Below are 57671 nucleotides of genomic sequence, written 5' to 3'. Positions count from 1 at the left end.
ATTATATTTGCAAAGAGCAAGTTATGATTGAGCATATGACTAATGTAGTAAAAGTATGGTCAAATAATATTGAAGTTCCATTTTTAATAGAAAATATGCCATATTCATTATTTGACGAAGAAGAATTTGGAATGATGAAGTTTTGTACAAGCACTGATGTAATAAATCAAATATTGGACAAAACTAATGCTAAATTATTATTAGATATTGCGCATGCTAAAGTAACTGCAACAAATTGTCATGAGAGCGTCTATGATTATTTAAATCGATTACCATTAGAAAAGGTAAAGGAGATTCATATAGTAGGAACTGCTGAAAAAGAAAATGTTGAATTAAGAGATTGGCATTTAGAAATGAAAGAAGAAGATTATGAAATTCTTCAGTGGATTTTATCAAAAACCAAACCAGATATTGTAACATTAGAATATGGCGGACCTGGGGAAGTATTCTCATGGAGAAGTGATAAAGAGGCATTAAAGAGACAACTTATTAGGCTGATGGAAATTTGTAATAGTGTAACATAGTTTAACAATATTTCATTAAATCATATATTTTTGTATTTAATAAACTATTTAGGAGAAGCAGTAAGATGATAAGAAAATTAATTAAAGGGAGTGCTTTATACTATGATTATGTATAATACAGATAAAAAAGTTGATTATGATAAGTTAAAAACTTTATTTAATGAAGTAGGATGGAATGATAAAACTGATGATATTAATAGATTAAAAGCTATGGTAGAAAATTCTCAAATAGTAGTTACTGCATGGGATGAAGAAACCATGGTTGGATTTGCTAGATGTACAACTGATTATGTATTTAATTGACAAATAAATAATGTAGTGGTTGATTCGAAATACAGAAGAAAAGGTATTGGTAAAGTTTTAATAAATACCATATTAGATAGTAGCAAACAAGTTACTTACATGTTAAGGGGAAGTATTAGAAATGAGAAATTCTATAGAAGTTTAGATTTTGAAGATGGCCCTATATCTTTGATTTATAGACGGAAGGAATAACATGAAAGAGGTATCGACTCATTAGCCATATTGAAAAGATCAGAATAAAAGTTATATATACCTATTATTAAAAAATACTTATCTTAAAAGGGGGATAAAAATGAAGAAAAGAGAAATTTTTATGTTATCAGCATTAGCATTTTCCTGTGGTATAGTTTTCGGATTTTTACTTTCACCTATAAAGCAAGGTATCACTGTTAATGGTGGTGATAACACAAATAATAGCTTTAATAAAAAAGTATTTAGCAACTGATGAATCATAATAACACATAATAGTAATCTTTTTAGTAGGAGTTATCGTACGTAATTTTCTTATATCGAGCAGTATAGGTGGACAATTCCACCTATACTTTTTTTACTCTATTTCAACACTATATTAAAACATAGCCTTAAATTTTTATTGTTGCCTTTTAGAATAATAATATGTGAATGCAATTCTTCCACCGCCCATACAAATGATGGCAATTAAATTAAAGCTAATCACTATAGAAAAAATCTGTTGAGGAAGTTGCTGAATAAATATTACATATATCACGCTTATAAATATTCCTAATATAAAATTAACTGGACGTAGTTTCGGTTTTGTATCTGCAATACTTTTCATATCACTTACTAAATAAATATTTCCCAATACAAGATAACTGATTGCTTCTGCCAAATGCAAAGTTACAAATTGATATACAAACAACTCGATATAATTGTTTTTTATAGGATTTATTTGAATTAATATTGATATCACAAAAGCCAAAAACAAATTTACAAAGATTCCTCCATATGACACCATTAGATTCTGCTTAGGTGTTAACTGTTCTGCCTTTTCTTCATCTACTGGAGCTGGCGTAGAAAAGAATAAATATGGCTTTACGCTTACTTTAAGCCAATTTTCTTTGCACCCATATTTCCAATAAAAAAAGGAATGTCCTAATTCATGAAACCAAATTACTAGATAAAAAGCCACATAACTAATAATAATTTTAAATAGTAGATCCAAAATTATACCCCCTTCATACATTTTATTAAATATAGGATTATAATAATACCTCTCTCCGCCCAATACAAAGGATGGAGTTCCTCCTCTTCACCCACCATTGCACTATTAATTATACTTCATTAAAAGTTATTATAAAACAATTATGGAATAATTATCATCTAATTTATCAAATATATACATCAATATTTTGTATTGTATATTATAATTCTCCTAAATTGATTTCAAATGGTAATCTATGGCCAAGGAAATATTATTATATGTAACGAGATATTAAGATGAGGAAACTAGTATAAGTATAAAGCGGCGTGTTTAATATAGTCGATTTTCAGATTTTATGGGATACAGTTAAACACGTTTATGTTATAATTGTGGCAAATATTAGTGAATGGGGGGAATGTGAATGCTGCACATTGATCATGAAGTCCAAAAACCAATTTATCAGCAAATATATGAACAAATAAAACATGATATTCTTATGGGGAATTTGCCTATTGGCACACGAATAACATCCACGAGGGCATTGGCAAGAGAATTGCAAATTGGACGGAATACTGTAGAAAACGCCTATGCACAACTAGTTCTAGAAGGATACATTACAAGTGTGGCAAGCTCTGGCTATGTGGTGAACAATTTGCAATTTAATATTAACCCGAAAGCAGCGGAGATATTAACAACGGGCGAAGCGGTGGTTGTCGCTTCCGATCGTGAGATTGAAAATATTCGTTATAATTTTCAATATGGAAATCTCGATGCTGCGAGTTTTCCGTATAAGCTCTGGAGGAAGTATATGGCTGATGTGTTGGATGGACCGGATGCGCAAGAAGTCCACAGCGATGGCTATATAAAAGGAGACATAGATTTACGAATCCAACTCATGGAATATTTGTATCACACCCGTGGAGTCAACTGCAAACCGGAACAGATTATAATTTGTAGTGGCACACAATCCGCTCTTGAAATTATAATAAAAATATTTCCCTACGTGGAAAAAAAGGTGGCCATGGAGGAACCCTGCTATAATGGTGCCAGTGTCATCTTCCGAAGTAGTGGATTCAATATTTCGCCGATACCGGTTTGTGAGGATGGGATTGAATTAAAGGAACTTACCGCATCATCCGCAAGAATGGTTCATATTACACCATCCCACCAGTTTCCAATGGGTACCGTTATGCCAATCCATAAGCGAATCGAAATATTGAACTGGGCACGAGAACATGACAATATCATTATCGAGGATGATTATGATAGCGAATTTCGTTATAATGGGCGGCCAATTCCATCTTTACAATCCATTGATCAATATGAGCGTGTAATCTATGTTGGTACATTTTCCAAAGCACTTTCTCCTGGCCTTCGGATGGCATATATGATACTGCCGACATGGTTGCTACCAGCATATCAAGAGAGGTTTACTGGATGCCAATGTACTGTACCATTAATAGAACAGAAAATTCTTGCCCGATTTATGGCGGATGGGCATTGGGAAAAGCATGTACGGAAGATTTGCCTATCTCAAAAAAAGAAGCACGATATTTTGATTGATGGAATCAAACAAAATATGGGAAATAAGGTGCGAATCCATGGTCACCAAGCTGGATTACATATTCTACTGGAGTTTTTGGATGGACAGCAGGAAGAGGAACTTATCCAAAAAGCACTTGAATACAAAATTAAAGTATATCCTGTATCCCCTTTCTGGCTGAACAAACAAAATTATAGGAATAATGCCCTTATCTTGGGGTATGGCATGATGCCAGAGAAGGACATCCCGAGAGCTGTGGAGATCTTATATCAAGCCTGGTTCTGTTAATCCAACTGTATCCTATGAGATTATTTAAACCGGTTCTTACAAAGGAGCCGGTTTTGTATTATAGTAAAGGAAAAAGGAACAGTATGATAAGGAGGCTATATTATGCAACATCGAATGAAAACACATCCTTTAACGGAAGAACAGATAAACCACTTGCTTCAGCGAGCACAAACCGGCAGTTTGGCCACACTGAATCCTGATGGTACACCGTACAGTACTCCAATCCATTTTGTCTATTACGATAATGCAATCTTTGTCCATGGGTTACCAAAGGGCAAAAAGCTGGACAATATTGCCCAGGATTCCAGAGTTGGATTTTCTGTTTTTGAAATGGATAAACTGCTGCTAGACCCAGAGGGAAAATCATGGGATACAAATACAAAGTACGAAAGTGTGATTATCTCTGGTACTGCCAAACTTGTGGATGATATCGAGGAAAAAAGAAATGCGCTGAACAAAATCGTGGAAAAATATACACCTCATTTGGTAAACAATGAAATTCCAAGCAATATGGTTAAAGGTACAGCTGTGATACGAATTGATGTGACGGAAATCACCGGAAAATACTATTAATAGTAAATGCAGAATGTCCATCAATTAAAATCTTTATAAGTAAATAATAGATATTCATTTTTCAAGCCGCCCCAATGGGAATAAAAACTATTGTTGCGGCGGCTAAATCTAAATATATATTGCATATCAAATATTAACGATTCTCTTACATTGGAAACCCACATAAGAATCATGGGTTACTGTAATTCTTCACTCTCAAAGGATAAATCATAAGTACTAATTGCAGTATCTGATGTCATTACAAGTATACTAGCAGTATGATCTATACATACTTTTTAAATTCTTCATATCTATATCCCCTCTTAGACATAACTAAAACAATCAATATTACTAAGTATAACATCCCTTCATTATAATGGAAATAAGGAAAGATTCTAAACTTTGTGGTTCAATGTAATATAGCATACGCTTACACAAAGATAGCTGATTTTAAAGAAAGAGAACTGATATTTGTTTAATTAACTTGTTGTGCTAGATGAATTTAGTAATTTTCATAAAAGAATTATTTAATTCATATATGTAACATTATATAGCATTATAACTTTTTAAAAAGTTATAATGGAAACTATTTAAATATTTAACATTTTAAAATTTTAAAATGTTAGTTCATTCATTGGAAATTGGTGATATCTATCTTTCTATGTATGGATAAAAGTGAAATATAAATAATATTATTATCTATGATGTCTTTAACTAGCACAATAGGTTTAATTATATACACTATATTGAAAGTGATGTTATAATTTACATATATACAAACTTTAATTTAATGGATAATACAAAAATAATATATCTGAAGGAGTGTGGAGATGATGGCTTCTATTAAAAGTATACAACAATATTTAAATAAAAATAATATTGATATTGCGTTTGTATTTGTAATATTAGGAATACTTATGAGTTCATTTATTAATTATGCTTGGATAGTCTCTATGGTGGCTTGTTTATTCATAAAAGATGAAAAAAAACAAGTTAATTCATAAGGTGCTCGTACCTTTTACTATATCAGGAAATTTTACTCCTTTGATTACATACCATTATCAGCACTATACTAAAATATAGCCAAATTTAAAAGAATGGAACGAAGAGGAAGTATTAATTAAGGAAAAATTAAGAAGATTTAAAAATGATAAATAGCCAAAAAGAGTGGCATAAAGCTATAGGAAGAGAGTAGTAGTATGGAAATAAAAGAAGTTCATAATTTTAATATTTATAAAGAAGAAGAGTTTATAGAGATACAAAACAAATTAAAAGAAAAAATAGTATTTAAAAATACGTTTAATAAAAATGATATTAAATTAGTTGCAGGTGTAGATTTAGCTTATTGGGAAATTGGAGATAAGCAATATGGTACATGCTGTATAGTTGTTATTGATTATAATACTAAAGAGGTAATTGAAAAAATTAGTAGTGCAGGAGAGATAAAAGTACCATATATACCTGGGTTTTTAGCATTTAGAGAATTACCTTTAGTTATTGAGGCTTCAAAGAAATTAATAGTAGAACCTGATATATTTATCTTTGATGGCAATGGATATTTACATTTTAATCATATGGGAATAGCTACTCATGCGTCATTTTTCTTAAATAAGCCAACTCTAGGAGTGGCAAAAAGTTACTTGAAAATTAACGGAGTAGATTTTAGTATGCCAGAAGATGAAGAAGGTTCATACACTGATATTGTAATAGATAAAGAGGTATACGGTAGAGTGCTCAGAACAAGAAAAGCTGTAAAGCCTATATTTATATCATGTGGGAATTATATTGATTTAGAAAGTTCTACTGACATAGTACTAAATTTTATTAATAATGAAAGTAGACTACCAATTCCAACCAGACTAGCAGATTTAGAAACACATATTAGTAGAAGAGAGTTAAGCTAACTCACTATATGAAACTCCTCTATTTGTGTTATTTTACAGTTTCAGTTCACACGCCAAAAGAGCCTTCTATACCTTAAGGCTCTTTTGGGCTTTCTTCCTATTCTAAATATAAAATACTTATTTTCTTAGAATAGGTGCGTAAATCTTAATCCTAGATGTTTCGTCTTTGAAATCAGAATCGTATACCTCAAAACTAGGAAGTCTTGAGAAAACATTTTTGTTCTTGGTATAAACCGTTTGAGGTTGTTCAAGATTTTGTTCACATAGCCATGTCTTGAAAAAATACCTCCAAAATTCTCCGCTAGTTTCCATGCCGAGAGTGGTATCAAACACTGCATATTCACTGCTGTCGAATCTACGGGCAATGAAACCAGAAGGCAAGTTGTCAAGTGTAGAAACTTCCACGCCGATCATATACTTGGCAGTATCATCTTCTCCTGATTCATGAGTCATACCATATTCTACTGGGAAGTTTACTTGATCAGGAATTAGTTCCACTAATTTTTCTCTATTCCATTGTTCATACAAATCTCCTATGTTGTCAGTGCCTATATTGTAATTAATGTCAGTCTCAATTCCTACTACAAGGAAACTTTCTTTTGTGATAAATCGAACACTATTGAAGCTTTGTTTTAAATCCATTTTTATACCTCTTTCCATAAGTAAATTTTCGGGAGGAAAAGGATCAATATGTGGATTTATTCTCCTGAAACGAGCCGGCGGAATTCTATATTGCTGTACAAAACTCTTAGTAAGTGACTGCTGGGACGAAAACCCTGCTTCAAAGGCGATAGAAATGATTCTCTTGTCAGTTTCCTTAAGTGCCTTTGCTGCTTGGTATAAACGATATTTATTAACGTATTCTTTCACTGTATAACCTGTCAATATTCTGAACACCTTTGAAAAATAAGATGGTGAAAGATATACATACTCAGCTATGTCGTCGACTAATATATTTTCGTCATACTTTCTGTGTATAAGTTGGATTGCTTCAAATATAATACTCTGATAATCCATGTTGATCCCTCCTTCCAATATTATACTACTACATCATGATTTAAAAGTTTTGTCAGAATCAACTTAGTTTGAACTCTCCATATCAAAAAATTCTTTTAGCATCATCAAATTTAACTTCCTTGTTGTTTTCTTCTTATTCTCCATACTTTTATATTCTTTTAGGTGTAGTAGCCTCTATGCCTTTAATATCTTCTATATCAATGTATGTGTAGGGATCTTCCAAATCTTCATCATATTTTTCAATACTCCTTGAAGCCTCTTCTTATTTCTTAGATAGTACATAATTATCAATAGTTTTAATTGTTCCATCATTATTAAAAATTAATTTTTGATTTACATTTTTCCTATGCTCCTTCCCATATTCTTAACTTCTTATCTTCCACACTTCCGATATTCCACCCAGTTTAAACCCTTGGTATAACTAATACTAAGCCTCTAGAGGAAAGCTATATTTTATAATTATATATCTTTAATTTTTGAAAAAAATTTTTATATCAACAGTTAATATTTCAACAATTACTTTTGTTGTGCTATTTGGATTTATACTTTAAATAAGAAGTTTTAATATATTATATCACTAGCTTAAAACCTGATATATTTATCTTTGATGGTAATGGATATTTGCATTTTAATCATATGGTAATAGCTACTTACGCGTTATTTTTCCTTAAACTTTTAATTCTATTAAATTAAGATAAAGTAGAGAAGGAATTATAAATATATTAATTAACTGTAAAATATATATAATAATTGTTAAATTTTATTTCTTTTGCTTTTTACTTGATTTTATTAAATAAAATGTTAAAATAAGGTGGTGCTGTATTTTACTAGAATGTAAAATAACTAAATTTAACTAGAAAAGGGGTTTTAGTAATGAACAAAAAGATTTTATTATCAAGTGCTTTAGCTTTAACTATTTCTTTAGCACCAATTAGTAGCGCCAAAGCTATGGATTCTGGACTACTTCCACCATCTGGTCCAATTGATGATAATGGAAGTCCTACTTCACGATACGATGTCGTACCGAAACGTGTAGAAGTCAGTATTAATTCAGAAGACTCTGTAAAGGTGGGAGAACCTATCAAATTTGAATCTAGTATTAGTGATATACCTGTACATCGACCTTATGTAATTTCATATTCATGGGATTTCGGTGATGGAAATACTTCTTCTAATTCAGTAACATCACATGTTTTTAATGAACCTGGTATATATACTGTAAAATTAAAAATTGATGGATGGAAAGATCCAGGCTGCTTTGGACGTTATGAAGAGTATTTTGGAGAAACAACTAAAACTATTATAGTAGAATAAATTAATTAATATAGTCCATCTAAAAAAGAAAGAGAAGTAGAGAATTAAGTGTAAACGATTAAATAACTATTAAACTTTACTTGTTACTTGCTTTTATTCAATAAAATTTTAAAATGGGGTAGCATGGTATTTTACTAGAATGTAAAATAACCAAATTAAACAAAAAGGGGTTTTTATAATGAACAAGAAGATTTTATTATCAAGTGCTTTAGCTTTAACTATTTCTTTAGCACCAATTAGTAGTGCTAGAGCTATGGATTTTCAAATAGGTCCACCTGGCCCACGTCCATCAACTGGTGATAATGTATGGCCTCCTTTATCAATCGCTCCAGACTATACACAAATGAGCATTAATAAAGCCACTATTAATTCAGAAGACTCTGTAAAGGTGGGTGAACCTATCAAATTTGAATCTAGTCTTGACGATAGAGTTGTAAATACTTCTGCAATTTCATATTCATGGGATTTCGGTGATGGAAATACTTCTTCTGATTCAGTAGTATCACATGTTTTTAATGAGTCCGGTATGTACACTGTAAAATTAAAGCTTGAGGCATGGCAAAATCCAGGTTGCTATCACAATGGACCTATTAAAAAGTATTCTAGAGAAATAACTAAAACTATTATAGTAGAATAAACAGAGTTCTTTGCTTCAGAGGGAGTTTTTACTCCCACTGAAACTTACTAACAGAATTCTAAGTATCAGTATTTTTGATACTTAGAATTCGTTGTCCTTTAGGGAAAATCGTTATCCAGGGCCGTAGCCTCTCTTTACTCCCATTTTGAAGAAGATAGGAGTATTGGAGCGGGTAGTCATCGGATAAATTATATTAATGTAATCGTTTATATGCTTAAACTAATTTTTAAGCATAACCTTTTGGCAGATGAATATCAATTTTTTCAAACAAGTGTAGTATGAGCATCCGTGTCATGTTCTAAAAATATAAAGAAACACCATAGCTTTTATATCAAAGATATGGTGTTTCTTTTATATAGTTTCTTCAATATCAACTTCATCCTTATTTAGTTCTTCTTCAATCTTATCCTGCTTTTTTCTGTTTAAATAGTAGAAAAGAAATGAAAAGCTAGCAAAACTAATTGTAGTATATAAGAATAAAATTAAAAGAATTTGCATATCAGTAATACCAGCTATTATACGAAGAAAAATAGTACAACCACATCCTGAAATAATACTTCTCTTAATAATATCTTCCTTAATAGTAGTGTTTGTAGAATAAATATCGCTTCCTAATAACGAATTGCGTATTTCAACATAAAATGCCGCACCTACAACACCCACAAGCTCAACTATAATTTGATAAAGTGGAGCATTAAAAATGAATTTTTGCACTACAATTGCTATTAATAAATAGTAAATTAATAGTTGGAATGCCTCACTGTGTACTTTTCTCTTTTGCATTAAAATTCTTTCATCTTGATTCTCTAAACTTTTCATTATATCTCCTCCCAAAATAAATCATTTAAAGTTTTACCCAATACCCTACATATTGCAATACAAAGATTTAGCGATGGATTATAATTTCCAGCATCTATTAACCCTATTGGTTGTCTTGTTATACCTACAACTTTTTCCAATTCATCTTGCTTCATATCACATCCAATACGAGCTATTTTCATTTTTTATTTTTCATATATTCCCTCCTTTATATTATAATAATATTCCAAATATTACCATATATTAACTATTTATTTTATTTTTTTATATAAAATTCTTAATTATTAGATTATCTTAATCTCCTATATCCTGATAGTAAAGACAGAAGAAGAATAAGAATCACATCATCAAAGAATTTTTTTAAGCTTTCAATTCTATTAAATTAAGATAAATTAGAGAATAAATCGTAAATATATTAAATAATTGTAAAATATATTCATAATTATAAATTTTATTATTTTTACTTGATTTTATCCAATAAAATGTTAAAATGGGATGGTGTGGTATTTTACTAGGGGGTAAAATAACCAAATTAAACAAAAAGGGGTTTTAATAATGAACAAAAAGATTTTATTATCAAGTGTTTTAGCTTTAACTATTTCTTTAGCACCAATTAGTAGTGCTAAAGCTATGGACTTTCAAATAGGTCCACCTGGTCCAAGGGATGAGAATGGAAATGTTACTAGACCATCTTTACCACAGCGTATACAAATTAGTATTAATTCAGAAGACTCTGTAAAGGTGGGACAACCTATCAAATTTGAAACTGATGCTTTAAGTAAACTTAGACATAGAGAATTCATAACCTCATATTCATGGAATTTTGGTGATGGAAATACTTCTTCTGATTCAGCACCATCACATGTTTTTACTGAGCCTGGTGTATACACCGTAAAATTAAGATTTGATGCAACTGAACGTCCAGGATATCAGCAAGAGCAACTTAATAAGTATTTTGGAGAAACAACTAAAACTATTATAGTAGAGTAAATTATATTAATGTAATCGTTTATATACTTAAACTAATTTTAAAGCATAATCTTTTGGCAAATGAATATCAATTTTTTTCAAATAGGTGTAGTGGGAACATCCGTGGCATGTTCTAAAAAGCAGAGAGTTATAGTAATTAAAATGAACCGCTAAGTAAAAAACTACTCTATTCCCTTTCGGCTTAGAGTAGTTTTTATTATTGAAATGATTATTCTTCTACAACGGGAATTAAGATTGAAGTTACATATAAATTGCTGTCTGAACGTAGGGCATGCATTACTCCTGCACGAACTATAAAGGCTTTTCCAACAGTCAATTCTATTTCACTATTTTCAAGTACTCCGAAGCCTTCACCTTTAATACAGTAGAAAATTTCGTCGTGCTTTGGGTGCTGGTGTAAAGGCACCTTCTTATCTGCTGGGATGTGATATACATTATTTACAATAGATGATTTAATATTTTCTAAGTTCATTTTCTTCCTCCTAGTTTTTCAATTTATATATTAAAAATAATATTTTTACCTAGTTATTATGCTTATTCTGCATCTCTCAAATTTTAATCTTTGCTCCAAATGCTATGTTTCTTCACTTCTATTGATCTTTCTCATTATTAGCATTCAAATTACTATGTAAATTTATGTTTTCTGTTATTTCACCTATTATTTCCTTTAATAAAGCTTTTCTTTCTTCTGAAATTCCTCTCAATGCAACATTCATTATTTCCTGTTCAGCAGGAATTATATATTCATTGAGTTTTTTACCTTCATCTGTTAGATAAGTTAGAGATGATCTTCTATCATCTTTACTTCTGTTTCGCGTTACTAAATCTTTTCGTTCTAATTGATCTAATAATCTGGTTACATTAGTTTGATCTTTATCCATTCGTATTGCTAAGTCCTTTTGTGTTATGCCCTCTTCTTCTCCCAATCTTCTGATGATTCCAGCCTGCTCAGGTGTAATATTATATTCCTTAAAGAAGTTCACCGTGAACTGACTAAATTTTCTTGTAACATTATTAAGAATAAACCCAATATAATTATCAAGTTCCACTTCCATTCCTCCAATAAATTAATTGCTATAGCAATTATAGCTAATGCAAGTTTTTCTTGTCAAGCTTTATATGGGAAAATATGAAGGTACAGATGCTCCTTTTCTTTAAGTCCTAATAATAGTTTATTTAAGGCATAATCAATGCAAGCGCCGAGAAATAACTGGCCTAAGATAATGGAAATAATAAATTTAAAAAGAAATATTTTCTATGTTTTAAATATATATATATCAGTATTTACAAGTACTTTATATAGATTGCAATGGTTAATTATAATACTAAAAATGATACAAAAATTGTACAGATAAACACACAATAATTTTCAAGTTTTGAAACATATACTGTTTCAATAAGTGTAACAATTACCGTTACAAATAAATCCTTAATATTTATATTTAATTTATGAATAATTTACTTATTTTACATACATAATTTGTAAATTATTGTGTAATCATTTTAAGAGGTGATATTGATGAAAAGTAAGGAATTCAAAGGATTAGGGATTGATATACAACAATCTAAAAACGGTTCTATGGAAGCTAAAGAAAAAATTATTGAGAGATATAAAAACTTTGTTTATAAGGAGGATCTGAAAATAAAGATTTATAACTTCGATATAGAAGATATAATTCAGGTTGGAAATTTTACTATATTGAAATGTATTGATACCTTCAATGAAAGTAAAAATAAAAACTTCACTAGTTATGTTACCAGAGCAATAAAAAACAATTACCTAGACCTTTTATTAAGAGAGAAAAGAAGACATGGAAAAAATACCTTAGATGAAGTTCTAATCGAAATAGCTGACAATTTTAATACTGACGATAGCTTAATTAAATTAATTGAATCATCAAATCTCCATAAAGCTTTTAAAAGCCTAAGTAAAAATGACATAGAGTTAATATGGGAACTGTATTTCCGTGGAGATACAATAAAAGAAGTGGCAGAGAACTTAAATGTCAGCTATACAGCTATATACAGAAGAAAAATTAAAGCTTTAAATATACTAATGAACTCATTAAAGAGTGAGATACAAGGATAAAATAAAAAAGTAACAATTTCATTGTTTATGAAATAATTTTAAAAATAATCCTTGCCAATGACTTAACTCTATAAAAGCAGCTTTGAATTTTCATAAAAAATTTAATCAAATAAGTATTCTTATCATTAAAATTATATTAGATACATTTAATACCTTCTTGAAAAAGTCTATTTATGGTAAAATTATGTTTATGATAACTATTATTTACAGTTATATTTTAATAATGAAAAATAACATTTTAAATGGTATTATAAATTAATTGGAAGATGAGGTACTTTAATGATTTTAAAATATACTAATGGTTTAGAGGATTTTGTAGAATTGCATTATTTCTTAGATACAATTAAAAAGAATAGAATTTTTTATTTCAAATTTAGAAAAATATATTTATATGCATTTTATCTATATTCTCTATTAGCTATTATAAAGGTCACAAAATTGTATTACTTGCATACTAAAATAGTTGTTATTTTTTGTATGTTTACATTGCTGATTGATATTTTGCTCTATAAAATAGTTAAATTAGAACCTAAATTTTATTTAAGTCGATTAAAAAAAACCTATAAACTAGGCACTAAAAAAAATCCAAATTTAGTAAAGGAAAAGGAAGTATCTTTAAAACCAAATAAATTTGTAGTTACAGTAGATAATTCTGAGACAGAAATAAACTTTGAATCTATTTATAAAGTAGTTGAAAACAATGCTAAGATATATATTTTAAATAAGAAATACAAAGCTTTGTTGATAATACCCTATGAAGCATTTAAAGATAATGATGAAAAACTTGATTTTTTAAGTAGAATAAAAAAGTAACAATTTCATTGTTTATGAAATAATCACTTTGAGTTTTTACATATTACTTATGTATAGTTTATTTATAGCTATTTTAAGGAGAGGATATTGTGAAGGAAAAAATAAAGTTATTATTAATATATTCATTTACATTAATAATGACGATTATGGTTTCAATAGTGTTTTCACATAACTCAATAAATATTATAGGTTTAATATCTATAATATTATTTAATATAATATTATTTATACTTTTAATAAGATATATGAATATAAATAAAAGCTTAATATCAAAGTTTTTATTTATCATTGTTTTGTTATTTATACCTTTAATTATAGATATTGATTATTTTATTTCATCTTATATTCAATCAACTCCTACTTTAATTTTTCCAGAAATAATATTAATAATTTTAAATATAATTCTTATTCCCTATGTTTATATTTTTGATATTTTATTTAGGTTAGGGATAATTGAATTTTCTTTTATTATAATACCATTATTTTTTTATATACTTTATATTATAATAAAAAAAATCCTATAAAATAGGATTTTTTATTTAATTATAAGAATGTTAGCCAATATGCATCTTAGCTAATCCTGGATATTGAACTGAACCATTATAACTATAACCTTTTGTTTACATTCTTCTAATTTTTCCTTCTACTGTTTTTCTTTAGATGCTAATAATGTATAGTAGCTTGTCTTATTTACAGCAGCCTTTACAGTTTCATATTCATTTTTTTGATTATAACCAAGCTCTACTGAAGCAACTATTCCATGCGAATTTAATTTATTTCAACATATAAGTTACATATATAAGTTCTAATTAAATTTATACATTAAAAGGAGCCTGAATCTTAGATAAAACTAGATATTTTAAATGTATTCACCCTATATATCAAAATAAAATTTCATAGTGAAGAACTAACGCACTTTGTTAATTCTTCACTATGAAATTTTATTATTTAATAATATATTTTGTAGCTTTATTATCTATTTTATTTTTTAAAAATTCTCTAAAACTATTAGAATCCCCTATAACAAAAGAATCTTTAGTTATAAATGTATATTTGAGACTTTTTAATATAAAGATAAATTTTGTATCTGTTTCATATACCTCTTTGATTTGAGAATAATCAAATTCATAACTACTATCAACTATATCTTTTTTTATATTATCTTCGTAAAAAAATACACTTTGGTCTGTTCCAATATATTTTTTATCTTTCTTTATTCTAATTGTTGATATAATATGAGGCATTTTCCACGCATATATACCATCGAAAATTATAATTAAGCCTATTAAAACCTCTATATATCCAAATGGCTACATAATACGCTTTTAAAGTTATAATATTTACTACAAAAGAGTACAATGACAACTACTGCAAATATTAACGATAAACTTCTTGACCGTGAAATATCATTTTTGAATACGCATGTGTAAGTCTCTTTAAGGTCTTTTTCCTTAATATTATTTATAGATTTAAACTTAATTCCCATAACACCACCTCCATTTATTGAAGATAGTAACATTTAATATTATTATATTTAATATTTGTATATAAAATTAAGTTCTCCATTACATTTAAAATACATTTGTTTTTAGATAATAATTTAATAATAATCAATTTCAAATCCAACCTATTTACTAAATATGAGGTTTAATACGTTTAATATTGGTTAATAGGACTTTATGTAAAATTACTATCCGTAGGTCAGGTCCATACACTATATAGTAAAGTCCATTATCACAATGAGTAACTTTACCTAACATTGGGACTCCATTAACTTTTATACTAATATTATCTCCCATTTTAAGATTGTGTATTAATCTTCCCATCTATAAATTCCAAATTCGGATTGTGAGCAGTTTGTTATACTTCTGAACCCCATCCTTCATATATAAGCGAAAACACCTCCTATGGCTAAATTATGCCATAGAAGATGTTTTCAAACTATATTTATTTGAAATGCCAAATAAAAAAGAGAACTTTAAAATTTAAAGTCTCCTTTCTTTACTTATTTAATTATAAAAGATAAGATTCCTATAACTATACATGCAACTCCACTTAAAAATTGCCCTATTCCAGATGCTTGGCCCATTAATATTAGGTTAAAGATATTTTTACTTTTTTGGTCTTTTCCAAATAGTGCATCATCAGTTTTCATTCTATATATTCCCCATAATACTAAAACCACTCCAAAAATTATAAATAATACTCTAATCATTTTCACTTCTCCATTCCTTATCTTTATTTGTCACCATCTTCGAATATAAAAGTTTCTTCAATTGATAAATCAAAAACTGAAGCTATTTTATATGCAAGTAAAACAGATGGGTTATACTTTTGTTTCTCTAAAGAGATAATTGTTCTTGAAGACACACATACTCTATCAGCTAACTCTTGTTGTGTTAATCCACTCTCTAATCGCAACTCTTTAACTCGATTTTTCATTAAATCACTCCTAATTAGATGGCATGGTTATAATATTTTCTAGATAAAAATTCAGTAATTATAAAAGATATCAAGATAGCAAATAAGGCAGCATTTGTTTGAATCATAATCCAATTAGAAAGGAACATGATAATTAAAATCACAGATATTAAAATCCTTAAAGTGAATTTAGCAATCTTCCCATCTATTAAATCATCTCTTTCATCATAGTCTTTTGATAGTTCCTTGTCTATTTCCTCTTTATTATTTCTATATTTAATATAAGAAACCATAGAAATTATCAAAATTATTCCACCTATGAATATATTTAAATATCCAAAATTGAATCTTACTGATGGATTGAATATTATTTCAATACTACCCATTAGAATAAGCATTAGTGAGACTAGAATACGTTGTATAAACTTATTTTCCAAATAAATCACTCCTAGCTATTATGAAGTTAACTTCATGTGAAGTTTGTTTCATGTGAAGTTAACTTCATAATAAATGATTTATAAATAAATGTCAACATATTTATTATTTTATGTAAAAATAAATGTATTAGAGGTATTGTACAATATGACATTTAAATGTAAAAAAGGAACTTTCGCAAATAGATAAATCTATTCTATGAAAATCCTGGATAAAAAAGCTGAAACCTTAATGGATTTCAGCTTTTTACATTAGTTATATTTTAGTTCATTTTTTCTCACGAATAACATTACTTTTCACCAGCTATCCTTATATTTTAGTCTGGCATCTCACTATAACAACTATCTATTCCAATTTCTAAATTGTGATCTATCATTGCTTCTTTATCTTCTTTAATATTACTACTTAATAAGCTTTTTATTATATCTTCTAGATTTTCATTTTTATTTTTCATAGAAAGTATTATTCTTTCTAATGCAGCGGATTTACTACTTAACTTGTTTTGTTTTTGATAATCTTCTATAGCCTCTATTATATCTTCTTCTAGGCTAAAACTAACTGTTCTTTTCATAGTGTCACCTACTATTTAAATTTTTTAGTTCCCACTAAGTATAAGCCTTTTGCTGTTGCCATCTGTGGTTCTTCTACTATTTTAAAGTCTTCATCAAAATTCATATTTAAAGCCGTACCACCTGCTATATATACGTCCATTTCATCAAGGTTTATCCAATTATCCTCTACATCTTGTGCAACTCTTTCAGATAACACTTTATATGCATTTTTCTTTAGATCTTCATAATCTGTAGAACTATCTATTTCGTTTAAATCTTTTATTGTATTCTCATTTTCAAGTACATTTTGCACATATTCTAATGCACTTCTATTTCCTTGTTCTATTGTTTTAGATCTTTTATCATTAAATTTTAGACCTTTATCAAAATAGCTTAATTCAGTTGTTCTAAATCCTACACTAACCATACCTATAGGATTATTATTAGGGTTATTTCTAACTTCCCATAATAGAGCTGCATCCCCTTCTCTAAAAATAGATATATCAACTATTGTTATGTTTTTATATCCACCTTTTATATTATCTTTTATTTTTACTTCTTTATTTTTATATTTTGAAATAACTTCTTCTAATGTACTTTTCCTAAATAACTTATAAGGTACACCTAACATAATTTTAACTTGCTCTGATACTGCTACTTCATTTAATGATGCATACATTAATTTTTCTACTGTTGTAGTTGTTTTACTATCTCTACTATTTCTCGTAGGAGTATAACCTTCTTTCTCAGCTAGCATACCTGCAAAGTACTCTTCATTGTCTACTTCAATATATATCGGATTTTCATAGTTACTAAAATCTAATGGTCTTCCTAATCCTATAACACTTTTAAATAAACATTGTTTTTTCATATTATTAAACTCAGAATAAGATTTTACATAGCCCCTACCTAAGTCCATACCTATTATTTGTATATCATCTTTCATGTTCTCCACCTCACACCTATTGATTTTGTAATAGTTTCCTATTGACTTACTATAAGTGTACACTTTTACCAATATTTTTTCAATAGTTTTCCAATGTATTTCTAATATAAATTTTAAATCTCGAGTCCATTTTAATGTTAATCTAATATATTTCTAATGCTTTTATATTGATACAGTTTTTTTAGAAAATCAATACTTTTACATTGCTTTTCTATTGTTAGACTATTAGCTAATGAAAATATTATTTTAATAGTTCCTGATGATGTAATATTTTTAATTGCTTTACTTTTCATAGCTTATAAAAATGAAATGAAGAAAAAAGATAAAATCATATAAAATAAAATGGACCCTATAGAATATACACTTTAAAAAGACTATTCATATAGGCTCCATTTTAGTATTAGATAAGTTTTTTTTAATTCATCGATACTTTCTTGTGGAAGTGTTTCTATTAAGCCTTTTAAACCCATATTAGTAATAAGAGCCATTGTCAAAGTATCTCTGCTATATCCTTCATAAAAGAATGGAATCCCATTATTAAATTCCCATTTACCTTCATTTGGTATACGATATTTCCAATCCTCGTCATTTAGCAAGTTTAGAATTAAATACTTTCAAAAAAGCTATGTGAAAAAGTAAATCTTCACATAGCTTTTCTAAAAATATTCTTTATACTTTTCTATATTTTGTATTTCATCAATATACTTAAGCCTTTTGGGTAAAAAACTCTTCAAATAAAGAACAATTTTATTTTCACCAGTATCCGATAACTGAAAATAAACAATCCTACTATTATCTTCTACAGAACCATCTATTGAATTTATAATGACTTTCTGATCGTATATATTCTCCAAATCTAATTTAATCGAGTTTTCTATTGGTTTAGAAAAATTGTCATTTATAAAACATGTTTTTCTAAATTCATTAACAATGATTAGGATTACTAAAATTGAGATTAATAATAAAACTTTTATGATTCTTTTTTTCATGTTTTTCTCCTCAATGATAACATAATGTAGGTGTAAATCCAAATTATGTTATATTATTATAAACATCTTCAAATGTAGGTACTAGCTTGAATATCCTATAGATCTTCTCTACAACATAGGATAATATCCATAGTGGAAATGTAACTCTATTCTTAATCCTAATTCTTCTATATTGTTTATTAGTACATAAGATATCACTATCATACTCATCTCTAGGTTCATCAAACATATCACAATACCTTCTGATAGCATCATAGCATACCTATCTAACAGCATCAAGCATAGCATTACATCTCTTAATAACTTTACAAACCTGACAAATCCAATCAATATTCATGCTATAATTCCAATAATAGCTAAGGCAAACATCATTCCAAAATTAAATAAACATACAATATCTAGTTATACTGTAAGTCTCTTTGATTTAGTAAAAAATAATGCTATATAAATGCCTAAAATATGAATAATTCAGTTACATTTCCCTTCAGTAAGTATTGTTTTAAACTTTCCAATATTAACACCTATAATCTTATAAATATGCATTTATTATGCATTAAAATAATATAATATTATATAAGATATTCTTAGTGAATTTCCCGCTATATTTCTTCCCTTTCATGCTTTATTAGTTGTATTCTTGTTCATTCTAGCATAAACTATAACCAAATATTGTAATTTGCTAATTACGTTAATTGCATTTTACATGAAATTACCATATCTATTTTTTAAAGTAATCTTTAAGGAGGATGTATGTAATGGAATCAATAGTGACTCTAGTAAAGAAAGCAAAATCTTATGATAAAAATAGTATGGAATCATTATTAATTAAATTTGATCCTACTATCAATAGCTTATCAAGAAAACTAGGATATGACTGCTCTAAAACTGACTTGACTATATTTTTCGTAAAAATCATTTATTCAATTCAATTAGCAAATAGCTTTAATTTATCTGACGGAGCATTAGTAAATTACATCAAGAAATCCTTATGCAGAGAATATTATAGGTTAAATAAGATCTATATATTCAATGGAGTTAAGATGCTTGATAAATTTTCAGAATTGTCAGACAGTTATTTGCCTATTGAAAACAAAATATCTTTAGGTGAACTTGTAAGTCTAAAGATTATAACTAATAAGCAAAAATATGTTCTCTTAGGAAAATGTCATTACAATCTTACTAAAAATATATCAAGTAAGGAGTGTGAAATAAATGATGGAAAATGAAATTCTAAAAGCTGCATTATCACAAGGCATTTGGGCTGTACTAAGTATATTTTTATTGTTCTATATATTAAAAGCTCAAGAAAAAAGAGATGCAAAGCAAGATGAACGAGAAAAAAACTATCAGGCTGTAATATCACACCTTACCGATAACTTGAGGGTAGTAGATGAAGTGAAAAAAGATGTAGAAGGCCTAAAAAAGGATGTAGATGATCTAAAAAATTATATGAGAAAAAAATAAAAAATTTTTATTTTAGGTTTACAAATTAAAAATATAACACTCTTTTATAGGTGTGATTAATATAACCTGTTAAATAATTCAGAGAAAATTGAGACGGTAATTTATGATTAAAAATGTGAAAAATGTAATGGTAAATTTACTTACAAAGAAATTATGAAGGCAACTTTGTGTTTCTATGGATGTTATAAAAATTGTAATGCATAATATAAAGTTAGTGTAGTAACGAGATATTACTTTCTTTATTAATAGAGCTACCATTATTCTTTATTATATATTTAGATGTTTTAGTTGTATGTACAATATTAGTTTATATTATATATGATCTTTGTTATAGATTTGAGTTCATTTATTATTAGATACTACTTAATGATGAGTAAAAAATAGTCTTATTACCATCTAAACTGTGGTTATACCTTTTAGATGGCTCATATCCTCATATGGCCTTAAAAAAAGGTCATTATATTCAAGTTTATTAAAGGGGCTTTCGCGAAAGCCCCTTCACTTTTAATTATATTAAATAATCATTTTTAATAACCTAGATGTATCTACTTTTTCCTTTAAATAAGGCTCAATAAATAAAGCTATTAAAGAAACTCTCCATGTATGTTCTGCTAATATCTTAAAAGAATTATTTAACAATTTATATTAATTATTTTTGAAAAATTAAATATATATGTTTAAAAAACATAGTATTCCTCTAGGAGGCTCAATCCTAGTTATATCAACGGTTTGAACTGGGTAGAATATCGGAAGTATGGAAGTTAAGAAGTTAGGAATATAGGAAAGAGCACGGGAAAAAATGCGACATAACTAATTGGAAATGAAGATAAGAATAATGATCTTTGAGAATTGAATAATGCGGTGTTAAAAATTCTTATGCTTTCTATAATTAGTGAAAATATATAGGTATTATGGTATAATTTTCACATTAGTTTAATCATATTTGTAAAAAGTCGTAAAATAGTTATTCTTTAAACCAATATAGATGATGATTTAAGATGTATATTAAGCCAATATCTTTCAAGTGTTTTAAATTATAATAAGAAGATTATGTAAAAAGGTAATATAGAATATGAACATATAAGGAGTAATAAGATGGAAGATTATTTTGATAATGCAAATTGGCATTTTGATGATGCCTATGATGGATACTGTAAGCGCTTTAATTGTGAAGAGAATAAAGAAGATAGCAAGCATATTAAAGCTGGATTAGTGTATGCTGCAACTCATATGGGAATGTATATAGCATGGATTATTAAACATAATTTGGAAGGAAGTATTCATAGTAAATATTCCAAGGAAGACTTGGAGAAAGTAAGAAATGAACAGATGACAGGAGTGGAGTTTTTACTTAAAAATTGTGATGGCAAGTTATGGAGTGAAGATTTTAATCAGGAGGGACTTGAATTTACAAAAGGTTATTATGAATACTATTTAAGAGATTATCCAGACTTGGTTTTGTGTGAGTTCGATATAGAATACAACATATATGAAGTGGAAGATACATGGAATAACTACGAAAGTATAAGCATTATGCTAGATACTGCCTATAGTGACTTTAAAAAAGGAAAAGTAGGGCGTGTGAGATAGGCGTATAATTGTATCAAATTGTGGGTTAATTACTTATTGAACTAACATATAAATGGGGATTTGGAGGTAACAATGAATAAAATAGGGCAAGTATGGGAAAAGTGTGGATTTATATTAAGACTATCACGCACAGAAGATGCTGAAGAATATTTCTCGCAGAATTTCAATCCTTTAGATGTAGAGGTAGCACGTCTTACGGGATGCAAAGAAGTATTTACACACGATGAAGTAGTCAATTTCTTTAAGCAATGTATAGAGTCAGATGACCGTTATGATTTTCTAATTATTTCACCTGATGGACGTATTATTGGAGAAAGTGTAATCAACGAAATCGACTGGGATGCACGAAGTGCAAATTTTCGTATTGGTATTTTCAACTCAAATGAACGTGGTAAAGGAATTGGCTCTTGGGCTATAAAAAAGACAAGAGATTTTGCGTTTGAAAAATTAAAACTTCATCGACTGGAGTTAGATGTATTCTCATTCAATCTCCATGCAGAAAAGGCTTATCTTGCGGCTGGCTTCAAACGTGAAGGCGTACTACGTGATGCTATCTGGAATGGAAAAGAATTTGCTGACGATATTTTAATGGCAATTCTAGAGGATGAATGGAAACAAATAAAAAATAACGAATAAATTTTAATTTGTATTAAAGATTAGATAGAAGGTTACAGAAATCATTTTTAATATTATTAAGATAAAAATAAGTTATTTATTAAGATACCGTACTATTCAAATGAATATGCGGTATTTTTTATGTCGTGATTCAAATAGAAGATGGACTAATTAAGAGGTATGTAAGAAATGTCAGATATACATGAATGTAATGGTTGCAGTGAACAAGTATACATGGACAATGCTGAACAATGTATAGTTTGGAAGACTTCTATTTCTAGCCTTTATAAACCCAATAATAAATGGAACTAGCTTTGCATTTTATGATACACTAGCTTATATTTACAACTAAATTCCCATATAATATAATAAATTTAAAATAATAGTAAGGGGAGAAGAACATGAACGTAAATTTATTTCATTCATTGGAAGGTAAAAATATCTCTTTTAAGACACTAAGTAAAAGTGATGCTCAAGCTATACATAGTTATGCATCAGATGAAGCAGTTTCACGTTTTATTGGCTGGAGATTAATGAAAACTTTAAATGAAACTAGTGAGCATATTGAGACAATGTTGAAGCGTGAGTCAGATGGTACTCATTTATATGCCTCTGTTATTATAAAATCAACTCAGGAAATTATAGGGACAGCCATGATTTTCAATTTTGATGAAGAAGCAAAACAAGCCGAAATTGGTTATGTTTTTCATAAAGATCATTGGGGCAAGGGATATGGATCGGAGTGTGTTGCATTAATGAATGATTTCGCCTTCGAATCGCTTAATCTACACAAGACCCATGCATCTGTAGTGGACGCAAATATTGGTTCTGCTAGGATATTAGAAAAGAACGGGTATGAGTTAGAAGGGCGATTAAAAGATAACTATTTTATAGAAGATAAATATTATGATGCGTTGCTTTTTGGCAGAATTCAAAGTAAGGATAAGCTAAATTAAGCTGTTTGGTGTAAGTTATCGGAGGCATGAAAAGGAGAGGAAAAAATGAAATCAAAAATTGAAGTGGTTGAAGAAAACCAACAAAAATTAGAAACAAAAGCAATTCTAGATGAAATAGCAACCACTTTCTTTGGTTTATTTTCTGTAAAAGAAGGATGCAAAGTAGATTTAAGTGCCATATATCAGCTGTTTATACCTGAAGGACTAATTATTAAAAGTATTGATTCTACACTTGAAATTTACAACCTTCAGCAGTTTATAGAACCTCGTGAAAAAATGCTAAATGAGGGTGTATTGATTGATTTCAAAGAAGAAGAATTATTCAATAAAACTGAAATATTTGGCAATATTACCCACCGCTTCAGTCTCTATAAAAAATCAGGAATAATGTCAGGTGAAGCATTTGAAACTAAGGGAATGAAAACAATACAATTTATTAAAACACCAAATGGATGGAAAATTAGCTCGTTAGCTTGGGATGACGAAAGAGAAGGGTTATCTGTTCCAAATGAGTATAGTAGATAGAGTATGGTGAAGATAGTTTTAGAAATCAGATATCCTCCACCATAATTTCTATCTTTACACAGTATTGTTGTTCATCCTTAGTGGAAAGTTCATTTAGAGGATATTCCTCATAGGCGTGACCACAAATGCGTAATTTATTTTCTTCTATAAATGTAAATAGCTTTTGGTAGAGTTCATCTGATTCTCCATAAGCACATCTGCCATAGATTACAACATATTTCCCTTCTGGCTTATATGCATTTTGGTCGTTCTCTACTTTAAAATAACATTGTGAAACTAATAGGGGCTTTCCAGATTGAATATTTTCTTTATATATAATAGTGCCAAGGGGATATCCTAAATCAATTCCATTCTCAGCAGCAAAATCATAAAATGAAATGAAAGAATCATCTAGATCATCAGTAGAAAGTATGGGTCCTAAAAAAATGGGCTCTTTCTTTTTATATTCTATATTTATGCTGTTCTCCTCATATTTAAGAGCATCCTCTGCCATATCCATGTATAAGTTCATAACCTCAAGCATGCGCTGAAGTTTTTTCATTTCCTTTAATATATGTTTTTTCTGTGATTTAAACAAAGAAAACATCTGCTCAGGAGTACGTCTATCTACATACTTCTTGATTTCTTCTATACCAATACCAAGTTCTCTGAGAGAAACTATTAAATATGAGGTATTAAGCTGCCTTCGAGTATAATATCGATATCCGTTTTCACCACGACATTCTGGAGACAGTAACCCAATTTGATCATAATATCTTAGATTCTCACTTTTAATACCAGTGATACGGGAAAATTCGCTGATCGTCATATAAGATCTATACTTCATAACGGCCTCCAAATTTTTAATAAACTATTGACCTTAAAGTCACTTTAAGGTTTATAATACCACTGAACAGGAATTTCTGCAAACTAATTTACATAACGGAGGTACATTATGAAATATTTAAAACTGTTCCTAAAAGAGAGAAAAGGAAAAGTAGCAATAACGTTGATTATGCTTTTAGGACAGGTAGTCGGAACATTACTGATTCCATTTCTAATTGCAGGTATTGTAGATAATGGAATTTTAAAAGGAGATATGACGGAGATTCTTCGTATAGGAGTTCAAATGCTAGTAGTTGTACTAGTGACAACGGTAGCAGCTGTTTTGGGAAGCTACTATTCTGCTGATTTAGCTGCAGTTTTTGGCTATGACATGAGAGATAAAATTTTTCGTAAGAGTCAAGAATTATCTATCCATGAATTTGACACCATTGGTGTTTCTTCTATGATTACACGTACAACTGCGGATATTTCTAATCTGCAAATAACTCTTGGATTGGTCTTACAATTGATTGTTCCAGCTCCCCTTATTATTGGGGCATCTATTGTTATGACATCAGATACTAGTTTGGCTCTATCATTCGTACTGATTTTCAGTGTGGTGATATTCATGGCCTTTGCTGTAGTGGTCCTTAAGAAATCAAATCATATTTCTCAGAGGGTTCAAGCTAAATTAGATCGTATTAACCAAGTAATAAGAGAGTCTATCACTGGAATCCGTGTTATACGTGCTTTTGGAAATGAAAAATACGAGGAAGGTAGATCTGGTAAAGCCTTTGAGAATTATGCTACAGATATGATAAAACTAAACAAGCTATTTGCTGTGTTGAATCCTATCATATGGCTAATCATTGGTTTGTCCGTGGCAGTCATAGTTTGGTTAGGAGGACTACTTTCTATAAAAGGTACTATGGAAATCGGACAAATCACTGCAGTTACAGAATATTCTATTATTACATTAGCCTATCTAATCATGGCTACAACAACAAGTGTTACCCTTCCTAAAATGTACTCATGTCTAAATCGTATTGAAGAGGTATTAGATATTAATCCAGAAATTCAGGATTTAAACAAAAATTTAGGAGGCGTAAGAGGAAATGCACCGGTGGTGGAATTTGAAAATGTATCCTTCTTTTATCATGGAGCAGAGGAGCCAGTTATAAAAAATCTATCATTCTGTTGCAACGAAGGACAGACCACGGCCATCATTGGAAGTACCGGTTCTGGTAAGAGTACTATTGCTAATCTTATTCTTAGACTACATGACATAGATGAGGGTCAGATTAGGCTCAATGGTTTGGATATACGAAACTTATCACAACAAGAATTAAGGGACAGTATTGGTTCTGTTCCTCAGAAGGCTTTCTTATTCAGTGGTACAATTGAGGACAACCTTAGAATGGGTTATAAAGCTGCAACTAAGGAAGATATGATAAGAGCATTAAGTATTTCTCAAGCAGATTCTTTTGTAGAAAAATTACCTCTGGGATTAGGCTCTCCAGTTGCCCAAGGTGGCTCTAACTTTTCAGGTGGACAGAAACAGCGTTTGGCCATTGCAAGGGCCCTTATAAAAAAGGTTCCAGTATATATTTTTGACGATAGCTTTTCTGCTCTAGACTTAAAAACCGACGCTGTACTGCGTAAATCACTGAAAGAAAATATGACTGACGCAGTTAAGATTATAATTGCCCAGAGAGTAAGCACCATTATGGATGCAGACCAAATCCTTGTACTAGATGAAGGAGAATTAGTGGGAATTGGAAAACATGATACTCTAATGAAAAACTGTTCTGTATATCAGGCAATTGCTAAAAGTCAGATGAACCTAAAGGAGGCTTGATTTAATGAAAAAGGATAAGAAAAAAAACAATGACACATTGCCATTCAATGAGGATATGCCTCAAAATACAAAAAAGACTATTAAAAGATTAATGAGCCACTTGGCACCACAGAAGAAAAAGCTAATGATTGTGGGAATATCAGCATTAATCAGTAGTGCAGCCTATGCAGCTATGCCCCTTATCGTTGGAGTAGCCATTGATAATCTAGTAAATATAATCCGTAGCTTTGATGGCTCTGTAAGTGTTCTATCTGCGGTGACAAATGCACTGGCTATACCAGTTTTACTTTTAATATTAGCTACCATTGCTAGCAGTTTACTTTCTTATATGCAGCAGTACATCGTAGCTAGCATCGGTGAAAACTTAACCTTATCTCTACGCCAGGATATCAGCGAGAAAATCAATAAGCTACCATTACGTTACTTTGATTCACATAAAACAGGAGATGTTATGAGTAGAGTAACAAATGATCTTGAAAAAGTATCCATGGTGATGCAGGTGGGCTTCATGCAGTTTATATCTTCTTGCTTTACAATTATACTCACCATTATTGCTATGGTTATCTTAAATCCAAAGTTAGCTCTTTTGGTTCTTATATTTGTTAGTATCAGTGCTATTGCAACAAATTTTGTATCCCAATTAAGTCAGCGTTATTATGCAGAGAATTTTGCTGCCATGGGTGCCTTAAGTGGAAAAATTGAAGAAGTATATTCAGGTAATCGCATAATCAAGGTATTTAATCAACAATCTGATGTGATTGAAGAGATTTCTCATTTAAATCACAAGCAGTTTGAAGCAAATAGAAAGGCACAGTTCGTTGATTTTGCTATATATCCAACAATAAGGCTTTTGAATCAATTAGGTTTCGTGGCAACAGCTATTGTAGGAGGACTGATGACACTTAGTGGACAGATTTCCTTAGGTGGGATTCAGGCATTTTTACAATATGTAAATCAAGTTTCTGAGCCTGTTACTCAAGCTGCTTATGTTATTATGTCTCTACAATCTGCTATAGCTGGAGCTGAGAGAGTTTTTGAACTATTAGATGAAGAGGAAGAGATTACAGATAGCGCATCTAGTACATTCCCAATATCTAACGGCAGAGTGACTTTTGAGAATGTAAAGTTTGGATACACACCAGAGAGAACTTTAATAAAGAACTTGAATTTGGAAGTAAAGCCTAATGAAATGGTAGCCATTGTTGGTCCAACTGGTGGAGGAAAAACTACATTAATTAACCTGATCATGCGTTTTTATGAGTTGAATGGTGGCCTAATATCCATTGATGGGGTTAATATTACTGAGATTTCTCGTAGTGCATTGCGTCGACAAATTGGTATGGTACTTCAAGACACATGGCTATTTGAAGGCACAATAGCTGAGAATATTGCTTATGGTAAGATGGATGCTACACGAGAGGAGATTGTAGCTGCTGCTAAAGCGGCCTGCTGCGATCATTTTATTCGTACACTTCCACAAGGATATGATACTGTAATCTCTAGTGAGACATCTAATGTATCTCAAGGACAGATGCAACTTTTAACTATTGCTCGTGCCATGATGACTAATCCTACAATTATGATATTGGATGAAGCAACTTCCAGCGTAGATACAAGAACAGAAGTAGAAATTCAAAAAGCTTTATCAAAGCTTATGAAAGATAAAACAAGCTTTGTCATAGCTCACAGATTGTCAACTATTCAAAATGCAGATATGATTTTAGTTGTAAAGGATGGAGATATAGTGGAGAGAGGAAATCATGAGAGCCTTCTAGCACAAAATGGTTTCTATGCTTCTCTTTATTACAGTCAGTTTGAAGTGGCCAATTAGGGCATCTTCAAAAAATAAATAANNTATTTATTTTCAGATGCCTAAACAACATTTTATTAAAGAAATAATATCCAAGTAAAATATTTTTGTTATAAGGATGTCAGAAAGGTTTCTGTCATTTAAATGAGCAACTGAAAGACGCTACAACTTCCATTAAGGAAGTTGTAGCGTTTTTTAGTATATAGAAAAGATACCTTCACTTGGTATTTCTACTTTTATATTAGGTTTATCTTGACATCCACTATTGATAAGATCATTAATGTCATAACAATATAAATAAATTTAAAATTCTTCATACAATTAGATTAATGGATGTATTTACAAATTTAAGAAATGAATGTATAATACATTTAGAAATATTTCAAATTGAAAAAAATCTAAATGTATATAATGGAGGAGTCAGTGTGGGTATTAAGGAAAGTTTTAAAGCGTTATCTGATGATTATCGAAGGCAAATATTAGAGATGCTTAAAAATGGAAAGATGACTGCTGGTGATATTTCATCTAGGTTTGATATGACTCAAGCTACAGTATCGCACCATCTTTCTATACTAAAGGAAGCCGACTTGGTTCGAATTGAAAGAGTAGGTAAGTATATTTATTATGAATTAAATACAACAGTATTTGATGATGTTATTAATTGGATAATAGCATTTAAGGAGGTTAAAAATGAAAAATAAAATTAGTTTTAGCACTATAGTTTCAGTGATTATATCTATTTTACCCTTCGGAATATATTATAGTTTATACAATCAGATGTCATCACAAATTCCTATACACTACAATGCGAATGGAGTAATTGATAGATTTGTAGACAAATCAAGTTATGAAATACTTTTAATGTGTGGTATAGGTATACTTGGATTTATTATAATGAAAACATTGAGCTTAATTATAATAAAATTTAATGATAGTACTAAGCAAAATAACAGTAAGATTATAGGTCTAATTATGAACGTAACTACTTTATTAGTAACTATTTTATTTACAGGAATAAGTATTTATTCCTTAGTAACAGCTGCTAATATTTATAAATTTAATACTCTTGAAATCTTTAAGTTAAGTAATGTTTTCTCTGGAATAATAGCCATTGTTTTAGGTAACTATTTGCCTAAATTTAAACAGAGTAATCTATCTGGTTTTAGAACAAAAACAACATTAACTAATAAAGAAATTTGGTTTAAAGCTCAGAGATTTTGCGGTAGAGTATGGATTATAGGGGGAGTTTTAATTATTATTTGTTCATTTTTATTGGGCAACATGTCTTTTGCTGTATCAGCAGCTTTAGCACCAATATCATACACTTTGATGGTTATTATTCCTGCAATTTATGGTAAAAAAATAAGTGAAGTAAATTAAAGTTTATTAGTAGGGGGAATATATGTGGGTATATTAAGTATTGGGTTTTCAATTTTTTGTCTATAACCCTTATTGGCGCAGGATATCTATGTAAAAGTGCAGCTAATGGAGATATAGATGATTATGCTGGATATAGAACTAAGCTTTCAAAGAAAAATGCTGACACATGGAAAGAAGGTAATACTTACAGTGGAAAGGTATTAATTATCTGCGGGTTAGTATATCTTGTGATATCCACAGCATGCAGCATAATATTCTATAATCAAGCTGTAATTACATTTGTTGGAGTTTCAATTGGTGTAATACCAGTTATGCTAATTGGACTTTACATTTCTGAAAAACACTTAAAGAGTATTTTTGATAGTGAAGGAAATAGAAAATAGAGCAATGAAAGTATACTAATTTGTATGGAGAAGCGAATCATAAATAACGAGATTTTTATATAAAGGGGCTCATGACAGCTCGCCTCCACCATTAAAACCCACGAACTGCCTGTAGGTGGCTTAAATAGCTACTTACAGGCGGTTGTATTTTTTGATGGGTGAGGGTAGCTCTACCAAATTAGTTTAATATCATAAGCTTAGAAATAATTAAAATATTTAATAATTAGTTTTCTCTGAACAAACAGGAATTTTAATGTGTTCAAATTTTAATGTTTACAATATTATACTGACACTAATTGGTTATCTTCTGTTAACTCAGTTACTAGATGGGTGCTAAGAATGGTTCTATTATCTTCAGTTGCAGGTACAATTTCCCTCCAATTGAAGCAATCTAAAATTGTTTGCTTATACTTTCCTTCACTTAGTTCTTCATCAGCTTTAATTATATTGTTAAGTACTTTCGCATAACTCAAATAATCGCAAGAAGTGTTACTCCAAGCTTTTGCCATCAACTTCCCAAAATAGTCACGCGCATCAAGTAATGCTTCTTTAAACTCAGTCTCTTTTCCTTGATAAAACTGATTAAATTCTTCTTGGATACCTGATAAGTCCACAGTGTGAGCATTGAAGGATCGTCTTCCTAACTCTTCAGATATAAGTCCTCTTTTAATTAAGTTATTTTGAAATACTTCTACCAATATATCAAAAGCACCACCTGTAAAAGGTTGAGAAAGATCATGTTCCTCTGTTCCAACGTCAGACATCTTCATATTATTAAAAGCAATACGTATCTCACGTGCATTACTTAACTCTCCAACACGAGATAGTTCATTGTACGCCCCATTTCATGAGCATTATTAACTGAAATATATGATGCTGTTCCTCAGCTTTCTTCTAAGTGTTAATATTTGGTTGGTATAAAATATGCTTTTAATAGCATGATAAAGGTGAAAGACATGTGCATACTAATGAGGAAGGCAAGTTCAAACTTCTTGTTTGGCATAAGCAATACCTAAGTATATCGTCTCTTAAAAGGTTGTAAAAATTCTTAAAAGGAGTGTTGTTAAATGAGTGATAAAGAATATTTATATGGTGTTTTAAAAGGAAAGGTTTTAAAATATGATGAGGGTGATTCAAGAACTGATCCTCTTAGACCACATGTATATTTGTATGTAGAATGCCAGAATAAAGAGTATAAAGTTGTAGTCAATACAAAATCTTCAAAAAAAATTATAATCAATAATAATAAAGTTCCCAATGATCTTTTATATATTGCTGATTCTAATTTTAATGCTCAACAAATTACTCATCTGCAAAAGTTGGAGCAAGGTTTTTTTCCTATAAAACAGTATCATGAATTTGTTACAACTGCTTCTGGTTACAAACCTGAGGAAATAGCTGTAGATTTTATACGTAGTAATCTGTTCAATCCCTGTGATATGATTATAGTACCTTCAGATAAACCAGGACCTGACAATGATTTAGCTGATTTCTTTAAAGAACGTATAGATACCGATAAGTGTAAAAAAAATGCAAATATATATGCATATGGAGTTCATTTTGAGGATGGATTAGGAGTGCATGATGTTCACATGAATCAAGGCAGTATTGAAAAATTTGAAGATTCAAATGGAAGTTACCAAGATGGCTGCATTTTAATAGAATATCCTGGTGACCATTGGGAGGCAATTTTTTTAGCATTCCAATCTCAATCATGGTGTACTGATGATAAAACTGGTATGGCTACAGAAAAATGCTTTGTGTATGATCATAAAACAAATGAAAAGATATGTGATATAGAGAGGTGAAACTAAGTTTTAGAATAGAAAAGTAAGAGCTGTTTAATGCTAAAAAATGCTTCATTGTACAGTAGTAATCATCTACATATTTTTTCATAATATTATATTTATTATATATTGATAATGTATGTTTTAAAGACTATATTGGTAAATGGATTTGTTCTTCAGAGTGCGGAGAAGGCTATAATGGATGGGAGTAATGATATATTTAGTAAAGAATATGGCTAAAAGTGGTGGATTTTAAAGGTCGCACTTCACCTCCACCATGAAACCAACAAACCGCCTGTTTTGTGCATTTATATATATAACTAAACTTTATATATTATTACTTGATATTTTCATTTATACTTTAATTATGTATTGTAGTTTAAATAGATGATTAGGGGTCAATTTAAAGAATATATAGAAGTAATTATTATAATCTTTTGGGGTAAAAAGAATGGATTTTATGAATATTAGAAGAGAATCTGAAAGGCTTGTAGTTAGGCCAATGATGGAAGATGATTTGAAACCATTCTGGAAAGTTTGAAAGGTCAAGGTACACGACAAAACAAACATGAAGAAGAAATCGAATTAACAGACGTTTTTACAGAAGATTTCTGTAAAGAATATGTAGATACTTATGTACAATATGCAAAAAGTGATAGGTTCTATGAGTTTAGAGTATTTAAAAAGGAAGATGGAAGCTATATCGGTGGAGTTATTATAAAAACTATTAAGCGAGGGCATTTTCAGTGGGCAGAAGTTGGGTATTGGCTACTCAACCAGCATTGGGGTAAGGGTTATGGAAGTGAGATGGTGAAGGTTATGATTGATATAGCTTTTAATGAACTTGGCTTTCATCGACTAGAGGCACATATAAATTTGGATAACATAGCCTCTCAAAAGACAGCAGAAGCAGCTGGGATGAATTTTGAGTGTATTCGAAAAGGATTTATTTTTGAATTCGACGAATGGACTGATATTATGATTTATGTTACAAATAATACGAATGGAACAGGATTATAAACGAAACATAGAAGCAATTTAAAAGAGTGGCTATGCATAGTATATAAATCAATATGCATAGCCACTCTTTTATTAATGATTCTTAAATGCCTTATATGCTTATAAAATCAAGACCAGAGTAAGATTCGTCTTCTGGTCTAGATTTTTCAGGTTGTGTATCTATCATATATGGATATTCGAAGTTAGTAGGTGGACATAGAGTTTCCTTTATAGTTCTAGGTGATACCCATCTAAGCAGGTTAAGATGACTACCAGCCTTATCATTAGTTCCAGATGCTCTAGCACCACCAAATGGTTGCTGACCAACAACAGCTCCAGTTGGTTTATCATTTATATAGAAGTTACCTGCAGAGTTTCTTAGTTTATAAAGCATGTGTTCTATATTATAGCGATTATTAGAGAAGATAGCCCCTGTAAGTCCATAGACAGATGTTGTATCACAAAGGTCTAAGGTTTCTTCAATGGATCCATCTTCATAAACATATATTGTAATTACAGGTCCAAATATTTCTTCAATCATAGTTTCATAGTCAGGCTTTAGAGCTTGAATTATGGTAGGTTGTACAAAGTAGCCAATCTCATTTGTACCAAAACCACCAGCTATAACCTTTGCATCATCAGAGCTATGAGCTCTATTTATATAATTCATAATGTTAGTATAAGCGCTTTCATCAATAACAGCTCCCATAAATGTGTCAAATTCGCTTACATCACCTACTTTTATCTTAGAAACAGCATCAATGAGTTTCTCACGTAGTGAAGACCAAATTGAACTAGGTATATAAGCTCTTGAAGCAGCAGAGCATTTTTGACCTTGATACTCAAAGGCACCACGTATAATTGCAGTAGATAATTCATCAATATTAGCAGTATTATCAGCAAATATAAAGTCCTTACCTCCAGTCTCTCCTACCAATCTTGGATATGTTTTATAAGTAGAAATATTATCTGAAACTTTTTTCCATAGAGTTTGGAATACTTTTGTTGAGCCAGTAAAGTGTATACCAGCTAAATCTTTTGATGTTACACATACTTCTGATATAAGAGCTCCACTTGAAGGTACAAAATTTATAACTCCAGCAGGAAGTCCGGCTTCCATAAGTATTTTCATAAATAGATAATTTGAATAAACAGCAGTACTAGCAGGTTTCCATACAACAGTATTACCCATCATAGCAGGAGCCGTAGATAGGTTTCCACCTATAGCTGTAAAGTTGAAAGGTGAGATTGCTAAAACAAAGCCTTCAAGAGGCCTATATTCTGATCTGTTCCAAGCATCAATAGTTGAATCAGGTTGAACATCATAGATTTCTCCCATAAAGTGAGTGTTAAATCTAAGGAAATCAATAATTTCGCAGGCTGAGTCTATTTCAGCTTGATAAGCAGTCTTACTTTGACCTAACATAGTAGCAGCATTTAACAGCGATCTATATTTACCACTTATCAAATTAGCGGCTTTATTAAATATAGCAGCTCTTTGGTACCAAGAGGTTGCTTCCCATCTTTCCTTCGCCTTTAAAGCAGCATCTATAGCCATTTTAAGTTCCTTTTCTGTAGCTTTGTGATACCGAGCTAGCACATGACCTTTTTCATGGGGAATAATAAACTCTTCAGTGATATTTGTGAAAACCTCCTTTCCATCTATAATTAAAGGAATATCTGTTTGGGTATTGTATAGCTTGTCTAATGCGGTTTTTAATTCTAGTCTTTCAGATGTACCAGTAACATAACTCTTTATAGGCTCATTTGTAGGCTTATTTATTTTGTAATTAGTGTTCATTTAATACAACCTCCATTTAATAAAAAATATGTCTTGTGACCTTTTGCTACAATAGATAATTACACGTTGATGTAATAATTCTATAAATATGTAATAAAAATTGAAAATCATAACGAGTATATTAGATATATAATAATTATTAGACTTTTGATTCATTAAATCATATGAATCAAATTAATATATTAGAACAAGATGTTGTGGACAAAATTAACCTATATTCTTTAAGCTTGCATATAGTGTGCAATAGTAAAATTTTTAGTAATTAATTGATATCCTTTGTCATTTTGCGTTACAATAAGGTATCTGAAAATAAATAACAAGTCAAAGGTGAGAAGTATATTTTGAAGATGCTTAAATTTAAAATATCATAAAATATATCTACTATGGACAAAATAAGGAAAACTGAAGGTGGCAAGGTTTATGGTTTTAGATAAAGAAACTTTTTTAAGTAAATATCATCTTAAGGAAGAGGAGATTATAAAAAGTGGAATAGCTTGGGACACTTTAGAAGAAATATATACGGATTTCAATATTTATGAAGAAACTTATGAGACACAAGCAGAGTTTATAGCAAATACACTTAGGGCACATAAGAAAATACATACGGTAAAATCTAGAGTAAAGGATTCTGAAAGGCTTATTGAAAAGATTATTAGAAAGACAACTGATAGAAAATCAAAGTATGGAGAGGATTTTCAATTTTCCGTTTCTAACTATAAAGAAGAGATAAATGATTTGATAGGTATTAGAGCCATACATATTTTCAAGGATGATTGGGAAGATATACATAATTTTATTCTGGGTACTTGGAAGGTTGTTGAGATAACTGCTAATGTTCGAGAAGGAGATGATACAAAAAGATTTGAAGAATTAAATATACAAATTAATTCTAAAAAATCAGGATACCGCTCTGTCCATTATCTTATAGAATTTTTTCCAACTAATCAAAAGGTCATAGCTGAAATTCAAGTAAGAACTATATTTGAAGAAGGTTATGGAGAAATTGATCATCAACTTAGATATTCTCACAGAGAGATTCCAGAGGTCTTGGCATCAAATCTTTTGCTATTTAACCGTATAGCAGGAAGTTCCGATGAGATGGCATCCTTTATAAATATGCTAAGCAAAAACTTGATGGAAATGGAACAAAAGTATGAAAAGATAATAGAGCTTAAAGATAAAGAGATTGAGGATTTAAAAAGGCAGGTAACGACTAACAAATAAATGTTACTCACATATTTTTTCATTAATAACAGAGAAGGAAGTGATTTTATGATTAACATACTAGGCCAAATTATGGTTTATGTAAATAACCAAGATGAAGCAGTAAAATTCTGGACGGAGAAAGTAGGTTTTACTGTAATTTCTGAAGAAGATAATGGTGAAGGGATGAGGTGGATTGAGATTGCACCTCAAAAGAATTCGCAAACAACTATTGTGCTTCACAATAAAGAAGTGATTGCTAAAATGGGAACGGGGATAAATTTAGAAACACCGTCTTTATTATTTTTCACAGAAGATATAGAAACATTACATGACAAGTTATCTAATAATAATGTTCTTGTAGGAGAAATAATGCCTATGCATTTAGGTAAAACTTTTAATTTTGCAGATAATGAACAAAATTATTTTGCAGTAGCTGAAAGAATCAGTAAATAATGAACTACTATTAAAAATGGTAATAAACAACATCAACAAGAATAAGTCCACTAAGCTACAACCAAAACTAGATGAAATTAATAAAATAAATGAAGTGTGAAAAAAAGTGGACTAAAATGGCCCCTATCACCTCCCCTACCCTACCCTCTCCCAGTGAAACTCTCAACTAATTAATGGTCGAGGGTTTTTCCCTATGTATAGGTTTAGAATTATTTGAAGTAAACTTACTCAATGAGCGAATGTGAGTTGAGTTTCCTAAGTAAGTGCGGTTTATAGCCTTAACCATTGATATCATTGGGTTAAGGCTGTTTTTGTATATAAAAAAACTGTATCTCAAGTAAATGGATAAAATAGGTTTAATACATAATATTTACAAGGATGTTATAATGAATAGTAGATGAGGTAGTGTTAATTTACTTTTTAAAAATTATATAAAGTAGAAATTTTATTAATTGGAAGGACAAATAATAGATGGATAAAGAGATAAAGTTAATAATACTAAGAGGTAATTCAGGAAGTGGCAAAACTACAACAGGTAAGGCATTACAAAAAAAATTTGGGCATGGTACAATGCTAATTTCACAAGATGTTATTAGAAGAGAAATACTATATGTGAAAGATGGCCCTGATACAGAACCAAGTCAATTATTAAATGAACTTGTACTATATGGGAGAAAACATTGCAATATCGTAATTCTAGAAGGCATTTTAAATTCAAATTGGTATAGAATACTATTTGAAAATTTACATGATGAATTTGATAATCAAATTTTTGCATATTACTTCGATATACCTTTTGAAGAAACCTTAAATCGCCATAAACAAAAACCTAATGCACATGAATTTGGAGAAAAAGAAATGAGAGAATGGTGGAATGAAAAAGATTTATTAGGTATCATTCCTGAGGTATGCATACATAAATAATTAAGCCTAAATGAAATAGTGGATATTATTTATCATGATGTTATAAAGTAAAAATTTTTATAATAAAATAAGAATCTTAGCATATTAATAAATGGTTTTGCTGTTCTCTTTGTTAATTTATGTATTAGCCTCGTATAAAAACGCCCTTTTGAATTTATTAGTGCAAAAATAGATAAGTTTATTACAGAATCATTTATGAACTGGATAAAGCAGGTGAAATGAAACTATAATCTTACTATATGGCATTGGTAACAAACCCTATAGTAAAAGGAGTTGAGAAATATGAGACAAGAGCCTAATCCTAAAAAGATTTATCCTAGAACAAATGATTTCAGTACAGTTTATTTAAAAAATGTAATAGCATTAAAAGAGTAGATTATTTATATTTTACGGAGAAAAAATTAAAATGATAAAACAAAATTTTAAAATAGAAAATATCCCCGCAATTTTGTGGGGGGACAAATCAGATAAATTATTCGTAGTAGTGCATGGTAATATGTCAAATAAGGCAGACGACTTTATTGTTGTATTTGCAGAAGAAGCAACAGAAAGAGGTTATCAAGTGCTTAGTTTTGATTTGCCTGAACATGGTGACCGTAAGAATGAAACTTATGCTTGCAAAGTTCAAAATTGTGTTAAAGACCTCAATAAAATTATGTGCTATGCACAAGCATTATCAAATAATATAAGTGTATTGGCTTGTAGCATGGGAGCATATTTTAGTTTACTAGCATATAAAAATGTACCGTTGAAACAGTGTTTGTTTCTTTCACCAGTAGTAAATATGGAACGTATCATAAATAATATGATGACATGGTTTAACATAAGTGAAAACAGATTAAAATCAGAAAAAGAAATTCCAACTCCTATTGGACAAACACTTTATTGGGATTATTACTGCTATGTGAAGGAACATCCTATTGTTACTTGGAATAATCCAACTTCAATTCTTTACGGCGCAGATGATAATTTATGTGAGCTTGATGTGGTATCTGCATTTGTAAAATGTTTCGATTGTGATTTGCAAGTAATGGAGAATGGCGAACATTATTTTCATACGAAAGAACAACTTGATTTTTTTAGACAATGGCTGAAGAAACATATATATACTAAGTAATATAGCATTACTAGTTGAAAAATTAGAAAGTATTTTAAGGTTTGAAAACTTAGATAGATTATTTGTTTATTTATATATACCAAATTTAAAATAGCAACTACTTTGGGTTAAAAATCTAAAGTAGTTGCTATTTTGATGCGAAAACCACTGCTCATTTATCGCTACTTTTAATTAAAGTCAACTATTCAATAATATATGCCTTAACAATCTCCCCATAATATGCCATATGATAATCTTTATTCTCAAATGGACTTGTACTATCTACGTCCTGAGGATAATTTTCTACTCTGATATTTTGGGGAATTGCATCTTTATCCTGCATTTGCTTATAAATAACTTTGCATTCTAATGTAAGTGGAAGTTCCTTGAGTGCTGGCACTGAAATCACTTCTGGTGTTTCCAATGTCAAATCCATTTCCTTTATTTTATCCACAAGCCTTCCAGATTTTGAACCGCAGAATCCCAGAATTTTTTTATCATATTCCCCATAGGGAATGTTAATTGTAAATTCTGGATTTGATTCTAACTGTTCTTTTGTAAAGCGATGTTCTCTAACAAATGCTGTAAAAATAGGCTTCCCCCATTCAATGCCAAATGTTCCCCATGAAATTGTCATAGAATTGACTTTATTTTCTGACTTAGTTGTAAGTAATACACCTTTTTTAATAGTCTTTAAAATATAACTTGCATAATCAAATACATCAATTTCTTTCTTCATAATATTAGTTTTCCTCCATTACTTTTTTAGCCCATTCAGAGTCTTTAAAAATTGCTCTCCCAACACCAATGAAGTCGGCTTTTCCTTCTTTTAATAATTTTTCAGCATGTTCTCCTTTTGTAATACCGCCTGTGAGGATGACAGGAACCGATACTTCTTTTTTAATTGCTTCTGTTAACTCTCCAAAATACCCTGGCTCTTTATGATCTGGTCTCGTAATTCTGCAAAGCCCACCTGAAATATCCAATAAATCCAGATCAGCCTTTCCAAGTGCTTTCGATGCAGCAACTCCATCTGATAAAGTACTTCCACCTTCCATATAATCACAAGCGCCTAAGCGAAGTGCGACAAGGTAATCTGCTCCAACTACTTTTCGTATCTCTTTAATGATTTCCATGTGAATTCTAATTCTTCCTTCTAAAGAGCCGCCATATTCATCTGTACGCTTATTCGTAAGTGGTGAAAAGAACTGATTTAGCAAATATCCATGAGCAGAATGTATTTCTACTCCATCAAATCCGGCTTCTTTTGCTCTTCTTGCTGCCTCAGCAAAACAATGAATAATTCTTTCAATATCTACTTGATTCATCTCATGAGGGATAATACCTGTAGTATTGGCTATTGCACTAGCACTAATTGGTTCACATCCTGTTACCTCTGATACAGCTGAACTTCCTGCATGGTTAATCTGTGCTATGACTTTGGACCCATTGTTGTGTATCGTTTCTGTGATGCGTTTTAAACCTTCTATATCGCTGTCTTTTGAGATAGATATCTGTCCTGGATCTGCCATACCTTCTTTGCTGATATATGCATGTTCCGTAATAATTAATCCAATATATCCACCCTTTGATTTTTCGTCGTAATAATCTACTAATTTCTGTGTTACTTCTCCACCTTCTGATTTTGATGTTGCCATTGGTGGCATTACAATTCTATTTTTGATTTCTACATTCTTCAATTTCATAGGCTGCATTAATAATTTCATAATAAGATTCCCCTTCCCATTCGGTAAATATTTATTTGCATTTTTCTATTTATTATCATAATATATCACTAGTCTAACAAACTTAGTAGTATGCACTTTTTAGTGAGATACTATCCAAAAGGAGAGCGCTATTATGCCTATTGATAAAATATATATTGAAAACACAAATACGTCTGAGATCAACCCAAGGCCATTTGAATACTCTTTATCATTAATCGGTGGAAAATGGAAACTTAATATCCTTTTCTGGCTATGGAGAAAAGATATAATGCGATACAATGAACTAAAAAAGTCGCTTCAAGGAATTACTCACAAAATGCTTAGCAACCAGCTAAAAGAACTAGAAGCCGATGACCTAATTGTACGTCATGAATATCCACAAGTTCCACCCAAAGTGGAATACTACCTTTCTGAACGTGGAAAATCCTTGATGCCAATTCTTCATGAATTATGCAAATGGGGTGGAATGCATATTAATGATTAAGGCATCTTCAAAAAATAAATAAGTCAGAATGCTCGTCTATTTTGTGTTATACTGCGTCAACAGAACCCTTAGATAGTGCTACTATCNNCCATCTTTGACTTATTATTTATTTTCATATGCCTAAACTAGCTTCAACAATACAATCTATTGCTCATCAAATTCCAGTTTATAATTTAATAAAGTGAAAATTTAAAAATGAATTCGCTTTAAGAATAAACCTTATCATTTAATCGAAAATGATAAGGTTTATTCTTAATTTGAATATATTATTTTATCATAAACCCTTAGTGCATTGGTGCAATATATCCCATCTGAATTGCTTTCGTTACAACTTCCACTGTAGATGACACTTGTAGCTTATCAAAAATGTGCTGCAGATGATTTGAAACTGTACGCTCACTTAAAAATAGATGACTTGCAATTTCTTTTCGCTTCATGCCAGAAGCAACTAACTGTAAAATTTCTTTCTCACTGTCTGTAAGTTCTTCTATGATAACTTCTTCTTTGGGAAAATAGCTTTTACCCCTTTCAATGTCAGCTAAAATCAAGACTAGTTCTTCTGGTTCCACGTTCTTATTGATAAATCCTTTTGCCCCAATTTTCTGTGCTTCGTGCCGATATACAGGAAGATCATATCCAGAAAGAATAACTACCTTTTGCTTAGGCATAATCTTTAGAATATGTTTTGCTAGAATCAGTCCATCTTCCTCATTTAAATTGCTCAAATTTATATCCACTAAAACAATATCTGGCTTTTCCCTTCTCAATTGTTCAATGATATTGTCAACATCTTGCGTATTTGAAAATGTATCAATTTCAGGAAAGCCATCCAATGCAATCTCTAAACTCTTTGCGAAAAGGGCATGGTCATCAATCAATAAAACTTTCATAAGAGTCCTCTCCTTTCATAGGCATAGTAATTGAGATTCTTGTTCCATTTTCTCCGGTAGAGGTAATTTCCATCTTCCCATCTAACAGACTGACTTGTTCATTAATGGAAGCAAGCCCTTTATGTGATGTGCAATGATAGTCAGTCTTATCTAATCCCTTTCCATTATCAGCCACCGTTAAACCAATGATTCCATTTTTCTGAAGCAAAATGATCTCTACTTCCCCTGCGCCAGAATGTTTCAACACATTTGTAGCCAATTCCTTTATTATGCGATAGATAATAACGTTATAGGGTTCCACTAAAAAAATCTTGTCATTACAGTCTAATCGCAATTTACAGTGCACCCATGGAAAGGTATGGCTTACGGTATCCAATAGATTTTGAATATTTTCTTTCAAGGTAAGACTTTTCAACATAGTTGGATGGTATTCCTGCATTTGTGACCTAATAGAACTGTTAAGCTGTTCCAGGGTGGATACAACCAGTTCTTTTACCTGTGGCCGATCTGTCTTCCCCATCATGTTTTTTATGGATAATAAATCTTGTAAAATTTCATCATGCAAAAAGTTAGAAAAATATTTTTTCAGGTTCTCCTCCCTTTTGATTTGTGCCAGTGAATAGGAGTAAAAATGCTGCCTATCTATTTTCTCTCCATAGAAGGCTCTCTCCTTTACAATCTGACAATAAACAAGTAAATAGTAGAGTTGTACTATCAGGGAACCACTATGGATTAATATAGCGCTTATAATAATAGGAAGATTAAGCAGGCTACTAATTATTCCAAATATGACTATGCCACTTACAATAAGTATCAACTGATTGCCTTTGTTTAAAGTAAAATATTCTTTCTTGGCTGGTCGATACTTAAATACAATACTATGAATGCTTACAAAAGAAAGCATAATCATTAAATAACTTGCTAGATTTTCCAAATAGTTTGGTTGATTATGGAACATGAAAATGTAGCAACTAAAAGGTACCACCACAAAAATGAGATATATTTTCAATTGCTTTTTCTGGCTGAGCAGTACAAACTTCACCCTTTGCCAATGTACTTTTATCACAAGGATTAAGAAGCATAAGGCAACTATGTTCTGTACCATAAAAAGAATAGCAAATAAGCGGTCAGAGATTAGTTGTCCTGAAATAGCTGCAATACAAGTACCTTTTAAAAGCAGAATAACCGTCTTCTGATATTGATAAGCGGACTCTTGAAATAAGAAAGACAACAAAAAACGAATTGTCTGATAAAAAGTCAATGTTATCAATATGATAGAGATTTCCTTTGACAAAGAGCTGCTCTCAAATAGTAAGAAAATAAACTGCCATGCTGATAACAGAAGAAGAAATGAAAAATTTGTTAGAGTTTCATTATTCTTTATATTCTTATAAGAGATATAGGCAGCATCAAAAAACAGCAAAGAAATGATGGCAATGTGGAGGATATTATTAGCGGAAATGCTGTGTCCCGTTAATTTCATAAAAATCAGGTAAAGGATCACCATTGCCTGATTTATAAATATTGCTACTTGTCTTGAAAAATAGTCCGTTTTCACTTATAAAGTCACCTCTTTTCTCAATTATTGTAGCCTTGTTTTGTGGGGAGTTCAAGAAAGTTTTCTAAATGATTCCTTAAAACTTTGGGGGCTTTCACAAAATAAACTAATCTAAATAAATATTGAATAAGTACCTATATTATTAACGTTCTGCTGCTTCGGAATAACTAAATTAAAGATTTATATTCTTACTTATGCAAATGGCATTCGCTAACAATAATATTAGGCTCTATTTTAAACCAATATTGATATATGAACATAATAAAAGTGGACAATTTAAGCTGTCCACTTTCCTAGCATATTTTACTATACTAATTTCTAGATTTGGAACTCCAAAAGAAACTAAATCTACAAAAGCACTTAGTGCCCAAATAATTGATCCTTTAGTCCGTATATTATTAATATTGTTCATTTAATATACAATGATCACTAAAGTGTCATTTTTTTATTTTGTTTACTATTCTTAAACAACCATCTAGGTGCAGCATTTGATGTCTTGAAAATGGCATAAGCAACAACCCAGCATATGTTTTCTTGCACCAATAATCAACAAGCCAAAAAGCATTTTCATTATCTGACACAGTATGAAGTTTCACCAACTCTGCTTTTCTATCATTAGATACTTTAGTTTTTGAATCTTCATAACTCATATCTTTTATTATATTATTTGTATTAGTTAAAACATCAGTCATATAGTTTTTCAATTGATTTATATCTAATATTGTACTAAATTCAACTAATTTATCACGTTCTATCTCATTACCTGTAGTTATAATAGGCGAATTTAATAATTTATTATAATGCTTTTCAAAGAAAATTTGTTCTTTTCCTGCAATTAAAGTGTTTGATGTAGTATCTTCAATGCGAGTTAGATGATATAGATAATATGCTATCGTCTTATCAGTAGAAAGAGGCATTTTTACGAAATCATCAAAGTTACAAGTTGTAAATATATAATCATATACTAACAACAATTCATCTCTAAGTTCAAATAGTTGTTTTTTCCCAAGCTCATAAGAATTTTTTCTTTTTATATTTGTTTGAAACGACTTGAAAATTTCTGAACGTTCCTGCTTTGTTTTCATTAAATCACTCCTTCCAATCTTCTAATAGCATTAAACCTCCTATTTATCTAACTCACAATTTAATACAATTGTTATTTACTTCATATTCTTATTATACATAATTCATGGATTATAATTCCAATAAAAATATGAATTAAATAAAACTTATACAAACATCGACTGTATTGTCTTGAAATCTTTAATTATAGTACAGTTATAAGGTATACTACTTTGTACGTTTACCATTATATTTGCAATTTCTTAATATATTCTCACCTTTGCAATGAAGACATACTTTCCCCTTAATTTATTAGCTTAATGCAATTTTATAACAGGAATACTTCGTTACCTGATAGTAAATCATATAAATCACAGAAAACAGGGCAATGGAAAAAATAATAGGAACCATAACAGCGCTGCTCTTTCCCAGCAAGTCATCCATTAAGGCAGATTTATAACAGATTAGTGCAAAAATGCTATGGAGTAATCCCAGTACATAAGGTATTAGAAAGTAAATCTGCGTCTGTCTACGAATTGCCTTCTTTATCATAGGGGTACTATATCCCATCTTACTCATGATTTCATAATCGTCCTTATCATATGTTACGGCAGAGATATTTTGAAAATAGAGGATACTGCCTGTAGCAATTAGGAAAATAACTGTGGCAAAGCAAATTAGAAGAAGGGTGGAACTATTTAAATGTACCAATTCTTTCTGCCTTTGATAAGCGCTTACCAAATATGGATTATCCGGCATGATTGAATAAATTGCTTCGTAAGCTACTTTACTGGAACGGATATTTTCGCCGCCGATACTCATTACAGTAATAGGGCTTATTCCATTTTCCTCCATGGCTTTATAAACTCCATCTGATACCACCAAGGTGCTGATGCTGTTTCCAAAGCCAATAGGGTTTTGCAGACTGATATCCGTAACCGTCAAATCTGCAGATTCTCCCTTGCCCAAATCAAGATGATATACCGCTCCAATATCACTCTGATCTGGACGATATTTAATCAAAGCACAGTCCTTGTCTTTAAGATCAGGGATTTTCAACTGTTTTCCCTGTAGTTTCAAGAGAGAAGCATAATCTGATTCACTTATGCATTCAAAGCCCGGTTCTCGTCCTTTATCCGCACTTACATTATACTCAATGGGTAGTTTATCTGAAGTAGCTGTAGTTTTCAAAATCTTCGTTTCATAGATTTGATAATTATCTCCTCCCACAGCTTGATCTAATGCGGCCAATGCCTGTTCACTTTGTTCTGCATTTGTTACCCTAAATTCAATTCCAGCAGGTATGATCCTTTCCAGAGCTGCAATGGGATACCAAGTTGACAGAATTGTAGAGCCTAAAATAGTCAAAGTACCAGCAGAGAGCAGAATCAACAGTATTAATGACTTTGCGTTGGAACGAATACGATGCATGAATTTTGGCACCACAATGATTGTATTCTCGTGGTATAGCTTTCTTTTGTGCTTTTTTATCTGCTTACAAACATAAGGTAGAAAAGAATAAATAAACAGTGCAGTTCCACTCACCACGCATAGCATAGTTAGCAAAGCAATAGGTGAAAAGCCGATGGTATGCCATACTGAGCTTTTTCCTTTTGTTATATCCAGTGCAAGAGCATATCCCGCTACAAGAAGAATGGCACCAATCACAGCCAACCAATTACGAATTTTTATTGGCTTCTCAGTTTTCTTTTCCAAACGAACTAGATCCAATAGAGTGCTTTTCCAAAGTAGCTTTGTATTGGACAATGTAAGTGCAAAAATCACAGCAAGTACAAATAGCAGACTAAAGGAAACAGCCTCCGAATTGATAAATGGAATTCTATTAATATCAATGGACAGATCAAGCAATACAGTAATGCCTACCGTCAATCCTTTGTGAAGCAGACTACCAGTTACAATACCAATGATCAGTCCACCAATACAGATAAAAACATTTTCTATTGTTAACAGTTTTAGCATGGCTGATTTCCGATAGCCAAGCAAAGCATATACCCCCAATTCTTTCATACGGCGACGCATAAAAAATTTGTTTGAATAGGACATATAGAAAATAACAAAGGCCATTACAAAAACTGCTACAGTACGGCACATGGTTTCTACCCTGCCATCTGAAGAGATACACTCCATGATTACCTCATTCTTTGAGAATGAAATAAAGCAGAAGAAAATCATCAGCACAAAGGAAACGGAAAATAGGTAGAGAGAATAAAAGGAAAAATTCCGTTTCAGATTCTTAAATGCGATTTTTGATAATTTCATTGTATCCGCCCCCTCTACCGATTTCCGTCTTGTCGAGCGGACTCATTCATAATAGCCTCATAGAATTCCCTGCGATGACGGCCATCTTTCTTTAATTCAGAAATAATATGACCGTCTTTAAAGTATAGGATTCGATCTGTATAGCTTGCTGCATAGGGATCGTGGGTTACCATCAAAATAGTTGTACCCATAGACTCATTTACTTCACTAAGGGCACCTAGTAGTTCTGTGGCAGAACTGGAATCTAGAGCACCTGTAGGTTCATCAGCAAAAATCAGCGGTGGTCGTTTTACCATTGCACGGGCTGCGGCGACACGTTGTCGTTGGCCACCTGATAGCTCACTTGGGTATTGGTTCAATTGTGAGTCAATGCCGAAGAGTTTGGCCAGTTCCTCAACCTTTTCGTCAATTTCCTCTGCAGGTATATGAAGCAAAGTCAACGGTACAGCAATATTCTCATGAACGGTTAAGCTGTCCAATAAGAAATATTCCTGAAAAATAAAACCTAGATTATCTTTTCTAAAATCAGCAGCCTGGTTTTCACGCAACTGCTGAATTTTAACTTTATTAATTATAATTTCACCACTGGTAGGTTCATCAATAGTAGAAAGAACATTCAACAAGGTTGTCTTGCCAGAGCCAGACGCCCCCATAATACCTAAAAATTCTCCAGCTTTCACATCAAAGGAAACATGATCTAAACCGGGTTTTGGCTGGTTATCATAAATTTTAGTAACTTCTTTTGCTGTAAGTAATATACTCATAAAATCTCGCTCCTTTCGTATTACGTACCTTAGTATAACTCCTTAGCCTACCTTTGCCATGAGCAATTCACGCAATCTTTTTAACGCTTTTTACTCAAGGGAAAGTTTTTTGAAAAAGATATACTTACTGTGTAAATACAAAAGCGATAAATAACTAATCACATTGACCGTTATTTACCGCTTACTAGGATTTTATTCGATGACTATCCGCTCTAATACTCCCATCGCACTCTGTGAAAGCGATTATTACCAAATCAGAGATTTGGGCTCTCTGCTTTTCTTCAAAATGGGGTAAAGAGCGGCTACGACCCTTCCTCCTGTTTTACATATACTCATAAACACACGACTTTATATATAGATACACTAATATTATATTGTAATACAATTCTAAAGCCAATCTTTTAATCGTTAATGTAAAATAGCAATAATATATATTAATTCAAATTTATTATAAAATAATTTCTTAAAACACCGTATTATTTAAATCAGAATTTTACAGTGTTTTGAGTTGCGATACAACTGTAAGCACCTGTTTTAATGTATAATATATTTAAAGAAGATAATGGAAGTAGGTTAGAATAAAAGATGAAAAAGTATTTAATATCTTTAATTTCACTTTTCATAAGTATTACATGCGTAGTTTCTTGTATTATTATGTATGATAGAACTTCAATGGAGATATCTTTCTTACTGCCAGTGGCTGGGGTATTCTTTAAAATTGGAATCACCACAGCACTTGCAGTTTTTGTGATATCTTGCTATGAAAAATCAGAAGAAATTGTTAAAAAATTAAAAGAAACAGAATAATTTAATTGATGAAATAAAAACACCGTAATATTCAAATCAGAATTTTACGGTGTTTTGCGTCTTATACAACCATTGTCAGCTATTATTATGTTCAAGCCACTATTTTTCTCTCTTACTTTTTCTATTAATAAAACCAATTACCATAAAAATTATAGGCTATATTTTGATTAAACTTTGCTAAATACCTATGTGTGATGTAAACCATAATCCTAATTTTGTTTTATACAAGTCCATTACTGAAATGCGGTTATCTTCATAGAACAAGCGAACCATTACGCTTCCTTTATCATCGGAAGTATATTCTAGCTCTGCAGTTCCTTTTAACGTTTCTGTAAAATATCCATTACGTAAAGTGTAACGTCTTGCAACCCTTATTGGATTCGCATGTATGAATATAAATGATACCAAAAAATAAATAGTAATAGCTAATGAACAAATAGTAGTTAGTTTTGGTTTTTTCATGATCAATATCTCCTATCTTACGTATAGCAAAGAAGTTAGTTAATGTATCGAATCATTACTATTATTCTAGCGGCCACATTTCATTAGCTTTAGATAGTAATGATTCGATACTAGCTTTATTTTTCTCAATAGCTTGGACAGCATATGTGTCATCTTTATCTATTGGGTTCATATTTTCATCAACATAAATTTCATATCCCACCCCATCCTGCTCTACTCTTATACCATACTTATATCCACCAGATATCAATGGCCATATAATTAAAAGTTCACCTGTTTCACTGTTTGAAACTGCTAAATTCCCTGTATAATGTAAGTAACCTGGTTTTTTTACATGATAGTTATATCCATCTTTTAGTGTACTATAGGAAAGACCTGGACCAAATTTAGGTAAATCTTTTACAAATTTATTATATTTTACGGATGTTATTGAAAGCCAACTAATATTTAAAACTACAAATACTAATATAATAAATATAAGAATCTTTTTTCCATTTATCTTAATCATAAATTAACCACCCTATTCCCTTGTTTTTTTATGTCCTCATCATGTGTAACTAATATGATTGTTTTACCTTGTTCATTCAGTTGTTTTAATATATTAAGTACATCTTTTGCATTCTTTTTATCTAGAGATCCCGTTGGTTCATCAGCCAATATAACATCACATTTTTTAAGCATCAATCTGGCTAAGGCTACTCTTTGTTGCTCACCACCTGATAATGTGTATACCTTTTTATTTAATTTTTCTTCTAACCCTACAATCTTTAATGCCTCTTCTATTGATAAACTTGTCTTACAATCCTTGCGAATAAATTTCAAGTTCTCTTTAACCGTTTTATTATCAACTAATGCAAAGTTTTGAAATAAAAATCCTATTTTTGTTCTAAAGTACTTTAAATGATTCCTTTTATCTTTAATATCCATACCATCAACAATTATTTCTCCACCATCTATATTTTCAATTGCTCCAATCATATTTAATAAGGTTGTTTTACCACAACCACTTGGTCCTGAAAATATGATAAAATCTCCATCTTCTATTGTTAAATTAAAGTCTGAAAATATTGTGTTATCATCAAATTTTTTGGATATATTCTTTATTTCAATCATAAATTTCCTCCTTTTAATATCTTTTGAATATTGGACTTTTCAATTCTATTTATATTAAATGTAATAATAGATACTTCTAATATTAAGATGATGAGTCCTCCCAAAGCCAAATAATGACCTATCTGAGTTTCCATTATTATATTAACAATAATGGCTATTAGTATACTTGATATTGTAGTTATAACTGTCATCATAATAATTTTCCTGTTTTTTTGAAAAATACTATACCCAAGGACTTTCTTAATAGAGAGTTCAATAGCATTAACTTTGTACTCTAATATAATAATTGAGTTAATAATAATAATCTCTAAAAGTAAAACTAAAACACTAAACACTAAATTAATATATAAAACTCTTTTTGCTACAATCCACATATCTTCATATTTTTCTAAAACATTTATTTTCTGAATAAATTGACCTTCTAAATCATGTTCAGCTATAAATTTGTTAAATTTATTAATTTGGTCCTCTGATGATATTTGGTACATAAGATCATATATTTCATCTAATGAATTAAATTTTAGGTTTTTAATTTGATCCTCTGACATATTATTATAAATAATAGCAGGTTTTTTTACTAAATGACTTCCGTATACATAATCCTCGTCTATTCCAACAACCTCAATACTATCATGGTAATAAATCACATCATAATCGTAAACAGAATCAACAACCTCATTAAAAGGTGTATTTATTTTTAGCACGTCAATAATTTCAAGATCATTTTCCATTCCATCAGGTAATATAAAGTAAAAATCTTTATCTAAGTTTAAACTATTAAGTTCATCTATTTTACTGGATAAATGATCAAAAGCATTTCTATTTGCAGAAATAGCTCCTATATTTTTTGCAGAAGATAAATCTTTTACTGAAGTTGCATTAAATTCTTTGAAAAATTCTTTATAAAATGTTTCTTGTACAGCGTGAGATTCTTCCCACATGCTATTCAGAGAGCCATCACTATTCTCAGTTGGTTTATACATAAACTTAACATAGTAATAATCGGAATGATCTTCAAAAAAAGTTCTTTGCTTATAAAAACTACAAGATTGAAAAATAAAAGCTATATTACTAGATATTATAAAAATGGTAATAATGGTTGTAACCAACTTTAAACCATAATTCAGTGATAACAGCTTTTTAGAATTTTCACCATTAGAAAAAGCCTCTTTTACCTTAGAAAAGTATAAACTTAAATATAATAATCCATTAATACATAATAAAATAACAAATGATATAATTGAGATTTTAAAATTAAAAAATATGTAAGTGTATTTAGATAGAATAAAAAATATTAATGTAAAAGATGTTATAAAAGCAAAAGAATCTAATAGGATATTCTCCAAAATAATCTTACTTATTCTTTCTCCCATAGTCATTCTAATAAGATTTTCTTTTTTGTGTGAAATAACATCATAAACGGAAAATAATAAAATAATACAACTGATAAGTACCCATATAGCAATGGTATTATTTTCTGATTCTTTATCAGGATAACCTGGTCTAGGATGATTACCTGCATACTTGTCGATTAATTCCATTTTAAATTGATGAACATTCTCTTTACTACCAATAACATAATATTCATTTTGACTTTTAATATTAGGTACATTATCAATATTGTTAAATCTAAAATTAATGCTTCCTAAAAGAAGGCTTGTATACTTTCCTTCAAATATATTTGAATTTTCATTTATATAATTTTCAACGCCTGGTGTCCCATAAATATCATATTCAGTAAGAGAGCTGTTTGGATGAGACTGTACAAAAGTAAATACCTTAACTTCATTACTAGTTGCTGAATTAGTAATATCAGTAATCATTTCAGCACTTGTTGTATTATCTTGTAAATATAATGTAGTATATGCGTATTGAGAATAAAAATTATCTAAATAAAAAATATGACTTTCTCCGATAATTAAGAGTCCTATAAACATAATACAAAAACTAATAATATACTTAATTTTTTTCAAAAAGAATTCCCCCAAATTATTCATTTTCTGTCATAACTAAGATTTATAATAGTTTACTACTTTATCATTCTTATATTAAATAAGATGATAAAGTAGTAAATTTTAATTCATGCTAATAAATGAATAGTATATTAATAGATCATTCCATACCATACTGCTGAACCTGAATGTCTAACTTTTAACTGTGCCCAAATACCTCCTTTTACAGAACGAGTTTCATGTCCACCATTTCCATTTGAAATTGCTGATTGATGAGATCCCTTATATATCGAATAACAGTAATCTTCATCTAGCCAATCTGTTTCGAATCCATATTTAAATCCAAAGCTTGAATCACCTTGGCTTGCTTCCCAGCTGCTTGTAAATCCACGCCCTTCATTATGAACTTTCCATGTTTGAGCATGTGCATTTGTAGGGATAAGTAACACTCCTAAAAGAGTTAGAACAGTAATTATTTTTTTTGTTTTTTTCATAAAATTGCCCCCTTAAATTAAAATTGAAAATCTTGCTAATTTAATTTAATGAAATAAATGCGCAATTATTTCATCTTTATTTTACAGATATATAATTATATAACAAGCTTGTCTTCATTTATTATATATGCTTTGTAAACATTTTCATAATTATGACTTTTCTAGATGTAGATTGTATTTATCAAATTAATATTAGTAATTATTATGCTACTAATATTAATTGTAAAATATACTGTGATAACCATATCATATATTATATTTAATTTATGGTAAAATGAATGAAAGTTGATATTTTGTGCACAAGATTCTAAAAAATAACTAAATATTAGACAACAAATAGTAAGTATATACTTTTTTCTGGTTTATTCTTAAGTAGAATTTGGTGACAACTTTAGTTGTTATCAAGGATAAAAAACACCTTATAAATTCAGCTTAGAGGCTACTGAAAGGCACTTTGAGAAGCAAATTTTAAATAGATAACCTACAGAGCAGTTACAAGGTTTCTTATTACTGCAACTTATGGAGGCCCTTAGTAAGTCTTATTGGAAGTGTGAGAAATTAAATATGTATATATTCATAAAAATATAGCTTTCCTCTAGGAGGCCTAATCCTAGTTGTATCAAAGGTTTAAGTGTGGTGGAATATCGGAAGTGTGGAAGATAAGAAGTTAAGAATATGGGAAGGAGCATGGGAAAAATGGCACTTAAAAAGTGCATTGGGGATTTTACTATTCGGAGATTATTTTGCATACCTCGAAAGATAGGCAAAGTCGTGCCTACAGAGGTTCTACTCATAATCTGGTACAAAAACCTATAATGATATCCTTCTCTTAAATATGCAAACAATACTTCTTGTATAACCATTTCCTTGATTGGTTGATACACTGCTTACCAATTCCCAGCCTGAATTTCCAAGCCGATTTATCTCAGTTTCTAATTTATACACGTCGACTTTTCCGCCTGTAAACCCTTCTGTGTCATAGACATAAGTACAGTATTCATACTTTTCCATCATATTCACTCCTTTCATAATAAAAGCCATACATAAATCAAAGGCTTACCGTTTTACTACAAATACTCCTATTATTACTTGCCATATTTTTCGTCTAATTTCTATTGACTTTTTCTATTGATAAGATAAAATGCTTCCCCAAAATACTAGAACAACGAGTTAATCTATATTAGTTATATACATAATATTTTCTAGATTACTTAATTACTTTCACTTTTCTCTTGTTTTGCTCTCTCAGCTCCATCTTTAAATCCATCAATGAATCCGCAACCTACAAAGCTTAAAGCTACAATTGCACATAAAAAAACACTTATTAGTCTCTTCTTCATAACATTACCCCCTATTTTATATATAATTATACCAATGAAGTAATATTGTTACAATGCCTCCTTAACTCTCTATCATTTAGCAATATTCCCTCTATCTTGCTAAGCTTTTCTTTCTCGTCTTTACTTTTCAGTAGGAATTTTATAGAATTCTCTCACTTTCTTATAATAAGTTCTTTCTTTTTTTATCCTTTATTTTACTTAAGCCTATGGAGGAATAACCCATTATTTTAACTATTTCATTATCTTCTTTTGAAGATTTAAATTTGAAGCTTTAAACATGTCTTTAAAGTTCCACCAATGTACTTTGTGTAAATTTTAATAATCCCTCTTGTAATTACATAAATTTCCAGTAAAATAGTAATTATAAACTGTTTTTATAAAGAGGTGTTACTATGAGAAATCCAAAATCAGAGGTCTTACAGATAAGGCTTTCTGAGCTAGAGAAAAGAGTTATCAAAGAAAAGGCAGAATTACTTGGTATGACTATGACAGATTATATAATAAAGTGTTGTGTATTTAGCAATGCTACAGATATGTTTATTGAAAAGTTCATGAAACCCAGTGTAAAATAGAAGGCTCATTTAAATTAGTTAAGATAAAGAGACTATCTCAAAATAATTTACTAAACTTTATTAAGTGTTAACTTTGTCTATGTTTTTTATAAAATCTTTAGCTGCAAATATATGTTATAAAATTTTCTTAAATATAGGAAATTCCTAAATTGAAACAAAAAATAATCACCAAATTCATCTTAAATACCATAATTTTAAAGATAGGCATTTAAAAATAAATTTGGTGAATAATTCATGCTTAATATAATACAATCAAGGACCTTATGTATCATGTAAAATGAAGTTTTAACATCTATCCCTACAATTTGAGACAGTTGCCGTAAACAGACTTCTAAGTATCAGTATTTTTGATACTTAGAAGTCGTTGTCCTTTAAGGGAAGTCGTTATCCAGGGTCGTAGCCGCTCTTTACTCCCACTTTGAAAAGGATGGGAGTATTAGAGCGGCTAGTCATCGGATAAAATTTACATTCAATAGTCTTATTAAGGCTATTTTACATAGCTGTAAAAGTCCATAAGTTTTCAGTTTCCTTCATAAATACATCTATATCCCATGTTTGGCTACTTCTTATTTTACTATCAGAATCATTTATTATTATCTTGTTATTATCGTCAACTCCAGTTAATACTAGATAATGTCCACCACTAGTAAATGTTCCAGGTCCCATACTTGCTATTATTGGTTGCCCTTTTTTCAAAGTACTTATTATAGCATCCTCAGTTAGTGGTAATTCTTTACTCTTTAATCCAAAATGTCCTGCTCCCTCAGTCATAAGGGTCCAGCTTGAACCTACTCCTTCTACCAAATATCCATTCTCATCACTAAATTCTGCTACGACTTTTGGATTTATGTCTTTATTACCTGTAAGTCCTGCTGCTACCATTGCTAAAGATGTAGGTCCACATCCATTAATGGCAATAAAATCTGAACCATACTTCTCATATCCCCATCTTTCATCCCACTGTATAAAAAGTGGAATTTGCCCCTTTTTATAATCTTTTTTTGTTGATATAACTTTATTTGTTGATGCATCATAATTAGGATAATTTGCAACAAAATCTATGGTCTCATCTTTTTCTGATGCTAATTCTATAAGTTCTCTTGGGTATGAATTTATATCACTTAATATCATACTAACATTAGGATTATTATTTACTTTTTTTAATAAGGTTTGTATTACTGGATCATTTGAATTCTTTACTTCTTCCGGTACTTTAGCTAAATAATCTACTTCTTTCACTTCTTGTGTTTCTTCCTTGCTTATTTGTGCTTTTTCCTTGCCTATTTGTGCTTTTTCCTTGTTGAAATTTGAAATAAATATTATTTCATTAATTCCATAATAACCTATGCATCCTATTAATAATAGTAAAGCTACAATACCTATTATGTATTTAAAATTCTTTTTAGCTTTTCTTTTCCTTCTTTTCTTTTTTGTTTTCATCAAATTGTTCATACTTTTCAACTCCTTAGGTAATAAATTTACACTAATTTTTTCTAAAGTTTATACTGTCTATCTAAAACTTGTAAATTTTTATAATGCTTAGATTGTATAATTAATTACAACAATAAACAGAGTTCTTTGCTTCAGAGGGAGTTCTTACTCCAACTGAAGCTTACTAACAGACTTCTTTAATATCAGTATTTTTGATACTAAGAAGTCGTTATCCTTTAAGAGAAATCGTTATCCAGGGCCGTAGCCACTCTTTACTCCAACTTTTAATAAGATGCGAGTATTAGAGCAACTAGTCATCGGATAAAAAATAAAATCATTATAATTAACTTATGTTAAAATGTAACAACTATAGAAACATTAACAAAAGAGTTTAATTATAATGAATAATAAACATTTTATCATAGAATAAGGAGAAAAAATACTAAAATATTTTTCATTAGTTTTTCTATAACATAAATTGTTAAAAAACTAATGAAAAATATAATCAAGAACCTTATGTATCATGTAAAATGAAGTTTTAATACCTCCACCTACAATTTGAAATAGTTGCCATAAACAGAGTTCTTTGCTTCAGAGGGAGTTTTTACTCCCTCTGAAGCTTACTAACAGACTTCTAAGTATCAGTATTTTTGATACTTAGAAGTTGTTGTCCTTTAGTGGAAATCATTATCCAGGGTCGTATCCACTCTTTACTCCAACTTTTAATAAGATGCGAGTATTAGATCGGCTAGTCATCGGATAAAATTTACATCCTATAGTCTTATTAAGACTATTTTACATAGCTGTAAAAGTCCATAAGTTTTGGGCTTCATTCATAAATACATCTATATCCCATGTTTGGCTACTTTTTATTTTACTATTAGAATCATTTATTATTATCTTGTTATTCCTGTCAACTCCAGTTAATACTAGATAATGTCCTTCACTAGTAAATGTTCCAGGTCCCATACTTGCTATTATTGGTTGCCCTTTTTTCAAAGTACCTATTATAGCCTCCTCATTTAGTGATAATTCCTTACTCTTTAATCCAAAATGTCCTGCTCCCTCAGTCATAAGGGTCCAGCTTGAACCTACTCCATCTACCAAATATCCATTCTCATCACTAAATTCTGCTACGACTTTTGGATTTATGTCTTTATTACCTGTAAGTCCCACTGCTACCATTGCTAAGGATGTAGGTCCACATCCATTAATCGCTATAAAATCTGAACCATACTTTTCGTATCCCCATCTTTCATCCCACTGTATAAAAAGTGGAATTTGTCCCTTTTTATAATCTTTTTTTATAGATATAACTTTATTGGTTGATCCATGATAATTAGGATAATCTGCAACAAAATCTATGGTCTCATCTTTTTCTGATGCTAATTCTATAAGTTCTCTTGGGTATGAATTTATATCACTTAATATCATACTAGCCTTAGGATTATTATTTACTTTTTTTAATAAGTTTTGTATTACTAGATCATTTGAATTCTTCACTTCTTCTGGTACTTTAGCCACATAATAACCTATATATCCTATATATCCTATTAATAGTAAAGCTACAATGCCTATTATGCGTTTAAAAAATTTTTTAGCTTTCCTTTTAATTCTTTTCTTTTTCTTTTTTGTTTTCACTGAATTGTTCATACTTTTCAACTCCCTAGATAATAAATATACACCAATTTTTTTCTAAAATCCATATTACTTGTATAAGACTTGTAAACCCTTATAATTCTTAGATTGTATAATTAATTGCAACAATAAACAGAGTTCTTTGCTTC

At 30.2% G+C, this 57671-nt stretch carries 69 protein-coding genes and 1 pseudogene (1 of these 70 running past the window's edge); 35 read left to right on the top strand and 35 right to left on the bottom strand.

Features of this window, described 5'->3' with window-relative positions; all coding sequences use genetic code 11:
• The 4 genes from B3W71_RS02850 to B3W71_RS02840 form a co-directional block, all read left to right on the top strand.
• A protein-coding gene (locus tag B3W71_RS02850; RefSeq protein ID WP_346887431.1) for a DUF692 family multinuclear iron-containing protein crosses the window boundary here: on the top strand, positions 1-524 show its 3' portion. 280 nt of this gene lie to the left of the window's left edge; 524 of the gene's 804 nt are visible here — the last part of the coding sequence; the start codon falls outside the window, past its left edge; its stop codon occupies positions 522-524.
• Between the two features lie 102 nt (positions 525-626).
• Positions 627-827 (top strand): hypothetical protein, encoded by a 201-nt coding sequence (locus tag B3W71_RS02845; RefSeq protein ID WP_346887430.1) that lies wholly within the window; start codon positions 627-629, stop codon positions 825-827.
• Positions 828-842: 15 nt separating this feature from the next.
• A complete protein-coding gene (locus B3W71_RS19220; protein ID WP_414631972.1) occupies positions 843-1019 on the top strand; it encodes a GNAT family N-acetyltransferase in 177 nt (58 codons plus the stop codon).
• Between the two features lie 100 nt (positions 1020-1119).
• Entirely contained in the window at positions 1120-1272 is a 153-nt protein-coding gene (locus B3W71_RS02840) for a hypothetical protein (RefSeq protein WP_346887429.1), read from the top strand.
• Between the two features lie 144 nt (positions 1273-1416).
• Here B3W71_RS02840 and B3W71_RS02835 read toward each other — a convergent pair whose 3' ends face one another.
• Positions 1417-2010, bottom strand: coding sequence for a site-2 protease family protein (locus B3W71_RS02835; protein WP_346887428.1), 594 nt, complete (start codon positions 2008-2010; stop codon positions 1417-1419).
• 400 nt (positions 2011-2410) lie between these two features.
• Between B3W71_RS02835 and B3W71_RS02830 the strand changes: the two genes are divergently transcribed.
• From B3W71_RS02830 to B3W71_RS02815, 4 genes are all read left to right on the top strand, one after another.
• Positions 2411-3820 (top strand): PLP-dependent aminotransferase family protein, encoded by a 1410-nt coding sequence (locus tag B3W71_RS02830; RefSeq protein WP_346887427.1) that lies wholly within the window; start codon positions 2411-2413, stop codon positions 3818-3820.
• A 102-nt stretch (positions 3821-3922) separates the two neighbouring features.
• Positions 3923-4393, top strand: a complete 471-nt coding sequence (locus B3W71_RS02825) for a pyridoxamine 5'-phosphate oxidase family protein (protein WP_346887426.1) — start codon at positions 3923-3925, stop codon at positions 4391-4393.
• An 809-nt stretch (positions 4394-5202) separates the two neighbouring features.
• On the top strand, positions 5203-5376 hold the full coding sequence (locus B3W71_RS02820; RefSeq protein ID WP_346887425.1) for a hypothetical protein: 174 nt from the start codon (positions 5203-5205) through the stop codon (positions 5374-5376).
• A gap of 195 nt (positions 5377-5571) precedes the next feature.
• A complete protein-coding gene (locus B3W71_RS02815) occupies positions 5572-6276 on the top strand; it encodes an endonuclease V (RefSeq protein WP_346887424.1) in 705 nt (234 codons plus the stop codon).
• A 117-nt stretch (positions 6277-6393) separates the two neighbouring features.
• On the opposite strand, the gene B3W71_RS02810 is transcribed toward B3W71_RS02815, so the two are convergent.
• A complete protein-coding gene (locus tag B3W71_RS02810) occupies positions 6394-7293 on the bottom strand; it encodes an AraC family transcriptional regulator (protein ID WP_346887423.1) in 900 nt (299 codons plus the stop codon).
• 585 nt (positions 7294-7878) lie between these two features.
• On the opposite strand from B3W71_RS02810, the pseudogene B3W71_RS02805 reads away from it, so the two are divergent.
• The 3 genes and pseudogenes from B3W71_RS02805 to B3W71_RS02795 form a co-directional block, all read left to right on the top strand.
• A pseudogene (locus tag B3W71_RS02805) lies at positions 7879-7962 on the top strand (endonuclease V); the annotation flags it as partial.
• A 204-nt stretch (positions 7963-8166) separates the two neighbouring features.
• Positions 8167-8607 (top strand): PKD domain-containing protein, encoded by a 441-nt coding sequence (locus B3W71_RS02800; RefSeq protein ID WP_346887422.1) that lies wholly within the window; start codon positions 8167-8169, stop codon positions 8605-8607.
• Positions 8608-8785: 178 nt separating this feature from the next.
• The gene (locus B3W71_RS02795; protein ID WP_346887421.1) at positions 8786-9244 is read left to right on the top strand and encodes a PKD domain-containing protein; all 459 of its coding nucleotides are present in this window, start codon (positions 8786-8788) and stop codon (positions 9242-9244) included.
• 351 nt (positions 9245-9595) lie between these two features.
• Here the strand turns inward: B3W71_RS02795 and B3W71_RS02790 are convergent, their stop codons facing one another.
• Both B3W71_RS02790 and B3W71_RS02785 read right to left on the bottom strand, forming a co-directional pair.
• Positions 9596-10063 (bottom strand): DUF6773 family protein, encoded by a 468-nt coding sequence (locus B3W71_RS02790; protein WP_346887420.1) that lies wholly within the window; start codon positions 10061-10063, stop codon positions 9596-9598.
• Positions 10063-10245 (bottom strand): helix-turn-helix transcriptional regulator, encoded by a 183-nt coding sequence (locus tag B3W71_RS02785; protein ID WP_346887419.1) that lies wholly within the window; start codon positions 10243-10245, stop codon positions 10063-10065. The genes B3W71_RS02790 and B3W71_RS02785 overlap by 1 nt, the downstream gene beginning before the upstream one ends.
• Positions 10246-10618: 373 nt before the next feature.
• Between B3W71_RS02785 and B3W71_RS02780 the strand changes: the two genes are divergently transcribed.
• Positions 10619-11053 carry a PKD domain-containing protein gene (locus B3W71_RS02780; protein ID WP_346887418.1) on the top strand — a complete coding sequence of 145 codons (435 nt, stop codon included), beginning with the start codon at positions 10619-10621 and terminating at the stop codon, positions 11051-11053.
• Positions 11054-11261: 208 nt separating this feature from the next.
• Here B3W71_RS02780 and B3W71_RS02775 read toward each other — a convergent pair whose 3' ends face one another.
• Together B3W71_RS02775 and B3W71_RS02770 are read right to left on the bottom strand one after the other, a co-directional pair.
• Positions 11262-11525 (bottom strand): cupin domain-containing protein, encoded by a 264-nt coding sequence (locus B3W71_RS02775; protein WP_346887417.1) that lies wholly within the window; start codon positions 11523-11525, stop codon positions 11262-11264.
• A 118-nt stretch (positions 11526-11643) separates the two neighbouring features.
• Entirely contained in the window at positions 11644-12102 is a 459-nt protein-coding gene (locus B3W71_RS02770) for a MarR family transcriptional regulator (protein WP_346887416.1), read from the bottom strand.
• 470 nt (positions 12103-12572) lie between these two features.
• On the opposite strand from B3W71_RS02770, the gene B3W71_RS02765 reads away from it, so the two are divergent.
• Positions 12573-13142 carry a sigma-70 family RNA polymerase sigma factor gene (locus B3W71_RS02765; protein ID WP_346887415.1) on the top strand — a complete coding sequence of 190 codons (570 nt, stop codon included), beginning with the start codon at positions 12573-12575 and terminating at the stop codon, positions 13140-13142.
• Between the two features lie 279 nt (positions 13143-13421).
• Positions 13422-13955 (top strand): YcxB family protein, encoded by a 534-nt coding sequence (locus tag B3W71_RS02760; protein WP_346887414.1) that lies wholly within the window; start codon positions 13422-13424, stop codon positions 13953-13955.
• A 944-nt stretch (positions 13956-14899) separates the two neighbouring features.
• Here the strand turns inward: B3W71_RS02760 and B3W71_RS02755 are convergent.
• The 9 genes from B3W71_RS02755 to B3W71_RS02715 all read right to left on the bottom strand — a co-directional run bounded on the left by B3W71_RS02755 (position 14900) and on the right by B3W71_RS02715 (position 19526).
• Complete coding sequence (locus tag B3W71_RS02755; protein ID WP_346887413.1) at positions 14900-15199, bottom strand: YcxB family protein; 300 nt, start codon at positions 15197-15199, stop codon at positions 14900-14902.
• Between the two features lie 390 nt (positions 15200-15589).
• Positions 15590-15781 (bottom strand): hypothetical protein, encoded by a 192-nt coding sequence (locus tag B3W71_RS02750; protein ID WP_346887412.1) that lies wholly within the window; start codon positions 15779-15781, stop codon positions 15590-15592.
• A gap of 179 nt (positions 15782-15960) precedes the next feature.
• Positions 15961-16170 carry a hypothetical protein gene (locus B3W71_RS02745; protein ID WP_346887411.1) on the bottom strand — a complete coding sequence of 70 codons (210 nt, stop codon included), beginning with the start codon at positions 16168-16170 and terminating at the stop codon, positions 15961-15963.
• Positions 16171-16193: 23 nt separating this feature from the next.
• Entirely contained in the window at positions 16194-16397 is a 204-nt protein-coding gene (locus B3W71_RS02740; RefSeq protein WP_343824456.1) for a helix-turn-helix transcriptional regulator, read from the bottom strand.
• A gap of 14 nt (positions 16398-16411) precedes the next feature.
• Complete coding sequence (locus tag B3W71_RS02735) at positions 16412-16813, bottom strand: hypothetical protein (protein ID WP_346887410.1); 402 nt, start codon at positions 16811-16813, stop codon at positions 16412-16414.
• A gap of 314 nt (positions 16814-17127) precedes the next feature.
• Positions 17128-17382 (bottom strand): hypothetical protein, encoded by a 255-nt coding sequence (locus B3W71_RS02730; RefSeq protein WP_346887409.1) that lies wholly within the window; start codon positions 17380-17382, stop codon positions 17128-17130.
• 11 nt (positions 17383-17393) lie between these two features.
• Positions 17394-18308, bottom strand: a complete 915-nt coding sequence (locus B3W71_RS02725) for a ParM/StbA family protein (protein WP_346887408.1) — start codon at positions 18306-18308, stop codon at positions 17394-17396.
• 656 nt (positions 18309-18964) lie between these two features.
• Complete coding sequence (locus tag B3W71_RS02720; protein WP_346887407.1) at positions 18965-19297, bottom strand: hypothetical protein; 333 nt, start codon at positions 19295-19297, stop codon at positions 18965-18967.
• Positions 19298-19340: 43 nt separating this feature from the next.
• Positions 19341-19526: a hypothetical protein gene (locus B3W71_RS02715; RefSeq protein WP_346887406.1), complete on the bottom strand. Its 186-nt coding sequence runs from the start codon at positions 19524-19526 to the stop codon at positions 19341-19343.
• A 526-nt stretch (positions 19527-20052) separates the two neighbouring features.
• Between B3W71_RS02715 and B3W71_RS02710 the strand changes: the two genes are divergently transcribed.
• Together B3W71_RS02710 and B3W71_RS02705 are read left to right on the top strand one after the other, a co-directional pair.
• Positions 20053-20523, top strand: a complete 471-nt coding sequence (locus B3W71_RS02710) for a hypothetical protein (RefSeq protein ID WP_346887405.1) — start codon at positions 20053-20055, stop codon at positions 20521-20523.
• Positions 20513-20761: a BhlA/UviB family holin-like peptide gene (locus tag B3W71_RS02705; RefSeq protein ID WP_346887487.1), complete on the top strand. Its 249-nt coding sequence runs from the start codon at positions 20513-20515 to the stop codon at positions 20759-20761. Before B3W71_RS02710 ends, B3W71_RS02705 begins: the two co-directional genes overlap by 11 nt.
• A gap of 513 nt (positions 20762-21274) precedes the next feature.
• On the opposite strand, the gene B3W71_RS19215 is transcribed toward B3W71_RS02705, so the two are convergent.
• On the bottom strand, positions 21275-21400 hold the full coding sequence (locus B3W71_RS19215; RefSeq protein ID WP_414631971.1) for an HD domain-containing protein: 126 nt from the start codon (positions 21398-21400) through the stop codon (positions 21275-21277).
• Positions 21401-21856: 456 nt separating this feature from the next.
• On the opposite strand from B3W71_RS19215, the gene B3W71_RS02700 reads away from it, so the two are divergent.
• The 5 genes from B3W71_RS02700 to B3W71_RS02680 all read left to right on the top strand — a co-directional run bounded on the left by B3W71_RS02700 (position 21857) and on the right by B3W71_RS02680 (position 24447).
• On the top strand, positions 21857-22351 hold the full coding sequence (locus tag B3W71_RS02700; protein WP_346887404.1) for a hypothetical protein: 495 nt from the start codon (positions 21857-21859) through the stop codon (positions 22349-22351).
• A gap of 72 nt (positions 22352-22423) precedes the next feature.
• Positions 22424-22987 (top strand): GNAT family protein, encoded by a 564-nt coding sequence (locus B3W71_RS02695; RefSeq protein ID WP_346887403.1) that lies wholly within the window; start codon positions 22424-22426, stop codon positions 22985-22987.
• A 168-nt stretch (positions 22988-23155) separates the two neighbouring features.
• Positions 23156-23278 carry a hypothetical protein gene (locus B3W71_RS02690; protein ID WP_346887402.1) on the top strand — a complete coding sequence of 41 codons (123 nt, stop codon included), beginning with the start codon at positions 23156-23158 and terminating at the stop codon, positions 23276-23278.
• Between the two features lie 89 nt (positions 23279-23367).
• On the top strand, positions 23368-23922 hold the full coding sequence (locus tag B3W71_RS02685; protein ID WP_346887401.1) for a GNAT family protein: 555 nt from the start codon (positions 23368-23370) through the stop codon (positions 23920-23922).
• Between the two features lie 45 nt (positions 23923-23967).
• Entirely contained in the window at positions 23968-24447 is a 480-nt protein-coding gene (locus B3W71_RS02680) for a hypothetical protein (protein ID WP_346887400.1), read from the top strand.
• Positions 24448-24472: 25 nt separating this feature from the next.
• On the opposite strand, the gene B3W71_RS02675 is transcribed toward B3W71_RS02680, so the two are convergent.
• A complete protein-coding gene (locus tag B3W71_RS02675) occupies positions 24473-25273 on the bottom strand; it encodes a MerR family transcriptional regulator (protein ID WP_346887399.1) in 801 nt (266 codons plus the stop codon).
• 108 nt (positions 25274-25381) lie between these two features.
• Here B3W71_RS02675 and B3W71_RS02670 point away from each other — a divergent pair, with 108 nt between their 5' ends.
• The 5 genes from B3W71_RS02670 (at position 25382) to B3W71_RS02650 (ending at position 30682) form a co-directional block, all read left to right on the top strand.
• The gene (locus B3W71_RS02670) at positions 25382-27109 is read left to right on the top strand and encodes an ABC transporter ATP-binding protein (protein WP_346887398.1); all 1728 of its coding nucleotides are present in this window, start codon (positions 25382-25384) and stop codon (positions 27107-27109) included.
• Between the two features lie 4 nt (positions 27110-27113).
• Positions 27114-28940, top strand: coding sequence for an ABC transporter ATP-binding protein (locus B3W71_RS02665; RefSeq protein WP_346887397.1), 1827 nt, complete (start codon positions 27114-27116; stop codon positions 28938-28940).
• Positions 28941-29344: 404 nt separating this feature from the next.
• The gene (locus B3W71_RS02660) at positions 29345-29620 is read left to right on the top strand and encodes an autorepressor SdpR family transcription factor (RefSeq protein ID WP_346887396.1); all 276 of its coding nucleotides are present in this window, start codon (positions 29345-29347) and stop codon (positions 29618-29620) included.
• Positions 29610-30299 carry an SdpI family protein gene (locus tag B3W71_RS02655; RefSeq protein ID WP_346887395.1) on the top strand — a complete coding sequence of 230 codons (690 nt, stop codon included), beginning with the start codon at positions 29610-29612 and terminating at the stop codon, positions 30297-30299. Before B3W71_RS02660 ends, B3W71_RS02655 begins: the two co-directional genes overlap by 11 nt.
• Before the next feature lie 56 nt (positions 30300-30355).
• Positions 30356-30682, top strand: a complete 327-nt coding sequence (locus B3W71_RS02650) for an SdpI family protein (RefSeq protein ID WP_346887394.1) — start codon at positions 30356-30358, stop codon at positions 30680-30682.
• Between the two features lie 281 nt (positions 30683-30963).
• On the opposite strand, the gene B3W71_RS02645 is transcribed toward B3W71_RS02650, so the two are convergent.
• Positions 30964-31446 (bottom strand): hypothetical protein, encoded by a 483-nt coding sequence (locus B3W71_RS02645; RefSeq protein ID WP_346887393.1) that lies wholly within the window; start codon positions 31444-31446, stop codon positions 30964-30966.
• A gap of 303 nt (positions 31447-31749) precedes the next feature.
• Here B3W71_RS02645 and B3W71_RS02640 point away from each other — a divergent pair, with 303 nt between their 5' ends.
• Positions 31750-32490: a YukJ family protein gene (locus B3W71_RS02640; protein WP_346887392.1), complete on the top strand. Its 741-nt coding sequence runs from the start codon at positions 31750-31752 to the stop codon at positions 32488-32490.
• 516 nt (positions 32491-33006) lie between these two features.
• Complete coding sequence (locus tag B3W71_RS02635) at positions 33007-33489, top strand: GNAT family N-acetyltransferase (RefSeq protein ID WP_346887391.1); 483 nt, start codon at positions 33007-33009, stop codon at positions 33487-33489.
• A gap of 91 nt (positions 33490-33580) precedes the next feature.
• Here the strand turns inward: B3W71_RS02635 and pruA are convergent, their stop codons facing one another.
• Entirely contained in the window at positions 33581-35269 is a 1689-nt protein-coding gene (gene pruA, locus B3W71_RS02630) for an L-glutamate gamma-semialdehyde dehydrogenase (protein ID WP_346887390.1), read from the bottom strand.
• 420 nt (positions 35270-35689) lie between these two features.
• Between pruA and B3W71_RS02625 the strand changes: the two genes are divergently transcribed.
• From B3W71_RS02625 to B3W71_RS02610, 4 genes are all read left to right on the top strand, one after another.
• Positions 35690-36493 carry a RelA/SpoT domain-containing protein gene (locus B3W71_RS02625; protein ID WP_346887389.1) on the top strand — a complete coding sequence of 268 codons (804 nt, stop codon included), beginning with the start codon at positions 35690-35692 and terminating at the stop codon, positions 36491-36493.
• 48 nt (positions 36494-36541) lie between these two features.
• A complete protein-coding gene (locus B3W71_RS02620) occupies positions 36542-36928 on the top strand; it encodes a VOC family protein (protein WP_346887388.1) in 387 nt (128 codons plus the stop codon).
• Between the two features lie 471 nt (positions 36929-37399).
• Complete coding sequence (locus tag B3W71_RS02615; RefSeq protein WP_346887387.1) at positions 37400-37852, top strand: kinase; 453 nt, start codon at positions 37400-37402, stop codon at positions 37850-37852.
• A 406-nt stretch (positions 37853-38258) separates the two neighbouring features.
• Positions 38259-38969 (top strand): alpha/beta hydrolase, encoded by a 711-nt coding sequence (locus B3W71_RS02610; RefSeq protein WP_346887386.1) that lies wholly within the window; start codon positions 38259-38261, stop codon positions 38967-38969.
• A gap of 181 nt (positions 38970-39150) precedes the next feature.
• Here the strand turns inward: B3W71_RS02610 and B3W71_RS02605 are convergent, their stop codons facing one another.
• Both B3W71_RS02605 and B3W71_RS02600 read right to left on the bottom strand, forming a co-directional pair.
• Positions 39151-39687: a flavin reductase family protein gene (locus tag B3W71_RS02605; protein ID WP_346887385.1), complete on the bottom strand. Its 537-nt coding sequence runs from the start codon at positions 39685-39687 to the stop codon at positions 39151-39153.
• Between the two features lie 4 nt (positions 39688-39691).
• Positions 39692-40675: an NADH:flavin oxidoreductase gene (locus B3W71_RS02600; protein ID WP_346887384.1), complete on the bottom strand. Its 984-nt coding sequence runs from the start codon at positions 40673-40675 to the stop codon at positions 39692-39694.
• Between the two features lie 133 nt (positions 40676-40808).
• On the opposite strand from B3W71_RS02600, the gene B3W71_RS02595 reads away from it, so the two are divergent.
• On the top strand, positions 40809-41159 hold the full coding sequence (locus B3W71_RS02595; protein WP_346887383.1) for a helix-turn-helix domain-containing protein: 351 nt from the start codon (positions 40809-40811) through the stop codon (positions 41157-41159).
• Positions 41160-41443: 284 nt separating this feature from the next.
• Here B3W71_RS02595 and B3W71_RS02590 read toward each other — a convergent pair whose 3' ends face one another.
• From B3W71_RS02590 to B3W71_RS02570, 5 genes are all read right to left on the bottom strand, one after another.
• Positions 41444-42049 (bottom strand): response regulator transcription factor, encoded by a 606-nt coding sequence (locus B3W71_RS02590; protein ID WP_346887382.1) that lies wholly within the window; start codon positions 42047-42049, stop codon positions 41444-41446.
• The gene (locus B3W71_RS02585; RefSeq protein ID WP_346887381.1) at positions 42030-43607 is read right to left on the bottom strand and encodes a sensor histidine kinase; all 1578 of its coding nucleotides are present in this window, start codon (positions 43605-43607) and stop codon (positions 42030-42032) included. The genes B3W71_RS02590 and B3W71_RS02585 overlap by 20 nt, the downstream gene beginning before the upstream one ends.
• Before the next feature lie 437 nt (positions 43608-44044).
• Positions 44045-44692, bottom strand: coding sequence for a phage head-tail adapter protein (locus tag B3W71_RS02580; RefSeq protein WP_346887380.1), 648 nt, complete (start codon positions 44690-44692; stop codon positions 44045-44047).
• A gap of 289 nt (positions 44693-44981) precedes the next feature.
• Entirely contained in the window at positions 44982-46949 is a 1968-nt protein-coding gene (locus tag B3W71_RS02575; protein WP_346887379.1) for an FtsX-like permease family protein, read from the bottom strand.
• Positions 46950-46963: 14 nt separating this feature from the next.
• Positions 46964-47713 (bottom strand): ABC transporter ATP-binding protein, encoded by a 750-nt coding sequence (locus tag B3W71_RS02570; RefSeq protein WP_346887378.1) that lies wholly within the window; start codon positions 47711-47713, stop codon positions 46964-46966.
• Between the two features lie 585 nt (positions 47714-48298).
• On the opposite strand from B3W71_RS02570, the gene B3W71_RS02565 reads away from it, so the two are divergent.
• On the top strand, positions 48299-48520 hold the full coding sequence (locus B3W71_RS02565) for a hypothetical protein (RefSeq protein ID WP_346887377.1): 222 nt from the start codon (positions 48299-48301) through the stop codon (positions 48518-48520).
• 177 nt (positions 48521-48697) lie between these two features.
• Here B3W71_RS02565 and B3W71_RS02560 read toward each other — a convergent pair whose 3' ends face one another.
• The 7 genes from B3W71_RS02560 to B3W71_RS02530 all read right to left on the bottom strand — a co-directional run bounded on the left by B3W71_RS02560 (position 48698) and on the right by B3W71_RS02530 (position 53881).
• Positions 48698-48982: a hypothetical protein gene (locus tag B3W71_RS02560; RefSeq protein WP_346887376.1), complete on the bottom strand. Its 285-nt coding sequence runs from the start codon at positions 48980-48982 to the stop codon at positions 48698-48700.
• A 61-nt stretch (positions 48983-49043) separates the two neighbouring features.
• Positions 49044-49490 carry a hypothetical protein gene (locus B3W71_RS02555; RefSeq protein ID WP_346887375.1) on the bottom strand — a complete coding sequence of 149 codons (447 nt, stop codon included), beginning with the start codon at positions 49488-49490 and terminating at the stop codon, positions 49044-49046.
• Positions 49487-50095: an ATP-binding cassette domain-containing protein gene (locus B3W71_RS02550; RefSeq protein WP_346887374.1), complete on the bottom strand. Its 609-nt coding sequence runs from the start codon at positions 50093-50095 to the stop codon at positions 49487-49489. Before B3W71_RS02550 ends, B3W71_RS02555 begins: the two co-directional genes overlap by 4 nt.
• Positions 50092-52068 (bottom strand): DUF1430 domain-containing protein, encoded by a 1977-nt coding sequence (locus B3W71_RS02545; protein ID WP_346887373.1) that lies wholly within the window; start codon positions 52066-52068, stop codon positions 50092-50094. The genes B3W71_RS02550 and B3W71_RS02545 overlap by 4 nt, the downstream gene beginning before the upstream one ends.
• Before the next feature lie 131 nt (positions 52069-52199).
• Positions 52200-52541, bottom strand: coding sequence for a hypothetical protein (locus tag B3W71_RS02540; protein ID WP_346887372.1), 342 nt, complete (start codon positions 52539-52541; stop codon positions 52200-52202).
• A gap of 810 nt (positions 52542-53351) precedes the next feature.
• Positions 53352-53570, bottom strand: a complete 219-nt coding sequence (locus tag B3W71_RS02535) for a DUF4177 domain-containing protein (RefSeq protein WP_346887371.1) — start codon at positions 53568-53570, stop codon at positions 53352-53354.
• 182 nt (positions 53571-53752) lie between these two features.
• Positions 53753-53881, bottom strand: coding sequence for a hypothetical protein (locus B3W71_RS02530; protein WP_346887370.1), 129 nt, complete (start codon positions 53879-53881; stop codon positions 53753-53755).
• 392 nt (positions 53882-54273) lie between these two features.
• On the opposite strand from B3W71_RS02530, the gene B3W71_RS02525 reads away from it, so the two are divergent.
• On the top strand, positions 54274-54453 hold the full coding sequence (locus B3W71_RS02525; protein ID WP_346887369.1) for a plasmid mobilization protein: 180 nt from the start codon (positions 54274-54276) through the stop codon (positions 54451-54453).
• 492 nt (positions 54454-54945) lie between these two features.
• Here the strand turns inward: B3W71_RS02525 and B3W71_RS02520 are convergent, their stop codons facing one another.
• Positions 54946-55905 carry a C39 family peptidase gene (locus tag B3W71_RS02520; protein ID WP_346887368.1) on the bottom strand — a complete coding sequence of 320 codons (960 nt, stop codon included), beginning with the start codon at positions 55903-55905 and terminating at the stop codon, positions 54946-54948.
• 774 nt (positions 55906-56679) lie between these two features.
• The gene (locus tag B3W71_RS02515) at positions 56680-57537 is read right to left on the bottom strand and encodes a C39 family peptidase (protein WP_346887367.1); all 858 of its coding nucleotides are present in this window, start codon (positions 57535-57537) and stop codon (positions 56680-56682) included.
• Positions 57538-57671 lie beyond the last annotated feature (134 nt).

This window comes from Clostridium sp. UBA1056, from assembly GCA_002316385.1.
Lineage (GTDB): Bacteria > Bacillota > Clostridia > Clostridiales > Clostridiaceae > Clostridium_J.
The sequence above is the reverse complement of the archived record's forward strand: the minus strand, read 5'-3'. Positions and strand labels throughout refer to the sequence as shown.

Excerpts from the sequence above, each read along its gene's own strand:
- B3W71_RS02830 (WP_346887427.1), top strand. The coding sequence starts at position 2,411 with ATGCTGCACATTGATCATGAAGTCCAAAAACCAATTTATCAGCAAATA.
- B3W71_RS02725 (WP_346887408.1), bottom strand. The coding sequence starts at position 18,308 with ATGAAAGATGATATACAAATAATAGGTATGGACTTAGGTAGGGGCTAT.
- B3W71_RS02615 (WP_346887387.1), top strand. The coding sequence starts at position 37,400 with ATGGATAAAGAGATAAAGTTAATAATACTAAGAGGTAATTCAGGAAGT.
- B3W71_RS02710 (WP_346887405.1), top strand. The coding sequence starts at position 20,053 with ATGGAATCAATAGTGACTCTAGTAAAGAAAGCAAAATCTTATGATAAA.
- B3W71_RS02690 (WP_346887402.1), top strand. The coding sequence starts at position 23,156 with ATGTCAGATATACATGAATGTAATGGTTGCAGTGAACAAGTATACATG.
- B3W71_RS02755 (WP_346887413.1), bottom strand. The coding sequence starts at position 15,199 with ATGCCTCATATTATATCAACAATTAGAATAAAGAAAGATAAAAAATAT.
- B3W71_RS02825 (WP_346887426.1), top strand. The coding sequence starts at position 3,923 with ATGCAACATCGAATGAAAACACATCCTTTAACGGAAGAACAGATAAAC.
- B3W71_RS02540 (WP_346887372.1), bottom strand. The coding sequence starts at position 52,541 with ATGAAAAAAACAAAAAAAATAATTACTGTTCTAACTCTTTTAGGAGTG.
- B3W71_RS02590 (WP_346887382.1), bottom strand. The coding sequence starts at position 42,049 with ATGAAAGTTTTATTGATTGATGACCATGCCCTTTTCGCAAAGAGTTTA.
- B3W71_RS02525 (WP_346887369.1), top strand. The coding sequence starts at position 54,274 with ATGAGAAATCCAAAATCAGAGGTCTTACAGATAAGGCTTTCTGAGCTA.
- B3W71_RS02625 (WP_346887389.1), top strand. The coding sequence starts at position 35,690 with ATGGTTTTAGATAAAGAAACTTTTTTAAGTAAATATCATCTTAAGGAA.
- B3W71_RS02845 (WP_346887430.1), top strand. The coding sequence starts at position 627 with ATGATTATGTATAATACAGATAAAAAAGTTGATTATGATAAGTTAAAA.
- B3W71_RS02800 (WP_346887422.1), top strand. The coding sequence starts at position 8,167 with ATGAACAAAAAGATTTTATTATCAAGTGCTTTAGCTTTAACTATTTCT.
- B3W71_RS02550 (WP_346887374.1), bottom strand. The coding sequence starts at position 50,095 with ATGATTGAAATAAAGAATATATCCAAAAAATTTGATGATAACACAATA.
- B3W71_RS02680 (WP_346887400.1), top strand. The coding sequence starts at position 23,968 with ATGAAATCAAAAATTGAAGTGGTTGAAGAAAACCAACAAAAATTAGAA.
- B3W71_RS02530 (WP_346887370.1), bottom strand. The coding sequence starts at position 53,881 with ATGAAGAAGAGACTAATAAGTGTTTTTTTATGTGCAATTGTAGCTTTA.
- B3W71_RS02815 (WP_346887424.1), top strand. The coding sequence starts at position 5,572 with ATGGAAATAAAAGAAGTTCATAATTTTAATATTTATAAAGAAGAAGAG.
- B3W71_RS02600 (WP_346887384.1), bottom strand. The coding sequence starts at position 40,675 with ATGAAATTATTAATGCAGCCTATGAAATTGAAGAATGTAGAAATCAAA.
- B3W71_RS02760 (WP_346887414.1), top strand. The coding sequence starts at position 13,422 with ATGATTTTAAAATATACTAATGGTTTAGAGGATTTTGTAGAATTGCAT.
- B3W71_RS02560 (WP_346887376.1), bottom strand. The coding sequence starts at position 48,982 with ATGAAAAAACCAAAACTAACTACTATTTGTTCATTAGCTATTACTATT.
- B3W71_RS02620 (WP_346887388.1), top strand. The coding sequence starts at position 36,542 with ATGATTAACATACTAGGCCAAATTATGGTTTATGTAAATAACCAAGAT.
- B3W71_RS02705 (WP_346887487.1), top strand. The coding sequence starts at position 20,513 with ATGGAAAATGAAATTCTAAAAGCTGCATTATCACAAGGCATTTGGGCT.
- B3W71_RS02730 (WP_346887409.1), bottom strand. The coding sequence starts at position 17,382 with ATGAAAAGAACAGTTAGTTTTAGCCTAGAAGAAGATATAATAGAGGCT.
- B3W71_RS02695 (WP_346887403.1), top strand. The coding sequence starts at position 22,424 with ATGAATAAAATAGGGCAAGTATGGGAAAAGTGTGGATTTATATTAAGA.
- B3W71_RS02655 (WP_346887395.1), top strand. The coding sequence starts at position 29,610 with ATGAAAAATAAAATTAGTTTTAGCACTATAGTTTCAGTGATTATATCT.
- B3W71_RS02535 (WP_346887371.1), bottom strand. The coding sequence starts at position 53,570 with ATGAAAGGAGTGAATATGATGGAAAAGTATGAATACTGTACTTATGTC.
- B3W71_RS02670 (WP_346887398.1), top strand. The coding sequence starts at position 25,382 with ATGAAATATTTAAAACTGTTCCTAAAAGAGAGAAAAGGAAAAGTAGCA.
- B3W71_RS02740 (WP_343824456.1), bottom strand. The coding sequence starts at position 16,397 with ATGAAAAATCGAGTTAAAGAGTTGCGATTAGAGAGTGGATTAACACAA.
- B3W71_RS02700 (WP_346887404.1), top strand. The coding sequence starts at position 21,857 with ATGGAAGATTATTTTGATAATGCAAATTGGCATTTTGATGATGCCTAT.
- B3W71_RS02810 (WP_346887423.1), bottom strand. The coding sequence starts at position 7,293 with ATGGATTATCAGAGTATTATATTTGAAGCAATCCAACTTATACACAGA.
- B3W71_RS02775 (WP_346887417.1), bottom strand. The coding sequence starts at position 11,525 with ATGAACTTAGAAAATATTAAATCATCTATTGTAAATAATGTATATCAC.
- B3W71_RS02595 (WP_346887383.1), top strand. The coding sequence starts at position 40,809 with ATGCCTATTGATAAAATATATATTGAAAACACAAATACGTCTGAGATC.
- B3W71_RS02720 (WP_346887407.1), bottom strand. The coding sequence starts at position 19,297 with ATGAAAAAAAGAATCATAAAAGTTTTATTATTAATCTCAATTTTAGTA.
- pruA (WP_346887390.1), bottom strand. The coding sequence starts at position 35,269 with ATGAACACTAATTACAAAATAAATAAGCCTACAAATGAGCCTATAAAG.
- B3W71_RS02790 (WP_346887420.1), bottom strand. The coding sequence starts at position 10,063 with ATGAAAAGTTTAGAGAATCAAGATGAAAGAATTTTAATGCAAAAGAGA.
- B3W71_RS02555 (WP_346887375.1), bottom strand. The coding sequence starts at position 49,490 with ATGATTAAGATAAATGGAAAAAAGATTCTTATATTTATTATATTAGTA.
- B3W71_RS02575 (WP_346887379.1), bottom strand. The coding sequence starts at position 46,949 with ATGAAATTATCAAAAATCGCATTTAAGAATCTGAAACGGAATTTTTCC.
- B3W71_RS02520 (WP_346887368.1), bottom strand. The coding sequence starts at position 55,905 with ATGAACAATTTGATGAAAACAAAAAAGAAAAGAAGGAAAAGAAAAGCT.
- B3W71_RS02610 (WP_346887386.1), top strand. The coding sequence starts at position 38,259 with ATGATAAAACAAAATTTTAAAATAGAAAATATCCCCGCAATTTTGTGG.
- B3W71_RS02570 (WP_346887378.1), bottom strand. The coding sequence starts at position 47,713 with ATGAGTATATTACTTACAGCAAAAGAAGTTACTAAAATTTATGATAAC.
- B3W71_RS02605 (WP_346887385.1), bottom strand. The coding sequence starts at position 39,687 with ATGAAGAAAGAAATTGATGTATTTGATTATGCAAGTTATATTTTAAAG.
- B3W71_RS02665 (WP_346887397.1), top strand. The coding sequence starts at position 27,114 with ATGAAAAAGGATAAGAAAAAAAACAATGACACATTGCCATTCAATGAG.
- B3W71_RS02675 (WP_346887399.1), bottom strand. The coding sequence starts at position 25,273 with ATGAAGTATAGATCTTATATGACGATCAGCGAATTTTCCCGTATCACT.
- B3W71_RS02715 (WP_346887406.1), bottom strand. The coding sequence starts at position 19,526 with ATGTTTGATGAACCTAGAGATGAGTATGATAGTGATATCTTATGTACT.
- B3W71_RS02640 (WP_346887392.1), top strand. The coding sequence starts at position 31,750 with ATGAGTGATAAAGAATATTTATATGGTGTTTTAAAAGGAAAGGTTTTA.
- B3W71_RS02515 (WP_346887367.1), bottom strand. The coding sequence starts at position 57,537 with ATGAACAATTCAGTGAAAACAAAAAAGAAAAAGAAAAGAATTAAAAGG.
- B3W71_RS02765 (WP_346887415.1), top strand. The coding sequence starts at position 12,573 with ATGAAAAGTAAGGAATTCAAAGGATTAGGGATTGATATACAACAATCT.
- B3W71_RS02685 (WP_346887401.1), top strand. The coding sequence starts at position 23,368 with ATGAACGTAAATTTATTTCATTCATTGGAAGGTAAAAATATCTCTTTT.
- B3W71_RS02745 (WP_346887411.1), bottom strand. The coding sequence starts at position 16,170 with ATGATTAGAGTATTATTTATAATTTTTGGAGTGGTTTTAGTATTATGG.
- B3W71_RS02820 (WP_346887425.1), top strand. The coding sequence starts at position 5,203 with ATGATGGCTTCTATTAAAAGTATACAACAATATTTAAATAAAAATAAT.
- B3W71_RS02795 (WP_346887421.1), top strand. The coding sequence starts at position 8,786 with ATGAACAAGAAGATTTTATTATCAAGTGCTTTAGCTTTAACTATTTCT.
- B3W71_RS02750 (WP_346887412.1), bottom strand. The coding sequence starts at position 15,781 with ATGGGAAGATTAATACACAATCTTAAAATGGGAGATAATATTAGTATA.
- B3W71_RS02565 (WP_346887377.1), top strand. The coding sequence starts at position 48,299 with ATGAAAAAGTATTTAATATCTTTAATTTCACTTTTCATAAGTATTACA.
- B3W71_RS02645 (WP_346887393.1), bottom strand. The coding sequence starts at position 31,446 with ATGTCTGACGTTGGAACAGAGGAACATGATCTTTCTCAACCTTTTACA.
- B3W71_RS02840 (WP_346887429.1), top strand. The coding sequence starts at position 1,120 with ATGAAGAAAAGAGAAATTTTTATGTTATCAGCATTAGCATTTTCCTGT.
- B3W71_RS02785 (WP_346887419.1), bottom strand. The coding sequence starts at position 10,245 with ATGAAAATAGCTCGTATTGGATGTGATATGAAGCAAGATGAATTGGAA.
- B3W71_RS02580 (WP_346887380.1), bottom strand. The coding sequence starts at position 44,692 with ATGAAAACAAAGCAGGAACGTTCAGAAATTTTCAAGTCGTTTCAAACA.
- B3W71_RS02780 (WP_346887418.1), top strand. The coding sequence starts at position 10,619 with ATGAACAAAAAGATTTTATTATCAAGTGTTTTAGCTTTAACTATTTCT.